The sequence below is a fragment of the Scrofimicrobium canadense genome (genome assembly GCF_009696615.1).
GTDB lineage: Bacteria > Actinomycetota > Actinomycetes > Actinomycetales > Actinomycetaceae > Scrofimicrobium > Scrofimicrobium canadense.
The window spans coordinates 1-57,671 of sequence record NZ_VULO01000010.1; the positions used below are offsets into that span (position 1 = coordinate 1).

The following is a 57,671-nucleotide window of genomic DNA, read 5'->3' on the forward strand; positions in this document are numbered from 1 at the left end:
GGATTCGGCTTCACCAACTTCAACAACTACAAAACCAGAGTCCTCCTCTACGCCGGCAAACCCCACTGGAAAACACTCGACTCAATCACCATCCCCTAACCCACACCCCACCAAAGTCCGAAGAGCCTATTATGCTAGCAGTGTCCCCGGCATTACTTCATGAAAGTCGTCAGCACGCAACTAAAACCGGCGTGCAATAATCGCGCCGTGAGGGCGCTTTCCCACATCTGCGCGGGTATGTGTTTCCATGATCTCAAATTGTGCGTTCTCGCATAGTCCGGCCAATGCTTCGATGGGCCAGAACCAGGCTGGAGCAATAGCGTGGTCGAACAGTTGGATTTTTTCACCGTGAAAGAATCCAATCAGTAAGCTTCCTCCCGGACGTAATGCTCGTGCGAACTCATCTAGGACTGTAGGTATTTCAACCGGGTTCGTGTGAATTACCGAATACCAGCTCAAGATTCCTCCCAAAGCGCCATCTTCCACCGGTAGCGCACAAAAGTCACCGACTTGAAAATGTACATGCGGAAAGTCAGTTTCTGCGGAATCGACGAATTCGGGAGCGAGTGCGCGGCCAGATATTTCTTTTGTCGTTTGCGATACGAACCAGTTGTTTCGTGGCAGGTTGATTAGACATCGCGTATGTAGCAGACATCTCGACAGAGAAAGATTCTCCCTGTATTGATTCTCTTTCTCCCACTAACGATGCCTCTTTTCTTACCGTTTCAGCTGCGCTGATAGTCAACGGATATAGTGATTTCTCATCCGTATTCGCATTCGATGGTGACTTACAAGATACTACTTCTGCACAGTATTACTGCATGATGTTGTGCTGTGGCACCACATGCCGATAGCCCGGTGCAGCATGATATTTCTGGTTCCTAGTAAAGTCATATGAGAACATTACGAAACAAAGGACCATCGTGCTCGATAGGACCAATCCCCTAGCTCACGCCTCATCTTTGCCCTATCAACTTCCCGACTTTGCGGCAATAGAAATCCATCATCTTAAGCCCGCAATTCTCGAGGGTATGCGGATTCAGGTCGAGGAATGGCAGTCAATTTCTCATAGTTCAGAGTCTCCTACGGTTGAAAACACAGTTGTGGCGGTCGACGACTCTGGCGAGTTGTTCGACAGAGCGGTGCGTGTCTTCTATACCCTCGCATCTTCCTTGGGAGGTGATGAGTTGAATGCACTCCAAGAGGAATTGGCCCCCCTCTTATCTGCGCATACAGATGCGTTCATGCTTGATAGGGATATGTACGACAGGTATAAAACGCTCTCTGAGAGCACTGACCTGGATGATGAAACTAGGTGGCTGATCAGTGATACGGCCGCGGCTTTTGAACGCGCTGGCGTCAATCTTGCCGAGGCGGATAAGAAGCGACTCCGCAAACTCAACTCACGTATCGCTTCGACTGAAGCAAAAATTAGTTTGCGGATTTCCCACCAGCTCTCACACCTAGGTCTCACTGGTACTGACATCTCAGAGTTAGACGGTTTGCCTGCAGTTCTTGTAGAGGAAGCAAAGGCCGCTGGCCAGAAGCGTGGCGCCGCATGGTTTCTCCCGCTTGAGAATTACACTTCACAAGAAGCGCTAGCCTCATTGAAGGATCCTGAAACTCGTCAACGACTACTAGATATTGCTCTTTCCCGAGGAGTCGGTGCCGATCCAGCAACCCGAACATCTGACTTAATCCCCTCACTGGTCAAAGATCGTGCCGAGCGCGCCGCACTTCTTGGTTTTCCAAACCATGCCGAGTACGTCATGGCAGGGCAAACAGTACCCAACCAAGAGACGGCTGTGGAGCTACTCACCACCATCGGGTTGGCAGCTAAAGCTGGGGTTAAGCGACTTGAAACACAAATGGTCGCCAAAACAGGTGCGGATGCCATTGGCCCCGCCCACTGGCCCTACTTCGAGGCTCAGGAACGCAAGAATTCTCTTGATTTCAATCCTGATTCTCTCCGAGATTATTTGCCTCTAAATCAAGTAATCAACGATGGGGTCTTCTTTGCCGCCAACAGACTCTATGGCGTCACTTTCACACCGCGAGCTGATCTGCGCGGTTGGCACGATGACGTCGCAGTGTGGGAGGTTCATGACCGTGAAAGAAGAGCCATAGGACTGTTTGTTGCCGATTTCTATACTCGTCCAGGAAAAGATGGTGGAGCGTGGATGACGACGCTGGTTCCAGCCTGTGGCAGGTCCGGAACGCGCCCAGTAGTAACTAACGACGCTAACTTTGCACGTCCGTCTGACGGTTCGGAAGTTCTCCTGTCCTGGGACAACGTTGAGACATGCTTTCATGAGTTTGGGCATGCTCTCCACGGCCTGCTGACGAATACCTATTACCGTGAAACTGAAGGAACAGAGGTGCCCAGTGACTTTGTTGAGCTGCCAAGCCAACTGAACGAGATGTGGGCCTATCATCCCGAGGTGCTGTCGCGCATGGCACGTCATAAAGACACCGGACAGCCCCTACCTGCGCAAGTACTTACGCGTTTGGCTGCATCGAAAACAAAGTTTCAAGAATATGCCACTCTTGAGTTCGTTGAGTCAGCGCTTATTGACCAAGCGTGGCATTCTCTGCATGCCACTCAATCCGTATCCGACATTGAGGTCTTTGAGGAAGAGGCTCTACAGGACAGCGGCGTCGCCCATCCATCAGTTCCACCGCGGTATCGGTCAGGTTATTTTGCGCACGCATTTACGGGAGGATACGACGCAGCCTACTATTCCTACCTGTGGTCTGAAACCATGGTGGCTGAACTTGAAGAGTGGTTACGGGATCAACCACATGGAGGTCTCTCCCCTGTTGCAGGCGATATTTTACGCAATGAGCTACTCTGTCGGGGAAACTCACGCCCACCGATGGAGTCCTTCAGGGCGATTCTTGGGCACGATCCTGAACCGGATGCAATAATTCGACGTAGGGGTTTATAGCGACTGTAGCTTTCCACTTCAGAATTCGGAGGCCACACAAATGCAATGAAGAACGCTGTGCCGGACGGATCGTTCACACTTGTCAGACCGTAACTGTGGGTGAGTACTCTATCGCGATGAGATTGGGGACATATTCGCTTAAGTGTTTATAAGGTAGCCTTGTCCGGTCAGAATTTCTCTATTACCACCAAGGAGTGTTTATGATTCAAACACGTCAAAGGTCCCGCTATTACCAGGGCAGCAATAGTCTTCATTTCGGCAATACTGCTCACGGTAATGCTGGCGGCATGCGCTTCTGGTGGCAGTGAAACACAAACCTCATATTCGCTGACACAAAATGGAACGGAATCTACCATAATCTTCTATGCAACGGGAGATAAGGTAACAAAGCAAGCGGTAGAAAACACCATCGACTATGAAGGTTCCGGCCTGGCTGACAAAGAGACTGCTGAATCGACACTAGGGCCGCTTGTAGGCCAGTTCCAAGGCATTGAAGGCGTAGAGCACTCAATCGAATATGGGGACACCACCGCAGTCGAAACTATGACCGTCGACTATTCAGTGGCGAACCTACAAGAAGTCGCCGAGCTACTGGGTTCAAGTTACTCCGATACTGACAATGCGTCTGCAGTAAGTTTGAAGAAGAGCGTCGAACTCCTTGAAAAATCAGGATATACCAAGGTCAAGTAAGACTTTTCATAGCATTTGTAAATGGCTACACTTCTCATTCGGAGTGTAGCCATTTTTGGTTTTTGCAGCCCACTTGCGACAGTTCACATTGATACGGACGCATCCGGCTGAATTAGTTACGCTGATGACAGCAGCAGATATGAGCCCTAGTCCACCGTCAGGAGTTATCTATCATGACATTTCAGCCGAATTCTGATATCTCTGGGAATCGAGTCCGACGTGCAGGAAGTGGACACGCTGTACGTAATGGTGGTATTGCTTTGGGTGGTGTCGGCGGCTTGGGAGTCATCCTTGTGCTACTTTTCAACGCTTTCACAGGCAGCAGTCTAGACATGGAAAGCCTAGGTATTACTGGAGACCAACAGGCACAGTATCAACCAGCTGGTGCAGAAGAAACGCTAGGAGAATGTCTCACAGGAGCTGATGCAAATGAAAAAATAGAATGCCGCATGCAAGGAACAGCGTTATCCCTCGATCAGTATTGGGGACAAGAACTACCTCAGCAAGCAGGCATCGCATATGAGTTACCTGACTTCTTGTTATTTGAGGGTCGTGTCTCAACTGGGTGCGGCACTGCCGGTTCTGAAGTCGGACCGTTCTACTGCCCTCCAGATGCCACCGTATATATTGACACCTCTTTCTTCTCAGAGCTCACTTCTCGCTACGGTGCAGACCAAGGTCCATTAGCTGAGCTATACGTAGTGGCACACGAATTCGGCCATCATATTCAGAATCAACTAGGTACGTTTGCTCAAGCTGACCGCATCAAAACCGGCCCCTACTCCGATCAGGTTCGGATAGAACTTCAAGCCGACTGCTACGCCGGAATGTGGGTTAAGGGCGCTAGTGAGACTCGTGATGCGCAAGGAATCAGCTACCTCATGAAGCCTTCTCAAACCGACATTGCTTCTGCACTATCAGCGGCTGCAGCCGTTGGTGACGATCACATACAAGAGACTTTCACTGGTGAGGTTCAGCCTCATAATTGGACACATGGCTCGTCCGAACAGCGTCAACGCTGGTTTACGACAGGACTCACACAAGGATCACTATCATCGTGCGATACTTTTTCCGTAGCAGATGAGAATCTTTAGCCTATCGTTTCTCTATCATCGCCGCCGCTAGAGCCAAGGTTGCGTCTTCCAAGTCGGAAGAATCACGCACACTCCCGATAATCATCACCCAGCGCTCAAGAAACCGTTTTTCGTCAAGGCGTTTACGACGCATCCAACTAGTGACTTCAGCATTGCACTTAGAGGCATTACACGATCGGCAAGCAGGCACAACATTCTCCACGGTGTATCGTCCACCACGTGAAATTGCGTGTACACAGTCTTTTTGAAGCTCCGCGTACTGACCTCCACAATAGGCGCAGGCATGGTTCCAGGCAGCGAGCAACCACCTCCACTGTTGGGCTGAGAGATCGTTGTTCGCGGCCTTAACGCGGCGGGCTCGACGCCGACTTGCCAGCAAATGCCTTCGGGAAACCATAGCTAAAGCCTAAGTAGCATGTGCTGTCGAGTCTCCCCACCGCGCCGAGATAGGCAGATATTTGGCTCGGGTGTACGGCTCCACTCAGCGTGCAGCCATACACCCGAGCCAGTCAGCTGTCCTACCCCTTGTTAGCCACTTCTTCTTTCGCTTTGAGCTGTCGCAGCACATACTGCAAGATCCCGCCGTTGCGGTAGTAGTCTGCCTCAGCTGGGGTATCAATACGAAGGCGAGCGTCAAACTCAACAACCGCACCATCGTCCTTGGTCGCCCTGACATGAACCGTCTTCGGGGTATGTCCCTCATTGAGCTCGGTGACACCCGTAATGGAGAAAACCTCAGAGCCATCAAGTCCAAGACTGTCTCGCGTTTCACCAGCGGGGAATTCTAAGGGAAGAACCCCCATACCAATCAGGTTGGACCGGTGGATTCGCTCAAAGGACTCAGCTATCACGGCCTTGACGCCGAGAAGAGAGACACCTTTCGCGGCCCAGTCGCGCGAAGAGCCAGACCCATATTCTTTGCCGCCCAACACTACGAGAGGAATGCCCGCCTCTTGATAGTGTGTCGCAGCATCATATACTGACGCCTGCGGAGCCCCTGGACGTGTGTAATCCTTAGTGAAACCCCCTTCAACACCCGGAAGCATTTCGTTCCGAATCCGAATGTTTGCAAAGGTCCCACGAATCATCACCTCATGATTACCGCGACGCGAACCATAGGAATTGAAGTCGCGACGTTCAACACCGTGAGCCTCCAAATATTGCCCAGCAGGAGAATCTGCTCGAAAGGCACCGGCTGGAGAGATATGGTCCGTTGTCACAGAGTCGCCCAACTTGAGGAGTACTCTCGCACCAGATACGTCTTCTACTGGAGCGGGAACGGCTGGCATTCCATCGAAGTAGGGAGGACGCCGCACATATGTTGAGTCTTCTTCCCACGCAAAAGTGTCACCTGTAGGAATCTCGAGTGCTCGCCAACGCTCATCTCCGCGGAATACATCCTGATAATCCTCGACGAATACATCCCGAGTAACGGTATCGTCAATGACCTGTTGTACTTCGTCAGGGTCTGGCCAAATGTCCCGAAGATACACATCCTTACCAAAAGGATCTTGGCCCAGTGGTTCTGACTCAAAATCGAAATCCATTGTTCCGGCAAGTGCATAGGCCACTACGAGTGGAGGTGAAGCCAAATAGTTCATCTTCACATCAGGGTTGATACGTCCTTCGAAGTTACGGTTGCCTGAAAGGACAGAGACAACCGATAGATCGTGTTCGTTGACTGCCTTCGAGACTTCGGCAGGAAGCGGTCCCGAGTTACCGATACATGTTGCACAACCGTACCCAACCAAGTAGAAACCTAGAGCTTCCATGTCCGGCCACAGCCCCGCTTTGTCAATGTATCCAGTCACCACTTGTGATCCGGGAGCAATCGACGTCTTGACCCAAGGCTTTGCCTTCAGGCCGTATGCATTGGCGTTGCGCGCCAACAGAGCCGCCGCCAACATCACTGATGGATTTGAGGTGTTAGTACACGAAGTGATCGAGGCAATAACGACCTTGCCATGGTCCAATTCGGTTTCGGTACCATCGTCCAACGTCACAGGAACATACTTGTGGGGACGATTGTCAGACTCTCCGAAATCTGCTGGCGCCGAACCATCGGAATCTGAAAGATCATCAGGATCAATCGGATCTGACGCTGGGAAGGTCGAAGCTAGAGCCTCATCCAGTTCTGTCTTATCGATTGGGCGTTCACCATCGACGTAGTCATCGAGAACAAAGCGGAATGTGTCTTTTGCTTCGGTGAGCTCAATGCGATCCTGAGGGCGCTTTGGACCTGCGATCGAGGGAACTACCGTAGAGAGATCCAACTCCAAATACTCGGAATACTGTGCTTCCTGTGAGGGATCGTGCCACAGTCCTTGATCTTTGGCATAAGCCTCAACCAAGGCAATTTGCTCATCGGAGCGTCCCGTGAGGCGCAAGTAATCCAACGTCACCTGATCAATAGGAAAAATTGCTGCTGTTGAGCCAAACTCGGGTGACATGTTACCTATGGTCGCGCGGTTAGCCAACGGGACCTGCGCAACGCCCTCACCGATAAACTCCACAAACTTGCCCACAACACCATGTTCACGCAACATTTGAGTAATCGTCAATACAACATCTGTTGCTGTTGCGCCCGCTGGTATTGAGCCTGTAAGGCGGAATCCAACAACGCGCGGAATCAGCATGGAGATGGGTTGGCCAAGCATCGCTGCTTCAGCTTCAATACCGCCAACGCCCCACCCTAAAACGCCAAGCCCATTGACCATGGTTGTGTGGGAGTCCGTACCCACACAAGTATCGGGGTAGGCCTGAGTAACCCCATTTACGTCACGAGTAAAGACCGTGCGCGCCAAATACTCGAGGTTGACTTGGTGAACAATGCCAGTGCCCGGTGGGACAACCTTGAAACTGTCAAAAGCAGTCTGGCCCCAGCGAAGGAACTGGTAGCGTTCACCATTACGCTCATATTCGCGTTCGACGTTCTTCTCCGGAGCGTCCCGTCGTCCAAACACATCAATCTGTACCGAGTGGTCAATAACCAGCTCTGCGGGCACTTGAGGGTTGATCGAGGAAGGATCTCCTCCCATTTCCTTGAAAGCCTCGCGCATAACAGCTAAATCAACGACACAAGGGACGCCAGTGAAATCCTGCATCACCACCCGTGCTGGGGTGAACTGGATTTCAACGTTAGGCTCAGCTGAGGGATCCCATTGAGCTAGGGCACGCACATGGTCAGCAGTGATATTTTCGCCGTCTTCATTGCGTAGAAGATTTTCTGCCAACACTTTTAAGGAATACGGCAATGATTCCAATCCAGGAACCGCCGAAAGCCTATAGATTTCGTATTCCTTACCTTCAACGTTGAGGGTGCCACGCGATTTGAGACTATCCGCCACTACTCACTCCTAAAGTTCTGTTCGTCCCTGAGCTTAGCGCTCTATCGCCGCAGCGTCGCCACAATTTCGAAGTGATGAGTGCCAGGAAATAGATCAAAGGCTTCAATGTTCGCGACAAAAAATCCCTGGGCACGGAGATTTTCCATATCCCGCGCGGCAGACGCAGGATCACATGCGATCAAAGTCACTTGTTTTACACCAGTTTCACCGATCGCCGAAGTGACATTTTTTCCAGCTCCAGAACGGGGCGGATCGAGGATTATCGAACGGGGGATGTTTCCTAACTCGAGTATGAGATCTTTGATTGCATCCCCATCGACTGTTCCTACAAAGAAATCAATACCTCTCAAAGTACCGCAGTTAGACGCTGCATCTGCGACAGCTTGTTCGCTGCCCTCTATGGAAAGCACCCGACCTGATGGGGCAACTGCCGCAGCTAAGAAATAAGTAAAAAGTCCAGCCCCTGAATAGAGCTCAATAACATTGTCTCCTGGTTTCAGTTCACTTTGTGTCAAAACAGCATCAACAAGAGTGGCTGGTGCCTGAGGATGCACTTGCCAAAAACCTCTGGCATCTACTTCGAATTGATATTTGCCAACGCTCCATTGGACGCGCGAAGAGGCTTCATCTCCTTCTAGATTCCAGATGGTGTTTTCTCCAACCACAAGGGGTTCCCCTCCTGTGGGGGCAACAAGCATGACTTCGCTGTCCCCCTGCAAACGTTTATGCCATTGAGGGGACATAAACACATCAGCGAATACGGGGACGAGCAAAGGATACGAATCGACAGGAAGGAGCGTATCAGATCGGTATTTCCGCACCGCCAGTCGCCCATCAGGCATGACTGCGAACCGTGCTCGAGTACGCCGGCCCCATTCTCTCTCTGCTAGTAGTTCGTCTCCTGGTAGCGCGGTGACTTTCGGTGCACCAAGAGCGAGGATTTGTTCTTCGAGTTCTCGGCTACCGACTCTGCGTATTTGGTCGAGGAGAACGCGGGTTTTCCATTCGCGGCCCGCGGCGACGGTGATGTGAGAAAGGTCTGCTCCCGGAAGAGTGTTATCAGCGATGCGGTCAGGCGAGGCATTTATTACATCAACGACTTCTGCCCACCGCAACCTCGTTTGTCGCGACGTGATCTTGGCAACCACCTTTTCCCCGGGCGCACCTCCTCTCACGAAGTAAATCTGCCCGTCATCGCCATATGCGATACATGCACCTCCGTGCGCCGGGTTCCCCAAGGTTAGTTCTATGAGTTCATGTGGCATAAGGCAATGGTAGTTTGGCTGTGTGCATTTCGTAGTAATGGGCTGCGGCCGTGTAGGTGCTCGGCTAGCAGGTGAATTGGATGAGGCTGGCCACTCTGTGGCAATAATTGACATCGATGCTGAGGCCTTCGAACGCCTTGATGACGATTTCTCCGGTCAGCGCGTGACCGGTAATGGGTTCCACCGCTCCGTTCTAGAGCGCGCAGGGATTGAGGAAGCCTACGGGTTCATCGCTACCGCCTCTGGCGACAACTCTAATATGGTGGCAGCTCGTACTGTATCCCAGATGTACCAAGTCGAGCGCGTAGTAGCACGTATTTCCGACCCCGAAAGAGCAGCATTTTGTGAACGGCTTGGTATTCCCACAGTTGCTGCAGTGTTGAGAGTTTCCGCTGCTCTTATGAAAAGAGTTTTGCCTCCCAATGCTACGACTGTGTGGGATGATCCCACTGGACGAGTAGGGCTCTGCCTGATTCGCCCTCAGTCCTCATGGATTGGCGTTCCCATAGAGACGGTCGAAAAACTCACAAAGTCAAAGGTCGCATTTGTTGCGCGTCTAGCTACAGTTACTATTCCCACTAAGAATGCCGTGGTCCAAGAGCAAGATGAGCTCTATTTGGCGATCCCCCGCGAAGAAGAGACTCGCGTGAGGAAAATACTTTCTCGGGCTCCGGAGGAACGAAAATGAGAATTGCGATTGTTGGCGCAGGCTCAGTTGGACGGGCAGTTGCCCAAGAACTGGTATCCCACCACCACGATGTAGTACTCATTGACAAAGACCCTGCGTCGATTCGAGTCTCTGAGCTTCCCGAGGCTGACTGGACTCTAGCCGACGCATGTTCTCCCACTGCCCTCAAAGAAGCAGGGCTGGATACTTGCGACGCCCTAGTGTGCGCAACAGGCGACGACAAGGTAAATCTGGTTGTTTCAATACTTGCGAAAACCGAATTTGCTGTGCCGAAAGTGGTTGCGCGTGTCAACGATCCGATTAACGAATGGATGTTTTCTGAGGCGTGGGGAGTCGATATTCCCACGTCCACTCCACGTGTGATGGCTGCACTGGTCGAGGAAGCAGTTACTGTCGGAAACGCTGTGCAACTCTCAGCCTTTACCGGATCCGGCGTGGGCGTCTATTCGCTCACAGTGGGCTTGCATTCGCCAGTTATCGGAACACCGGCACCGGATGTTGAATGGCCTCGTGACGCAATCGTTGCAGCTATTGTGCGTGAGGGAACCCCACACCGCCTCGAAGCATGCGGCCCAGTCCGTGATGGTGATGAAATAGTTGTCATTGCGGGGGCCAACCATTTCTTACAGGTTGAAGAACTTGAACAGCTGATCAATCCTCAGTAGTTACCTCTTTCGAGGAAGACGCAGTGCCTGTTGGAAGCAGGCCACGCAACAAAACCCATGTCAGCCATGCACCCAAGGCAAAAAGTGGAAGACCCATGACAAGTGTAGCTATTCCTAATGCGGCCACTTGGCCTGAGTAGTACAAGGGTGCCTTCACAGCTACGCGGAGGCAAAAAATAACAACCCACACCCACGTGGCGATCCACGCTCTCCGATAAAGAAGGGCATAGTGCTCCTCTTTCTTCCAGCCTTTCGGTAGCCCCCACAGAAACTGGATGAGAAGAGCCCCTAACGGTTGTCTGATGAGAATTGTGCAGGCAATGACGGCTGCATAGACTAGGTTGAGCAGTATTCCCCAGGCATAATAATTTTCGGTTCTACCACTGGTGAATGCCCACACTACGCCAATAGCTACGCCAATAAGACCAGCGATAGCCTGAGTGGGGGCGCTGCGTTGAAATGCTCGAATAACAACAAACAACACCGAGATTCCGGCGGCAAGACCGACGGTCCACCCCAATGACCCTGTTACTAGATAGGTGACTACGAATACAAGTCCCGGCAGGAGTGATTCAATCACCCCTCGGATTCCACCAATGGCTTCCTGCAGAGAGAACTCTTCTCCGCCAAGGGTTTGTGCCCAGTTCGTCATGAAACCGCCTCTATCGAGTACTGCGGGTCTAGTATTCGCATTCCTGCGCTTCCTTTGGCAACCGTTCCCGTTGCCGACAGCACTGTTCCTTCAGATATTCCAGGAATCTCTCTACGTCCCGGCCAGGCTAAAGTTATGGTTCCGGTCTCATCCTCTAGGACGGCGCGAAAACATGGCCCCGACTCGTCAATCTCAACCCATTTGACTGTTCCAACAACACGTGCAGGGACGCGTTCCTTACACAGCGCAATAGGGTCGTGCGTACTATCAGGTTCCGGATGCGGTTGTCGATGATTTGTTTCTCCAGGATCCTTACGTAACCACCGATCAAACAGTCTCATTGTCCCCCGACCGGGGAAGTGCCAGAGGCAACAGTTCCAGACGCACACGTGGCTCTGAGCCTCGGTTAACTATGAAGCGATCTATGATCTCTTCACATTGAGCTCGCTGCGCCTCATCACCCGCGGCTGCACCACCTTGAAGGTCTATGCGAAGTAGCCAACGTGGCCCTTCGATACCGATAATCCGCATCGGCTGTTTGCCTTCACCACCATCAGGCAAGCGAACGGGGATATTTGCATCCAATTCAATGCCATATTTGGTCTCAACTTCGGTGACAGAACCATTCATCTGTCGAATACTTTGCGCGACTTGTTCGCGCAATTCCTCCCACATTCCGCCCGAACGTGGGGCGGCTGCAACCGATACTTGAATTCCAGAGGTGCCACTTATGAGCAAGATTCTCCGAAGAGTTTTTTTGTCGCCCTCGAACTGGGCGCGTAGCTGCATACCAGGAATAGCCGGAACATACAGGGCGCCTAAATCCAGGTAACCATCCGGACACATTTTTCCTTCGGAGTCACTTGGCCCAGAAGGAACAGTGACATTGATGTCTTCGTCAATGTCACTGTCTTTGTGCTGATCCTCTTCAGATTTCTGGCGTGAAAACAGTCCCATTAAGCATCACAGTCTGTACATACCGAGAGCCCATTGTCATCGACATAGGCTAGTTGAGACATGTGATGTACTAAGAAGCACACCGAACATGTGAATTCATCTTCCTGCGCCGGAACCACCGGTACAGTCAATTCCTCCATCGACAGATCAGCACCGGGGAGCTCGAAGCTCTCAGCAGCCTCATTCTCATCCTCATCGACATCATTGGAACCAATGTCGGTACGCCGGGATTTCAGCTCTTCGATCGAGTCCTCAGCGATATCATCGTCGCTCTTGCGAGGAGCATCATAGTCCGTCGCCACGTTTTTTCCCTTCAATTGACATCAGTCTCTGCGCGGGGATATTAGCACTTTATAGGGCCCCGTGTCATGCTCTCTTGAAACACACCGTCTTCGCTGAGGGGGATTTGCCTCCAACTTTGGCACGATGTTCATTAGGTAAATGAGGAGACACGATGATCGAACTGGCATTTTTAGGACGTTCCGGAGACTCTCAAAGCATCGTGTTCACAGATGCTGAGGGTGCACGCTATAGCGTGGCAATCACGGATGCCTTACGCCAAGCCGTACGACGGGGCACCCTGGGACCGGCTCCGGAACCGACACAGAAGACTCCTCTGCGACCGCGCGACATTCAATCGCTATTACGGTCAGGTCTCTCTGCAAGCGAAATCGCTCAAAGCGAAGGAATCGATATTGAGGACGTCACAAAGTATGAGTCTCCGGTCTTGGCGGAAATAGCCTGGGCAATCAACCGGGCTCAGCTGTGCCGAATCGGCGATGCTCCCGGTACTCCGATCTTGGAAGATTTGGTAATCAATCGTCTTGCAGCTCGTGGTGTCGACTCCGCGTCTTTTTCCTGGAACGCCCGGCGTCAGCCGGGGGAAGACTGGGAAGTGTCCCTTACTTTTATCCAAGCTGGCGTGGAACGTCAAGCAACATGGTCATTGAGGTCTGATGCCGCCAGTGTAAAGGCGATAGATGAGGAAGCTACGTGGCTCACAGAGTCGGCCGCGCCGATTGCACCAGTGAGCGCATTCTTCCCCTCACCATCTGATTTTTCTTCCTCGGAGACCGAATCCATTGAGGCATTAGTCGAGCAGGCAAACACTCAGAGAGGGCGCCCTCAGCCAGTTCTTGATGAAGTCGATGAGGACGACGTTCCTTTAGACGAGGCGGAAGAAAACTCTTTTGATGAAGTCGTCCCAGAATCAACGGAAGTTGCCGAGAATATTGTATTGACAGTGGTTCCAGACCAACTGGATACCGCGGATGACGATGAAATACTTCCTGGAGAAGGCGAGCTCTTTGAAATCCCCTCTAATGCACAATCCGAAAGTGTCCCGCCAAAGAAACACAATGGCCGTCGGCCGGTTCCCTCATGGGATGAAATCGTCTTTGGATCTAAAACCGACTAGTCAGTTAATGTGAGAAATGGCACCAATACTTCGGCCGGTGAATCAGAACCGTGAACGCCGACTTGTGCAATGCTCTGTGGGGACTGCGCGCGCGAATCAACGATGACACTCATGTCTTGTAGAAATGCGACCCCTGCTCCCAACAAGCTATTTCCATCTCCGGGTCCGAAGATATTCGGGTACTCATCGGGCGATGCAATATATGCGCGTTCTCCGAGGAAGTCCCGCCATCGGGTTAATACGGCATTGTCCTGATCTGTATCGGTATGAATATGCACACATCGACCCTCACCTGCAATGAGCTGAACGCCATTTGAGAGTTCGTCATGGGCTGCTAGGTCTATTCTATCGACCACATTGATCATTCCGTGATCTGCAATCAGCACAACTGAGGTCTCGGCAGGGAGCTGAGATAAGAATCGTCCTAGTTCTCGATCAAAAGCTTCAAGTTCATGGAGCCATTCCTCAGAACCAACACCATGCGCATGCCCTGCGTGATCTATTTCCGACCAATACAAATAGACCAACGACGGCTGCTGAGTAACTGCCTTTCTTGCACGTGCAAAGCGGTCTGTAAGGGGGTCAGCTCCCATAAATACCGCCCCTCTCATGGATGCAAGAGTCAGACCGCTGCTGGCGAATTTTCGTGCAGACACCACCACGGGACGCAGCTCAGTGTCTATGAGACGCTGGAATATTGTCGGCTGGGGCTGCCATGTGGATGCGTCTGCTCGATCGAAGTGAAGCAAGTTCATTGCTTTTCCTTCATGAGCTACTGAGTAGCCCATCATTCTCGAGGATCCTGGCAATGCTGAGGTGGTGATAGAGGTGAGTGCTGCGGCGGTTGTTGACGGCAAGCAGCTCTTAATGGGGTCGGATTGATCGAGAAAACCTCTCAGAGTAGGTGCATATCCTTTCCACTCTTGCAGGTTCAGCCACCCCAACCCGTCCACGACGATGACAATCGCCGACCGTCCATGAGGAACTCCGAGGGTATTGGTGCCGCTGGCTGGTACACCGCATGCAGCGGCTGCCGAGGGCATCACCTCGCCAATCCACGGGGTAGTGGGAGATTCTGGCACAGAAAATGGACTCATAGCGATATAGTGTAAACCCCCCGATCGATCGGGAGACTTTAATCATTGGATGACCCTGTAAAGAGTGAATATGTGGCCGATCTGTCGTTCGCTAGGCCGTGGCCATGTGGTGATTGAATACTTGGCTGAGGGATAATGACCTCTATGCGCAATAGCTCTGCTGATACATCGACCACTGAACGAATTGATGAAATTGATGTCTCTTCCGAAATGAAGAGTTCGTTCCTTGAGTATGCCTATTCAGTAATCTATGCACGAGCATTGCCAGATGCCCGTGACGGTCTCAAACCGGTCCAACGGCGCATTGTTTACCAAATGGACCAAATGGGCTTGCGACCAGATCGCGGACATGTTAAGTCTTCGCGTGTAGTTGGCGAGGTGATGGGTAAGCTGCACCCACACGGCGACGCGCCAATTTACGACGCTCTTGTACGTCTAGCTCAACCATTCAATCAAAGGGTCCCCCTGGTAGACGGTCACGGAAACTTTGGCTCCCTCGATGATGGTCCCGCTGCACCTCGCTATACTGAGGCTCGCATGGATGCAGCTGCGCTGCAGCTCACAGCTCAACTTGATGAAGACACTGTCGATTTTGTACCAAATTATGACAACCAGTTTCAGCAACCAGATGTACTCCCTGCAGCTTTTCCGAACCTCTTAGTCAATGGGGCAGCCGGTATTGCTGTAGGTATGGCGACCAACATTCCTTCTCACAATCCAGTCGAGGCTCTCTCGGCTGCTCGACATCTTTTGCGTAATCCTGAAGCACCACTAGAAGACCTCATGCGTTTTATTCCCGGGCCCGATTTCCCCGGCGGTGGCGTCATAGTCGATTCACACGGCATTGAAGATGCCTACCGCACAGGTCGCGGTTCTTTCAAGGTGAGGGCAGTTGTCGAAAAACAACGAGTTTCAGCAAGGCGAATGGGACTTGTTGTCACCGAATTACCCTATATGGTTGGCCCTGAACGGGTCATTGAAAAGATTAAGGATGCCGTATCATCAGGAAAAATGAAAGGCATCTCCAATGTCACTAATCTCACTGACCGACACCACGGACTTCGCTTAGTCATTGATGTCAAAACCGGTTTTAACCCCGACGCAGTCTTAGCTCAGCTTTATAAACAAACCCCCCTTGAGGAGAGTTTTTCAGTCAATGCTGTGGCACTGGTACACGGACAGCCGCGTTTATTGACCTTGAAAGAAATGCTTGAGGTGTTCCTAGCTCACCGGCTAGAAACCATACGTCGACGATCTGCCTTCCGACTCGATAAGGCAAGTAAGAGGCTCCATCTTGTCGAGGGGCTTTTGCGGGCAATCCTCGATATCGACGATGTCATTTCGATAATTCGTGCGTCCGACGATGCCGAAGTTGCAAAAGAACGACTCATGACTGCCTTTGAGCTATCAGAGCTACAGGCCACATATATTCTGGAACTTCGGCTACGCCGCCTCACAAAGTTCTCTCGTATCGAACTTGAATCAGAAAGAGATTCCTTAGCTGAAGAAATCGCGCAGCTGCAAGCCATACTGGCAGATCCTGCTCTTCTGGCGAATATGGTGGAAAGCGAATTGGAAGCTACCGCCGCAGTGCTAAATACACCGAGGCGCACGCAAATCCTCGATGCTGAAGAAGCCGAGCCTCTGCCAGCATCGGTTCCCCTGGAGATCACCGATGAGCCCTGCACAGTTGTCCTCAGCGCTACAGGAGAGATTGGTTGGATACCTGGACATGTGAGCTTCCCAGTAGCCGTTGCAGGGACGGTGGTCAGATCACTAGCTCATACATCCACGCGCGCACGTGTTGCGGTACTTGACGCTGATGGCAATGGACACCGCATTGATGTGGTTGCTCTCCCCCAGCTGACAAAGAACGGAGAACTTTTCGACCTTCTGGCGGGTTCATCAGTAACAGAACTGTGCGGAACCAAGAATCCAATCGCAGTATTCAATCCACAAAGTGAAGATATTCTGGCACTAGGGACCATGCGAGGCGTAGTCAAGCGAGTTCGGCCCGAATACCCAGAATCTAAGGATATATTCCCCGTCATCGGTCTTGATGAGGGAGACGTCGTTGTCGGAGGGTGTATCGCTCACGATGAATCCGACATTGTCTTTGTAACAGCTTTTGCTCAGCTGCTACGGATGAGCTCTGCCTCGGTGCGACCACAGGGACCTGCTGCAGGAGGAATGGCAGGTATCAAACTTGCTGCTGGCGATAAAGTAATCGCCTTCAGTGCGCTCCAGACGACAGAAGAATCCACTGTCGTGACAGTTGCTCAACAAAGTGGCACCTTAGCAGGCACCGCCTATTCCACAATCAAAATGACTCCTTTGGAGATGTATCCGATCAAGGGACGGGCCACAATGGGGGTCAGAGCTCAGCGCTTCTTGAAAGGTGAAGACTCTCTTGGGATGGCTTGGATAGGTAGATATATTCCCTCTGGAATATCAGCAAGTGGTTCTACCACACCTCTGCCCGATGTTGATGAGCGGCGGGATGCTTCCGGTTCACCCCTCAAAAAATCATTAGCTTTTATTGGTTAGACCGAATACGAATAAGTTCGGGTTTGGAATGACCTGTTAAAACCGAGTTCTTCGTAAAAGCTAAGTGCACCGGCGTTGCTTGCCACTCCGACACCAGTTGCGACCTTACGCATACCACTTGCCGCTTGCGAATCCATAGAGGCGATCACTAAAGCTTGTGAAATAGCGTGAGAGCCGGGAAACTCTTCGACGCCAAGGAGGTCAATATATCCTTCTGACCACCCCAAAGCCTCCCAATCCTCCGGGTAGGCGGAAACTCGAACAAAACCGACAAGCGAAGGCCTATCCCCCGTCTTATCGAGTGCTACAAACGACCATTCCGGTCTAAATGCTTCCATACCGATCGACCATTCATCATTTGCTTGGCCAGGCAAAGACCATTGCTCCTCAAGGAGTCGCGCATAAAGTCTTCTTGCAGCGTGGTCCCACTCTTGGGACCACAGTTCCACACTGTAATAGGTGCCCAGTTGGGGCATGAGTGGCAGATCCGATAGTTCGCGGCGCAGCTCATAGGAGCTACGTGCCCATGAAAATCCCATCCGTGTGAGGTGAACTTGCAACTCATTTTGTTCTCCAGCAACCTGAGTTAGAATGCGTCCACCTTCACCGGTGACATCGCGTAACAGGGTTGTTCCTTGTTCTACCTGCCACGATACAACTGCTCCGCCAACACCCAACCCACGGTAGTCGGGACAAACTCCGCCCCTTGCTCTGCACTCGCGCGAATTATCACTCAGCGTAACGATCGCATAGCAAATGGGCTCACTCTTACGAGGCCCCTCAGCGGCTATTCCAATGCGTCCCCTGGTCTTCTCAGTATCCTGTAACCAGCCTCTTACTTCACCTATCGTAGTTCGGTATGGAGGGTTATCTTTCATTTCAATCCGAGAGATCAGCTGGTGGAGGCTTTCCGCATCAGAAATGCGCAATGGACGCCATTGCGCCAAAGTCTGGCGCAACTCCTCCTCGGCTTTATCTGAGCTTTTCATCTAGTTCACAATAACCGAATCAGGCATCAATCTTCTCACGATCCAGCTCCGAAGCACCCTCAACAATGAAATCTCGCCGAGGGGCTACCACAGATCCCATGAGGAGTTCAAATGTTTCTTCAGCTTCCCTCAACGCGTATTCATCGGCAAGAGTCACGCGTCTAAGCGTACGACTATGAGGATCCATGGTTGTTTCTGCCAATTGATCAGCGTCCATTTCACCCAACCCTTTATATCTTTGGATCGGTTCCTTGTAATTTCGACCTTTCCTCTTGAGGTCGGCAAGGATGGTGTGCAGCTCTTCTTCTGAATATGTGTAGATTAGCTCTTTACCTTTCTTCCCACGCCCTGGAACCTCGATCCGATGTAATGGAGGAACAGCAGCATATACTCGTCCAGCTTCAACAAGTGGCCGCATATAGCGGAAAAAGAGCGTCAGTAAGAGTGTACGAATATGCGCCCCATCGACGTCAGCATCTGTCATCAAGATGACCTTGCCGTACCGAGCCATCGACAGGTCAAAGGTCCTACCTGACCCTGCACCTATGACTTGAATAATGCTGGCGCATTCTGCGTTAGAGAGCATATCTGCGGTGCTAGCTTTTTGAACATTGAGTATCTTTCCCCGAATGGGGAAAAGAGCCTGAAACTCACTGGAACGAGCCGCCTTCGCGGTACCAAGAGCAGAATCTCCCTCAACAATGAATAGTTCAGAGCTCTCCACTTCATTGGATCGGCAGTCAGACAATTTGGCAGGCAAGGTCGACGTTTCAAGAGCATTCTTACGTCGTGATATTTCTTTGTGAAGCCGCGCGCTCACTCGCGCCTTCATTTCACCAACGACTTTCTCAAGGACAATATGGCACTCTTGTTTATCCACGCGCTTGGACGACGAGAATTTTTCGTCCATCCAGGACGACACTACTTTGGAGACGATTGCCTTGACGGGAGCAGTTCCTAGTACCTCTTTTGTCTGCCCCTCAAACTGAGGTTCCGGGATACGTACAGTGACTACAGCCGTGAGGCCTGCGAGGGCATCGTCTCTCTCAACTCGGCCGTCTTTCGCAGTAACTTTGAGTTTGCGGGCCTGCTTCTCTACCTGCTTTCGTAAGACCTTAGTAAGAGCGAGTTCAAAACCTTGCACGTGCGTCCCGCCCTTAGGGGTCGCAATAATGTTCACGAATGAGCGCAGTTGTGTGTCGAACCCAGTACCCCAACGCAATGCAACCTCAACCTCGCAGGTACGTTCCACTTCCACCGGTCGAAGGTGGCCTTCGCCGTTGAGCTGTTGTACAACTTCCTGATAGGTGCCTGTTCCTTGAATATGCCATGTCTCCGACTGTGCCTTGTCTGGCGCTAAGAAATCGACGTAGTCAACCAGCCCTCCTTCGAAATGGAAGGTCTCGCTAACAGCCTCATCTCCACGTTCATCTCTTGCAATAATCGTCAGCCCGGGAACAAGGAACGCCGTCTGCCGGGCCCGGTCCGTCAATCCTGTCCAAGAAAATGTTTCTGAAGGAGGAAAAATTTGGAAATCATGCCAAAAACGAACTCGCGTGCCGGTTTTACCACGCTTAGCTTTTCCAACCACCTCAATCTCACGTGCATGAGTAAAAGGCGTAAATGGCGCATTGGGAGAAAGAGCTTTCGAATCGTCGAAGGCCCCTGGCTCTCCTCTACGAAACGCCATTGCGTAGGTCTTCCCGCCACGATCGACTTCAACATCGAGACGTGCTGAAAGGGCATTGACAACCGAAGCACCCACACCGTGTAGACCACCCGACGATGCATAGGAGTCTCCACCAAATTTTCCACCCGCGTGGAGCTTGGTGAATACCACTTCAACACCAGACAAACCTAAACCCGGAACTTCATCGACAGGAATACCACGCCCGTTGTCGCTCACAGAAACCGAGTGATCCGGGTGCAAGACGACCTCAATCGTGTCGCAGTGTCCCTCTAACGCCTCATCTACTGCGTTATCGATAATTTCCCACACGCAGTGCATGAGACCACGTCTATCCGTGGAGCCAATGTACATGCCTGGACGCTTGCGTACCGCTTCTAACCCCTCCAACACCGAAAGGTGTCGAGCGGAATATTCTGAGCTCTTTTCTGCCACGTGCCTATCCTATTTGCGATTTACTGGGTCCGGCGTCTCCCCCGCCTAGAACGGACCAAACCTTGGTATTCGGTGAGAAGACCCACGTCATATTCCCTCAACTCCATTGTGCCAATGGCGAATTACACCTCCAAAAGATGCGGCAACCGCACTACTAGTGATGTTATTGACTCATGGAAACAGCACCAATTCTCGACCGTCCTGTCGATCACCGCGAACTCATGGCCCTAGACCGTTGTGATTCCTGCGGTGCTCGCGCCTGGGTTCGCGCGGTTATTGGCCCCTCAGAACTCCTCTTTTGTGGCCATCATGCTGCTGTTCATTTAGACGCTCTTCGCTCAACAGCTGACTTTATCCAGGACGACCGCGACCAGATGCCCGCCTAAGCTGAATAGCCTGACAGGCATCGGAAGCAGTTGCACTCTTCTTTAGTCTAGATAATCTCGCAGCACTTGAGAACGCGATGGGTGACGCAGTTTCGACATTGTCTTGGATTCAATCTGACGTATACGCTCGCGAGTAACTCCGTATACTTTTCCGATCTCGTCGAGAGTCTTCGGCTGCCCGTCTCCTAGCCCAAAACGCATTGACACGACTCCAGCTTCACGTTCTGAAAGAGTGTCCAGCACCTGGTGAAGTTGCTCTTGCAGGAGTGTGAAAGATACAGCATCAGCCGGAACTACAGCTTCAGAGTCTTCGATCAGGTCACCGAACTCAGAGTCTCCATCTTCACCCAAAGGCGTATGCAAAGAAATTGGTTCACGACCGTACTTCTGAACTTCTACAACCTTCTCAGGCGTCATATCGAGTTCGACGGCCAGTTCTTCGGGGGTAGGTTCCCGTCCTAGATCCTGCATCATTTGTCGCTGAACGCGTGCTAGCTTGTTGATGACCTCCACCATGTGCACAGGAATACGAATTGTGCGTGCTTGGTCTGCCATAGCGCGAGTAATAGCCTGACGAATCCACCAGGTGGCATATGTAGAAAACTTATATCCCTTCGTGTAGTCGAATTTCTCGACCGCACGAATAAGACCCAAGTTTCCCTCTTGAATCAGGTCAAGGAATTGCATCCCGCGCCCCGTGTACCTCTTGGCCAACGATACGACCAAGCGAAGGTTAGCCTCCAGAAGGTGGTTTTTGGCATTCTGACCGTCCGCCGCCAAGAGAGTGAGTTCCCGGCGCTCTTTGGCCGGCATATTTGCGCCATCTTCTTTAAGTTTGTAATCAGCGTAAAGACCCGCTTCAATGCGCCGAGCTAAATCAACTTCCATCTCAGCATTGAGCAGCGGCACTTTGCCGATTTGCTTCAGATAGTCTTTTACTGGGTCAGCTGTTGCTCCGGCGACCGTAACTTGTTGAACAGGCTCATCCGCATCATCAGAATCAGAGACGACAAAACCCTTCTTCTTGACTACCTCAGCGACAATTTCCTTGTCCGCTTTTGGCCGCACATCTTCAGCCTCAGAGCTATCCTCATCTGAGTCGGACTCATTTGAATCATCATCCGAGACTTCGACTTCATCTTCTTCCACATCATCATCGATAAGCTCTAGATCATCGACTTTGATATCTTCATCTTCTTCTACGGTCACCTCGTCTGTAAGTACTTCTTCAATCTCACTGGCCTTTACTGGCTTTTTCTTGCCGTTTGCAGCACTTTTAGCGGTAGTCTTCTTACTGACAGTTTTACGTGCTGCGGGTTTCTTCGTAGCCGTTTTACTCTTGCTTCCAGAAGTGCCGGTCTTTTTTTTAGGAGCGGCAGATGAAGCCGTAGAATTCGCAGACAACAATGCGCCTTTCATTCGTCAGGGGATCACATAAGTCTGCTGTAATTATAATAACTTACCGTGCAAAACCATGCATCGAAAGACCTTAAAATGCAATGCGTAATCACTCACACTCTCGGTCCCGGTACCATGTGCCCATGAGTCAGATCTCCGACACGCTTGATCACGCTGCCACCATCATTGACACTACCCTGGCGCACATCCTCGAAGAAACACAGAAGTATTTCAGCGATATTGCAGGCTTTCCGGTCGAATTTCTCGACTCACTATATGCCAGTGTTAACGGCGGAAAACGCTTTCGTGCTCTTAGTGCTCTGGTAGGAGCGTCGGTCACAGTCGACGGAGATTTTGATCGAGCCATCAACGTAAAACACATGAGTCATCTCACAACCGCCTTAGAATTCTATCAGGCTGCGGCACTTATTCATGATGATGTTGTTGATCATTCACCCACGCGCCGCGGACGACCATCAGCACACCGGCTCTTTGCCCATGCCCACGATGACGAAGCGTGGTTGGGATCGAGTGATACGTTTGGCGAGAGCGGTGCCATATTGCTCGGAGACTTTCTTCTTGCATGCGCAGAACGCGAAATGACATATTGTCCTGCGAAGGTTGCAGAGCACTTCGCCTCAATGGCTGGAGAAGTGGCACTGGGACAGTACTTAGATTTACGCAGCGCGCAGCAAGAACCTCAAGGTGATAGCGAAGCCCTGGAGTTGGCCCACACTATTATTCGTCTGAAGTCAGCTCGGTATTCCGTCGCTCATCCGGTGAGTCTGGGAGCGCAGCTGGCCGGGGCACCAGACGAGACAGTCCAACAGCTTCTCAATGCCTTTGAGCCCATTGGCATTGCTTTCCAATTAAGAGACGACCATTTAGGAGTGTTCGGACAGCTGGGAGATACCGGCAAGCCATCCGGTGGAGATATCATCGAAAGAAAACGTACCGCACTACTGAGCCTCACTCTCGCTCATGCTCCAGACCACGTCAGCGACACGATTCGGTCAATCTACCGCCAAGATACCCTCAGCGCCGGTGACGTGGAGGCTGTCACTGAATTTGTCGACGCGTATGGACGCGATCCTCATGAAGTCCTTATTGAAAGGTTCTATGCACAAGGAATATCCGTCATTGAGAAGATGCACCTGCCAAGTCACGCCCGAAAGCTATGCGAGGAATTTGCTCACCTACTAGTGTGGAGAACTCAATAGCCCAGAGTTTGCGCTATACGATTCACGTGACGATGTTGCCCGCTACGTAAAGCATCAATTGGCTTCACGCCAAGTTCTGGCTCCAAAGAAAAAAGCCACTGCACAATTTCTTCAGATTCGAAACCACAATCACGCAACAGGATAATAGTTCCCTTCGCAGTGAGAAGAGGCTCATAGACATCTGCGTCTTCCTGAGACGGTTCAAGTAGCTGTTCAGGAATGACCAGTTGCCCACCTCGCCGCAACGTGACAATTGCTCCCTCTTTATCGAGTTGTTTAATTCGGGTACGAGGGACTCCCATACGCTCTGCAGCAACTTGCGCGGAGATAAAAACCAGCTCTGTGTCATTCATATTGCTCATGCCATCAAGAATACCTGCGCGCCTGCGATACTATCGCGTCTGAGACCTATAGAATGCCCACGTGACTGACTCTCCTGTACCCTCATCCCAGATGCGAGATCCTCTAGTGGGTCTCACTCTCGATGATCGTTATCATGTTCGTGCCCGATTGGCTCGTGGGGGTATGGCCAGCATCTATATAGCCCAGGACCAACGTTTGGAGCGCCTCGTTGCTCTCAAGGTCATGCACCCTCATCTTGCAGAGTCAGAACAGTTTGCTGCTCGCTTCAGACGTGAAGCACGATCAGCAGCCAAAATATCTCATCGAGGTGTCGTTCCTGTATGGGACCAAGGTAGCGCGGATGGACAGGCCTACCTCGTCATGGAATTGATTGATGGCCCAAACCTACGAACATACCTCATGGAAGAGGGGCCACTCACTGTTGAACAGGCTCTTGACTTTACATCGCAGATGCTTGAGGCCCTCAATGCCGCACACTCTGTCGGCGTGGTTCACAGAGACCTCAAGCCTGAAAATGTCCTTGTCGATAGCAACTATGTGTTAAAAGTTACTGACTTCGGTTTGACTCGGGCAATCTCAGATGCTTCGCTATCGTCCACTGGATCGATACTCGGCACTGTGAGTTATCTTGCTCCAGAAGTGGCATTGTCGGGTTCGTCTGACGAACGTACCGATGTCTACGCTATCGGTCTGATGCTCTACGAAATGCTTACAGGGACAGTGCCTTGGTTATCTGCGACGCCTCTACAAGCCGCGTATGCACGCGTTCATGAAGATATTCCGGCGCCATCCGATTTGGTGCCGTGGCTTCCTTCTTCAATCGACGAACTGGTGCAGACCTTCTGTGCAAGAAATCCCGATCAACGACCTGCCTTAGCATCAGAAGCGCTAGCCATGGTCCAAGCTGTAGAGAATAGCCTTCCTCCAGAAGTTCTTAGTAGACGCCATGACCAACCAATCGCAAATCCGTCACATAGTGACGGAACTCAAGCAGTTGGTGTTCTGGGAACGACGACACCTCTTCCAGTGAGTTCCCAGGTGATTCATACCTCCGGCTCAAGACCAGGAAACGCACCTACGAAGAAACGGGAACGTGCCCCACTCGTCATCCTCATCGCGGTTATCGTGTGTGCCACGCTAGCAGCTGGCACGTGGTGGTGGCTGCGATACGGGCCTGGTTCATACGTTGATGTCCCCCAGGTAGCGGGCCACACTGAAGTCAATGCTGAGGCTATCTTAGAAGAGGCTGGGTTCGAGGCAATTGTCGAGAGAGATTTTTCGGATGAGGTTCCAGCAGGAACGGTAATCAGTTCAACTCCCGAAGGAGGCTCTCGGGCACATAAGAATACTATCGTTACCCTTGTGGTCTCTGATGGTATACAAATGGTGACCGTTCCAAAAATCGTTGGAGAAACTCGAGATAAAGCAGAAACCCTCATACGCGAAGCAGGTCTGACACTTGGAAAAATCACCGAGGAATGGTCTGAAGATGTTCCTGCGGGCGTTGTAATTTCTGCTGTGCCTTCCCCAGAAGCCTCCGTCCGTCATGATGCAACTGTAGAGATAAAAGTGTCAAAGGGAAGAGAACCTATCGAGGTTCCCTCAGTGACTGGAATCGCAGCCGGGGAGGCGTCCGCAGCCATTGAAGAAGCTGGGTTGATTGCGTCATCAAGTGAGGCATATTCAGATGATATAGCTGAGGGGATAGTGATTTCACAAAGCCCCACGCCCGACGAGGGCCCTCTTCACCGAGGAGATACAGTCTCTTATGTGGTTTCGCTAGGGCCCGAACTCGTTGAGGTTCCCTTTGTCGCGGGGAAAACTCTTGCTGATGCCCAAAGCATCCTCGAAGCTGCAGGCTTCACGGTTGAGGTGAAGAGGATTACTAGTTTCTTTGATCTCGTAGGTGACCAATCACCTGCTTCGGGCGAAATGGTCGCTCGTGGTTCAACTATTACACTGACAGTGGTCTGAGGGGTTGCCTGGCTTTTCTCGGCAGCAACCCCCCAGCACTTATGCTATAGAGTTGAGCCTAATCCAAATTCGGGTGAATCCACCTCAAGGCTTGAACCGTGTGTAGGTTCTGCTATCGGATTTTGTTCCCGAGCCAGTTCAGCCACCTGGAAAGCTATCTCCAGTGACTGCTGGTGATTCAACCGAGGATCTACTAATGTCTCATATCGCAGTTCTAAACTCTGCGCATCGAGATGTTCAGCACCGCCCACAACTTCGGTCACATCAGCACCAGTAAGCTCGACATGGATTCCACCAGGAACCGTGCCCATGGAACGGTGAACATTAAAGAACCCCTCGACCTCTCGCATGATCGTGTCAAAGTCACGAGTCTTGTAGCCGTTTGGAGAGGAAATCGTATTGCCATGCATCGGATCGGACATCCAGGTCACAGGTCGGCCATCCGCAATAGCTGCCTCAACGAGTGGCGGGAGTCCACGTTCGATATTATCGGCGCCCATGCGAACCATAAATGTCAGGCGACCTTCTTCCCCTTGAGGATTAAGCCGCTCAATCAACCCTTTCACGTCTTCTTGCGTACTGTTCGGTCCCAGTTTGACGCCGATGGGGTTGCGCACATGGGACAGTAGTTCGACGTGAGCTTCATCCAAAGCACGAGTCCGTTCGCCAATCCATAAGAAATGTCCCGACGTGTCGTAGAGGTTCCCTGTCCGAGAATCAACGCGAGTCATTGCCTCTTCGTAGTCAAGCAATAGTGCTTCATGAGAGGAAAAAAGATCAACTTCGCGCAAAGACACAAAATCAGCGCCTGCTGCTTCCATAAATCGGACTGCCTGGTTAATTTCTGCAGCGAGGCTTTCATACCTAGCATAGGCAGGGTTAGAAATAAATCCGCGATTCCACTCATGAACTCGGCGAAGATCCGCGTAGCCGCCTTTGGTGAAAGCTCTAATCAGATTTAGAGACGCTGCTGATTTATGGTACATCTCCAGAAGGCGTGCAGGGTCATGTGCACGGTCTTCCGCAGTGAATTCGAAGCCGTTAACTGCGTCACCTAAATACGATGGCAAGGTAACACCATCACGTGTTTCAGTCGGTGAAGACCGGGGTTTTGCATATTGCCCTGCAATACGCCCGATCTTTACTACAGGAAGTGAACTTCCATAGGTAAGAACAACTGCCATTTGCAGAAGTGTCTGGATCTTCATGCGCAGCTGTGTTGCGGTTGATTCTGCAAAGGTTTCTGCGCAATCTCCGCCAACCAATACGAAAGCGTCACCTCTACCGGCGGCGCCCATCGCCTCTCGCAGAGAGTCCACTTCCCCAGCAAAAACTAGGGGTGGGCGTACTCTCAGTTCTGCGCGGACGTTCTCCAATGCCTCACGGTCGAGGTACTCTGGCTGATGTTTGGCAGGCAGAGTCCGCCATGATTCCCATTCATTCACGGTGATCTAGTGACCTGCCGGTTCTGCAGGGCTAAAGGGTTGACCGATCTGTTCCATCAGTTCGGAGAACCATGGAAGAGTAATATCGAAAGCTTTTCCACCTGCGATACGTGGGAACTCTATCGCGCGTAGACGATCTCCATCTTCCTCATCAGCACCTATTACACCGGACTCTCCACGGAGCGCACAGTCAACGGCCAAGTCCACCATGGACTGGATGAGGTGCAAATCATACTGATTGGCTTTCGCGGATCGCGCGAAATATCCCGACTTCTGGACCATCACTTTTTCTGCGCCCAGTTTTTCGGCGAATTGCTCACCAAACCAACGTCCCGGATTGATTTCATCGAGACGAACGTGACCAAAAGGATCGCGCTTAATCTCGACGCCTGCTGCCTCCATTTGCGCCAAAATTTCCGGAACTCCGGCGCCTTCAGACAAGAAGATATTGACGTTGCCCTGTTCATCCATGATTGCGCGAAGTCTCTCAGCTTCGGCATCAATATCAATCGCGATTTCAGGAAGGTAGAGGGCATGTGGCGACCAACGCTCTGCAGTCAGACCAAGGGAAGGAGCCCACTCCTGCTTTCCAACCCAGTCGACGTACTTACGAGTGGTTTCTGCCGCGAGCCATCCGCAGTGACGTCCCATGATCTCGTGAATGATGAGCATACGAGGGCCCGAACGATGCTCGCCGATAATATTCTGCGAGAAAAGCGATCCTTGCTCAGCAGCCGTATCAGCACCCAGTGACTGACGAATCGGAACTATGTCGTTGTCAATAGTCTTAGGCAGGCCAACAACTGTAAGCGGATAGTCGTTATCCGCCAAATATGCAGCCAAATCGGCCGCAGTCGTATTGGTATCGTCACCGCCGATCGTGTGTAAGACATCAACGCCATCCGTGCGTAACTGTTCTGCAGCGACCTCAAGGGGGTTCTGTCCCTCTTCTACAAGGCCTCGTTCTACGAGGTTTTTTGCGTTTGTCAGCTTTACTCGAGAGTTTCCAATAGGCGAACCTCCGTAGTTCAACAGTGTTAATGCACGTTGGCGAGCCTCTTCGTCAAACTTCACATAGTTTCCCGTAAGGAGACCATGGTAACCATGCTGGTAGCCAATGATTTCGATACTTGGATCGAGAGACGTATAGCGTTCAATCAATCCACCAACAGCTGCGGAGAGACATGGGGCAAAGCCCCCGGCAGTCAACAGGGCAACACGACGTACGCTCACAAGTAAGCCTTTCTCAATGATTTTACTGAACGAGTTGATTCAAGTTTACTCGGCTGGCGAAGCATTATGGCCCGTGTCCGGAACCGGACCATCGAACTCGCCTTCAGCAGCCAGCTGGGCCTTCACATCCGCGGCATATGCATCCACGTACTCTTGCCCCGAAAGCAACATAAGGTTATACATGATCTCATCGGTTATCGCCCGCAGAACGTAGCGATCTTTGGCCAAAGGACGGTACCGAGAAAAATCGAGGGGCTCACCGATAATCACCCCGATATTCGTCCGACTCGGTATTTTCTGTCCGATAGGTTGAGCGGCGTGGGTACCGATCATGGCCACGGGGATGACAGGAGCGCCAGATTCTAGTGCTAACCGTGCAACACCAGTCTTTCCTCGATATAGCCGCCCGTCAGGGCTACGTGTACCTTCTGGATAGATACCAAAAAGCTCACCCGAATTGAGACGATCGAGTCCTGCTTGAAGAGCTGCCATCGCTGCTTTACCGCCGGTGCGGTCGACAGGTATAGTCCCCACCGCACGCATAAAGTTCTTCGTTGCCCATCCTTTGGCGCCCTTGCCTGAAAAATAGTCAGCTTTACCCATAAAGACGACTTCGCGATCAATAAGCATCGGCAAGAAAACGGAATCCCAGACCGCATTGTGGTTGGAAGCCAAGATCGCTGGTCCTTCCGCGGGTATATTTTCTTTTCCCCTCACCCATGGCTTGTAGACCCCTTTAAGTACAGGTGATCCCATTGTCTTGAGGACTTTGTAGAATCCCACCGGACCTCCCTTAGTCAATTTGGCAGCTAGAATATTAGTGTACCTGCCTCGGCATCCTGCTCACAGTTATGCTTAGAACATGATTACAGCTATCGTCATGATCAATTGTGAAGTCGACTCTATTTCCGAAGCGGCCGTTGCTATCACCGAGATTCCCGGAGTGTCAAAAGTCTATTCAGTTACCGGGGATGTCGACCTTGTCGCGGTACTTGAGCTTGCAGATTACCAGGACCTGGCCCAGGTAGTAACTGATGGTATTGCAAAAGTCGCCGGTGTAGAGAAGATAGGAACACACTTGGCCTTTCGCACGTACTCTGCAGGTGAATTGGAACAGGCTTTTCAACTGGGTCTAGATTAGTTCTGAGTCACTGAAATCCAAGTGTCAAGTGCCGCTGTAGCTTTTCCGTCGGCTATGGCGGCTCTTGCAAGAGATACCGCCTCTTTCAAAGATTCTTCTAATGGCTTTGTGAGTGCCTCCGCTGAATAGGCAACCATCCCTGCAGCCGCGTTGAGGACTACAGCATCGGCGATTGGTCCGGTGCGACCTGAAAACACGTCTCTTGCCACTTGTGCATTGTCTTGAGGGGTTCCTCCGGCAAGATCCGATAGCGTCGCATGTGGTACGCCCAGTATGTTTGCCGGATCGATTATCTGGTGGTGGACTTCACCTTCATGCACCACCCATACCGCTGTGGGCTCAATGGTCGTAATTTCGTCAAGCCCACGTTCGACACCTCTGAATACGAGAGCACGGTTTCCTCTACGTGCGAACACCCCCGCCACGAGAGGAGCCAGGTCTTCCCTTGACACTCCAACAGCACTAGCTACTGGCTGAGCTGGATTTGTTAGCGGTCCCAAAACGTTAAAGATAGTCGGAAATCCTAAAGATTTTCGGACGCCCGCGGCATGGCGCATAGAGGGGTGAAAGTTATTGGCAAAGAGAAAAGCGATTTTCGTGTCGTTGAAAGATTCGGATAGCTGCTCTGGTGTCAGTTGTAGATTCACGCCGAGTGCTTCAAGTACGTCGGCAGAACCCGATGAAGACGTGGACGCTCGATTTCCGTGTTTAACTACGGGAACTCCGGTTGCTGCGATCACGATTGCAGCCATAGTGGAGATATTGACGGTATGAGCCTGATCTCCACCAGTACCAACGATGTCAACAACTTCAGTTGGCAGATTAACCCTACGGGCCCTCTCACGCATAGCATCCGCTAGGCCGTGAAGTTCATCGGTTGCTATGCCGCGCATAGCCAGCATGGATAGGAAACTAGCTAAGCGGATTTCCCCTAGCTCACCATCCATTATCTGGCCCATTAAACTGTGGGTCGCCGTGTAGTCGAGCTGATCGCCTGCGGCAAGACGCGGTGCCAGTTCCTCCCAGTTACTCATCTGAGACCGCGAATGACCCGTGCCAATGCTTCCTGGAGCTCTAACGGGTCAAGTGGATCGCCAACGATTTCGACGGCGCCAGCCCATTTAGCTAGCCAATTGTCTTGGGGGCGTGCAGTGAGAAGGACAACGGGCTGAGTCGCATCATGCTCATTTTGCAGTTCTTTAGCGACTGCCATTCCCCCAACTTTGTAGGATTCGGCATCGAGAACTAAGATCTCTGGTTTCTGTTCTTCAAAAACGATGACTGCGCCCTCAGCCGTTGCTGCCTCTAGCCAGGTAATAGGAGGAACATCTTTAGCCGGTCGTTTTCCTACACCTTCAATGACTGCGTTACGTCGATTGGCATCATCGCTGTAGAGCAACACACTGACAGTTTCTTCACTCATGTTTCACTCCTATTTTGGGTAGCTTCCTAGGATATCTATGACGAAGGCAGCTGCAGGAGCTTCGTCCTTCTTTGAAGGAATAAGTATCACAACACGAGAGCCAACCCGTCGTCCAAGTAATTCAGGAAGTTGCGAAGCATCTAGATGTTCAGGATCTTGCCCCCAAGTACTTTCAGTGCCTGCGGACTCACCCCAAGGGGCTCCTGAGGAATGCACCACTACCATATCGCTGTCTGTGACCACAGTCCCGGTGCCCTCTGCCAGTACCAAGGTCTCTCTCTTTTTCGGCGGTTTACTCGAAGCCGCAAATTCGATAGTGGGCTGTTCCCCTAGCTCTCCCCCAATTTCTAATCCACTGGGTAAAGCTTGTTCTGTCGGCGTCGCTTCTTTCAGCACCGCTGGGTCAATAGTGAGGGCGCCCTGCACTTCAACAACGAAGACAAGTGGCGAATCCGGTGGGATTCTATCGCCAGATCCCTGACTTCCATATCCGAATTCAGAAGGAATAGCTATCTCTACGGTGTCGCCAACGTGCGTGCCAGCCAGTCCCCATTTCCAACCTTGAATGAGATTATTGAGTGAGAAAGAGACTGGCTTATCAGACCCATAGGAAGAATCGAATTCTTTCCCATCGTCCCAGAGGAACCCGGCATAGTTCACAGTGACGATGTCATCGGGAAGTACCTCGGCACCGTCCCCCTTTGTGAGAGTTTTTACCGTGATGTTCTTCGGAGCTGATTCCTTCAAAGGTTTCATCGAGGGTTTCCCCTCATCATCAAAAGTTATCTCCGGTAACTTCACATCGGTATCACGATCGACTGTCGGGCCCCCGGAAAAAGCATCTTCACCAGATTGAGCCCCAGACTGAGACGCTGATTGCGCCTCGGATTGCTGTCCCGATTGAGAGTCTCCCGAGGTTTGTTCCCCTGGACCAGCGCATGCGGATAGTACGAATGAGAGGGCGAGTAACCCCGCCAAAGATTTGGTTACCCGCATGATCAGTGGAAGGACTCCCCGCACGCGCATGAACCTTGAGCATTGGGATTGTCAATTGTGAATCCTTGGCGCTCAATCGTGTCAGAGAAACCGATAGTTGCGCCAGCAAGATAAGGTACGCTCATTCGATCTACGACAACCTCCACGCCATCAAAGTCGCGTATTGCGTCACCATCAAGGGTTCTCTCGTCGAAGTACAGCTGATAGATCAGCCCTGAGCAACCACCGGGCTGGACAGCAATTCGCAGACGTAAATCATCCCGTCCCTCTTGAAGCAAAAGGCTCTTCACCTTTTCGGCTGCCTCATCAGTAAGAACAACTTCGTGGGTGGGAAGCTGCGTTGAAACATCAGACATTAGGGTCCTCCATTTGAATCTCAGGCCTTACTCTACCGCTCTACTCCCAGTGGTTGCCAGCCGCGCCAGGAATATCCCCTCAGCGACCGTGGCGTTACGCAAGACGGTCTTTGATGCTGATTCATTCTCGGAATGGGCATTTGAAGCCGGGTCCTCGACTCCTGTCACGAGAACTTCGGCCTCCGGAAATTCGCTTTGGAATTGCGCTATGAAAGGAATCGAACCTCCCACGCCGATACTCACCGGCTCTTGTTTCCACGCCGTTTTCAGACAGTCTCGGAAGAGATCAGCTGCATCGCCATTGGCGGCAAGGTATCCGGGTCCTGTTTCGGTTCGTGAAACAGTCAGGTGAGCCCCGAAAGGACAGTGTTTTTCGATATGCGCTTTAACCGCTGCAAACGTGTCTTCCGGGTCGGTACCAGGAACGGTTCGGACCGAGAGTCGGAACGTACATTCCGGTGCAATCGTATTTGATGACTCAGCTACAGGCCGCACATCCATACCAATAACAGCAATGGCTGGTTGCGTCCACACTCTCGCTGCAAGGTCTCCCGTACCCGCCAGGTGATATCCATCAACGACGCCAGCATCGCTACGGAATTCGTCTTCGTCCCAATCTACGTCGGCTTCGGGGTTACCCTGAAGCCCCTCAACCGCTATGTTTCCTTGTTCATCGTGTAAAGACGCAATAAGCCGGGCGCTCAGTGTAACCGCGTCCAAAATTGGTCCACCGTACATGCCGGAGTGAACTGCATGATCGAGTACTTTTACCGTAACGTCCATTCCCGCAAGCCCCCGTAGTGAGGACGTGAGCGCAGGAACATCAACTGTCCAGTTATTGGAATCTGCTACCACGATAACGTCTGAACGCAGCTCGTCTCGATAGGTAGCAAGAAAATCCGTGAACGAAGGCGAGCCGATTTCTTCCTCGCCTTCAATGAAGACAACTACATTGACTGGCAAGTCGTCTCCAAGAGCTTTGAGAGCTCCCCAGTGCACCACGATACCGATTCCACAGTCCGCGCTTCCTCGACCATAAAGCCTGTCACCGCTTTCAGTGAGTTCTAATGGCGGAAAAGACCAACGATACTCCTCGCCAATTGGTTGAACATCGTGATGTGCATATAAGAGGACAGTAGGGGCATCAGGATCGACAATTTTGCGCCCCAACACTGCTGGACGTCCCAAGGTTCCATCAGGATTCTTTGCACGAACAACACGGCTAGGAATGCCAATCTCAGTAAACATAGTTTTTACCGTCTCCGCACTTGCCTCAACGTCACTTTCGTGATTAGCCAATGCCGAAATAGAGGGGATCTCCACCAGCTTTCTTAACTGTGAGATCAATTCCGGTGTTTCGCGGTCAACCAGCTCGATTACTTTTTCTGATGTCATAAAGATAAGACTAGCGGGTGGTCACGTTTTGGTGCCCACTCGCTACTCGTCTAATCTGGGCACGTGGCTGAAGAGAAACAACCTAAGAAAAAAGGAACGCGTACACCCACACGCCGGGAGGCAGAGGCTGCGCGTCAACGCCCCCTCGTTCCAAAAGACCGCAAGTTAGCGCGCCGAATAGAGAAGCAAAAGCGCAACGAAGCCTACGCGCGCGAGCAAGAGGCCCTGCAAACTGGCGATGAAAGGTATTTACCTTATCGGGATAAAGGGCGTGTGCGCCGTTTTACCCGAGATTGGCTAGATGCCAGGTGGTCGGCATCCGAATTTCTCTTTCCCGTCATGCTCATACTCTTAGTTGCAATGTTGGCGGTTGGGTTCTTCGCTCCCAATACGGGAGGGACCGCCGTGGTGAGCCTGGTATTCATCGCTGTTCTTTACGGAATGTTTGCCATTTCTATCATCGAGGCGATTATTGTTTGGACTCGCCTAAAGAAACGTATTCGGACCCGCTATCCCGATGACACTATTCCTAAGGGCACCTGGTTCTACGCATATTCGCGTATGTTGATGGCAAGGCGGTGGCGCACTCCCAAGCCACAGGTGGCCCGTGGGGAATTCCCCCGCACTACCCCAAGCTCGAAGTAGACTGGTTGGGAGTTAGTCAATCCCACCACATGCGCACCCACATTCCGCCTGCTTGGTCCCGTCGGACCGAGGCTTCGTCAGGACTATGACTACCCGACAATCCTGGAAGCTGTTTCTCCAGCCATCCCCAGGCAGTTTTCGGGTCTGATCCGCGGATCCACAAAGCGTCTATGCTAATTCTTTCGTCGGCTCGAGGAACTTCGATACGGTACCCTCCGATCATCGCGTTGCCTGGATTGGTCAGTACAACCTGGATGAGTTGACCCGCTGTGGGGGCATTATTGTGACGATCTCGTAAGCAAGCCTCCGGTATCGCCATTGCAAGCAGATGCACGTCAAGTGGCCCCAGTCTTTCAAACCTTCTACATCCGCCCCATGTATCTCCCGTCCACGCATTCTCGAGTGCCTTTTCTATTGACTTTTCAGCGGTCCATCCTTGTTGTGCATACATTGTGCGCTACCTCCTTCACAGACCCTTACACAAAGGGACGGACCAAGAAAAACCTGGGAAGTGGATACTGTGGAAAACTGGACTCCACCAGTATGTGGATAAGAAGTCTAGAATGCATAAGTGCTTATTCAATGCAACAACGATTTCCCACATGAGGGACTCCGCCCCTATATGGACCTCAAAGACGTGCAGCTGCGCACCAAATGGGAAACCGAGAACGGAGTCTTTATTGCCGAGTCTTGGAATGTTATCGAGCGAGCCCGGGAGGCAGGCTACTCACCCATCTCATTTCTCGTCTCCGAACAGTGGGCGCGCAAGGGCGCCGAACGTCTGCAGACACTAGCTGATCCCGATACTCCCATCTATGTACTACCAGAAGAGGACACAACTCACATCACAGGATTCCGGGTCCACCGCGGTGCGATGGCACTCATGGAAAGGACTCCCCTGCCAGCGCCTTCTAGCCTCCTAAAGCCCTCATCCACTGTGGCAGTTCTTGAAGGACTTGTGGACCATACGAATGTCGGTGCTATCTTTCGCAGCGCTGCTGCCCTCGGAATTGACGCTGTCTTTATCTCACCCGATTGTGCAGACCCTCTTTATCGAAGAAGCGTACGAGTATCGATGGGGGCAGTCTTCCAAGTTCCGTGGACTCGGCTAGTAAAGTATCCGGATCCTCAGCTTTTTACCGCCTACGGTTTCACTACATGGGCGCTAACTCCCCACGGTGATGCCAAGCTGGGAGAGACTACGCGTCCAAGACGTTTGGCGCTCATAGTAGGTAGCGAGGGGCCAGGGCTTTCTCCAAAAGCTCTTACGTCGGCCGATTGTCGTATCACAATTCCTATGAGTCACGATGTGGATTCGCTCAATGTAGCGCAGGCCGCAGCCATTGCCTTTTGGGCTACTCGGCAATGATCTGAGCAATCACGGCAGGAGTCTCTTCCCACCCGGCAACTTCGATAGTAGGCCACCCTGCAGCGCGTACGGGGTAGTCGTTCCCCGATGGATCAAGTCGGTCCCCCACAAAAAGCATGCGTTCTTTAGCAATTCTTGTCACTTCAACCAGTTTCGACATCCCATATGCTTTGTCGACACCTCGCGCAGTGATATCGACGGAAGTTGAGCCACCAGACCGAACCTCAAGGTCAGGGACATCAACTGCGACGGCTTTTGCCAAAGCATGCTTCTTGTCTCCCGTAGGGTCCCAGGCCCTCTTGGCTTCGATAGGAGCCTGCTGTCCTAGTGCAGAAAAAGTGATCTGAGACAACCGGTCTTCGATCACAGGACCCCACGTCCGTTTCTCATTGAGTCCTAGTTTTTCAGCATGGGTACGCAGCGAATGAATCGCGCGGCTCTTTTGCTCATCGGTAAGATTATGTGCGTATTTTTCGACCCACTGTCCACTCTCATACCGCATATACCTAGTTCCGCAGGTTGGCATTAGATGTAAATCGGTCAAAAGTACGTCTGGGGCTTCCAAGCCAGCAAGTAACTGAGAGCGAAATTGGTCAAAATTCCCTCCACTGATAACGCATACGGGAACGCGCTGAAGGAGATCGCGTAATGCCTCAGCAACTTCAGTAGGCAGACTGCCTTTAGAAGGGGCTAGAGTATCATCGAGATCAAAGGCTACAAGATCGTACAGCATGAGGTCACTTTAGCCGCTCCATCGAAAGCGAGGATGCCATGCCCACAGCACACATCAATGCCGAGAGCACAGATTTTGCGCCCGCTGTCCTAATGCCCGGTGATCCAAAAAGAGCTCAACGCATTGCCGAGCAGCTTTTAGACTCTCCAAAAAAAGTGACTGATGTTCGGGGAATGCTCGGGTTTACTGGCACATACCAAGGTCAACCACTTTCTGTAATGGGATCTGGAATGGGACAGCCCTCCATTGGAATCTATGCAAACGAACTCTACAAGTTTTTTGGCGTGCAACGGATCATTCGCGTGGGCACATGTGGAGGAATATCGGCCGACGTTCACGTTGGAGATATTGTTCTTGCAGCAGGCGCGCACACAGACTCTAACTTCAACCAAGCTCGCATTCCAGGCATCTACTTTTCTGCGATTGCTTCGGCGAATCTTCTTATTGCTGCTGCGGCTGCTCATACAAACGAGACTCCACTTCATATTGGAACCATTGTTTCTCGTGACCACTTCTATGCGTCAACTCCGGGGCAAAATGAAGGTTTGGCAGACTATGGAGTTCTCGGTGTTGAGATGGAAACAGCCGCGCTCTATGGAATCGCAGCGCAGTACCATACTGAGGCTCTTACAGTGCTCACTGTTTCAGATCATCTTTTTGATGACACCTATGAAATGACCGCTTCTGAAAGAGAATCAACATTCCAGGGTGCGCTCAAACTGGCTGTAGCAGCAGCCCTGGTATAAGAAATATGCGACTTTTAGAGGTTCTCGATTTTGCTGCGTTACTGTCGTTTTTCGCCCTTTTGCTCTTAGCCTTCGGATTCGATTTCCACCTATCACGCTCAGTTGTACGTCGTCACAAAGGGCGAGCGAAATTTTTCGTAGGTATAAGTATTCTGGGAGAGATCGCGGCAGCAACAGGAATGGGACTCACATGGTTTGCACTTTTCTTAGATGAACCTTCGCAAAATGTGGACGGATTATTAGTCTTTGTTCCCGGTACGATTGCATGCCTTTGCATTATTCTTCTCACAATCGAAAACTCCATCACGCGTTTTCGACTCATCGACGAGGAGGAAGATGACTTCGACGATTAAATGCAGGCGTATGCTCTGGCATATTCTGGCTGCGCAGCTATCTTTTCCCCTTATGAAGGACTTCACAAGCCACCTTTCTCAGAGAGAACACGACTATGCAGGAGGCCACGGGTGAGGGATATAGCTTCTCTGGATTCACCGAGAAAACACATAGTCAACGGTGCACGCCAGGCTTTTCTTACCCGAGGATACGACGGTGCATCTATGCGGGTCATGACCGATTATACTGGCTATTCCCAAGCAGGTATTTCCCACTACTTTCAATCGAAATCTGATCTTCTCATAGCCGTAGTTGAAGAGTCGTCGACTATAGTCCTCGATTCTCTTGCAGTCGATGAGTCAGTCGATGACATCACCGCATTATTTAAAGTGTGGAGAACACTCACGAGACATCGAGACCATGTGGCAGTGAGAACCGTGGTTATCTCAGAAGCATCAAAAAAAGGTCATCCTGCCACTGATATCGCCGCAGAAACAATGAATGCTCTCAAGAGATCATTGACGAAGCGCTTTCCTACGGTCAAACAACCCCAGATATTCGCTGATATTTTCGAAGGGCTGATGAAAGCCTGGCTTTATCAGCCTCATCTGGACGGAGGAACTCTACTGCGTGATGCTCACTTAGCGCTGAGTACAGCGAACGAGACGGTCGCTGCATCAATCTTTACTCCGGAGACAAGTGAGGATTTCTCCTACGAACTTGAAAGGCTTACTCGCGAGATTTTCATAGATACGGCCGTAGATGCCGATGAAAAGACCACTGATATTATCAATGCAGCCACCGAGATCTTCGGTCAGCAAGGCTACATTGGAGGGTCTCTTCGCGACATTGCCAGCAAAGTGGGAATAAGCCATCCCGCATTGCTTCGTCGGTACCACACCAAGGATGATCTACTCAAGGCTGTTCTCAGAAGACAACCAGAGTTCTCGCTGTCCACCATGGGAGCCAGGACTCCCCGTGAGGCCGCGATCAAGCTGGTCAAATATAGCGGGGCTGCCGAAAATATACCGGGATATATTCCGCTTCATACGACTTTAGAAGCACGCTCATTTCAACCTGGAACTAGTCACCATGCTTTTGCAAAGCACCGTTTTGAGTCAAGAAACGCTCTCCATAACCATATATTTTCCGCTATTGGCGACGGTGGACTCATAAGATCGGATCTCAGTGCTAAGCACCAGAGTCGTATATTCCAAGCTTTGCGTGATGGCGTTTATATCCGTTGGACTTTTGATCAGATTCCGGGTTCCACACAACTGTCATTGGCCCACTATCTCAATCTCATCCTCGTTCCGCCGCTCACTGAGATTGAGCTTGCATCACTCGGTATAGATTCTAACGATCTCCATAACGCTAGTTAGAATCGCATCTGTACAGTATTTGCTTCAATGGGTTTTGGCAGTGCGGTTGTTCCCTTCAGGTATGCATCGACCTCAGAGGCTACTGATCGTCCCTCAGCAATAGCCCACACCACCAGTGATTGACCTCGGCCTGCGTCACCTGCTACGAAAACTCCGGGGACTGAGGACTGGAACGAATGATCTCTAGCGATTGTTCCTCTCTCGGTGATGTCGATCCCCAATTGCGATGTGATGATATCGGTTTCAGGGCCGACGAAGCCCATTGCCAGAAGTACCAAGTCAGCATCAAGTATCTCTTCGCTGCCTTCAACCGGTCGAAAATTCTCGGCGTCTGCGATAACCAAAGCCTCAATCTTGCCTTCTGAGCTGCTCTGCGCCTCAACAGTAGCTTTTGAGTATTTTCTGGTTCCGCCTTCTTGATGCGAAGAGGACACACGATACGTCATGGGATAGGTTGGCCACGGTTGATTGAGCGGTCGTTCTTCAGGAGGGCGCGGAGTAATTTCAATATTGAGTACAGATTTCGCACCCTGCCTCAATGATGTACCTACACAGTCAGAACCAGTATCACCTCCGCCTATGACGACAACGTTCTTTCCCTCAGCACTGATCGGATCTAACACTCGTTCCCCAGCCACTTGATCGTTGGCACGATGCAGGAAATCCATGGCAAAATGGATGCCTTCAGCTTCCCTGCCAACAATCGGAAGATCACGAGGAATTGTCGATCCAACTGCAATAATTACGGCATCGTAGCGATCTCGCAATTCGGCCCAGGAAATATCTCGGCCGATCTCAACACCGCACCGAAACCTAGTGCCTTCCTCTTCCATTTGGGCAATGCGACGATCGACAAATTGTTTTTCCAGTTTGAAATTAGGAATTCCATAGCGCAACAGTCCTCCTGGTTTAGAGTCCCGTTCAAAAATTGCCACCGTATGCCCAGATCTGGTGAGTTGCTGGGCCGCAGCCAATCCGGAAGGTCCCGATCCAACAACTGCAACCGTGTGCCCGGTGAGACGCTCAGGAATTTGTGGCACAACGTAGTCACGCTGATATGCCTCTTCAATAATGGAGATTTCAATGTTCTTAATTGTTACCGGAGGTCGAGATATTCCTAGAACACAGGCAGTCTCACATGGTGCTGGGCATACACGGCCGGTGAATTCGGGGAAATTATTGGTTGCATGGAGGCGATCAGAAGCCTGCTCCCACTCCCCTTTCCACACAAGATCGTTCCATTCAGGTATGAGATTGCCGAGGGGACATCCGTTGTGGCAGAAAGGCACACCGCAATCCATACAGCGCGATGCCTGGCGATGCAGCATAACCTGGTCAATATCAAGTGCATCGTGTACTTCGCTATAGTCCAGAAGGCGAAGAGGAACTTCGCGGTCTTTCGGTAACTCGCGTTCGGGAACCTTTATGAAACCCCGTGGATCAGCCATGTGACACCTCCAAAATTCGCTCCCACCCCTCCTGGGTAAATGCGTCTATTCCTTCTATTTCTGCCTGCTTGAGTGCTTCTGTCATGCGGGCATAATGAGCAGGAAGAACCCTAGTAAATCTGCGGGAAATGACTTCTACATCGTCTAGTAGTGACCGCGCAACTGCAGACCCCGTTTCTGCCTGGTAATCACGCAAGAGCTTTTCTATTTCCACGCATTCTTCAGCGCTGGGAGCGTCGAGAAGCAAGTCACCAGCGAGTAGTTCACTGCGAGATAGCTGATTTTCATCAATGTCCAGTACGTATGCGATACCTCCAGACATACCGGCTGCGAAGTTGCGCCCTGTCGGTCCAAGGATCAGTGCGGTTCCTCCTGTCATGTATTCAAGACCGTGGTCTCCCACTCCTTCAGCGACAACTGTCGCCCCGGAGTTTCGTACAGCAAACCGCTCTCCCACCAAACCTGCGACAAATAATTCTCCACTAGTTGCCCCATAGGCCAATACGTTCCCAGCAATGACGTTGTCAGACGCTATGAACCCAGCTTTGTCATCCGGGCGTACTACGACTCGGCCACCTGATAGTCCTTTGGCAACATAATCATTAGCGTCACCATAAACCCTTAGCGTGATCCCGCGGGCCAAGAATGCTCCAAGAGACTGCCCGGCACTGCCTCGTAAAGTGATGTCAATCGTGCCGGGAGATAATCCCATCTCACCTCGTCTTTTGACTAACTCATGGGAAAGCATCGTCCCCACCGAGCGGTTGACATTTTTCACAGAGACTTCCATGCGCACTGGCTCACCATTCTCAAGAGCTGGCATTGCTGTCTCGATCAGTTTCACATCGAGTGCCTTGCTCAACCCATGGTCTTGAGCTTTCGAACAGTAGAGCGTAGCTCCGGGAGCTGGAAGCGGTTTTGTAAGGAGAGGTGAAAGGTCCATTCCTGAAGCTTTCCAGTGATCTATTGCTTCCGAAGTGTCAAGGTACTCGACATGCCCCACTAACTCTTGCAAAGTCGAAAAACCCATCTGTGCCAAGTATTCACGTACCTCTTCTGCGATATAGCGGAAGAAAGTGACGATTTGCTCAGGCTGACCCGCAAATTTCTTCCGCAGTTCGGGACTCTGTGTCGCTATACCGGCTGGACACGTGTCCTTCTGGCACACTCGCATGAGGATACACCCAGAGACCACCAGGGGGGCAGTCGCAAATCCAAACTCTTCAGCACCGAGCATTGCGCCGACAATCACGTCCCAGCCCGTTTTTAATTGACCGTCAACTTGGACACTAATGCGATCACGGAGATTATTGAGTACCAGGGTTTGTTGGGTTTCCGCCAATCCGATTTCCCAAGGAGCTCCCGCATGTTTGATTGAAGTCAGAGGCGCTGCTCCGGTCCCGCCGTCGTGTCCAGAAATCAACACGACATCGCCATGTGCCTTGGACACACCCGCAGCAATCGTCCCCACACCCACTTCAGAAACAAGCTTGACATGGATGCGTGCCTGCGGATTGGCATTCTTCAAGTCGTGAATGAGTTGTTTGAGATCCTCAATCGAGTAAATGTCATGGTGAGGAGGGGGCGAGATCAGACCAACACCTGGGGTGGCTCTACGTGTCTTCGCTACCCAAGGGTAGACTTTCGGTCCTGGCAACTGTCCACCTTCACCAGGTTTTGCGCCTTGCGCTAGTTTGATCTGAATATCATCAGCGTTCGTCAAATAGTCGATAGTCACACCGAAACGCCCTGACGCAACCTGTTTAATAGCAGAACGCCTTGCAGGATCATGCAAGCGTTCTGCGTCTTCGCCCCCCTCGCCAGTATTGGATTTTGCACCGATCTGGTTCATAGCTATCGCAAGATTCTCGTGAGCTTCCATCGAGATTGATCCATATGACATGGCACCCGTACAAAAACGCGTGACAATCTTCTCCCAAGGTTCCACCTGTTCAAGGGGAATCGGCTCACGCCCCGTCTCCTTTAAAGTGAAGAGCCCACGAAGAGTCATAAGACGGCGCTGCTGCTCGTTGATATGAGATGAATATCGTTTGAACAGTTGATAGTCCTGCGTTCGAGTCGAATGTTGTAGCGTTGCTATCGCTTCAGGGTCAAAGAGATGTGGAGGTCCCTCGCGACGCCACTGATATTCACCGCCAACGTCAAGATCGCGATACGGAACACGATTCCCCTCTGAAGGATATGCCGCCCGATGTCGCAATGCGACTTCTTCGGCAATCACATCAAGACCGATACCTCCAAGTGGAGAAGCCGTACCGGTGAAGTATTTTTCGATCACCTCGTGACCAAGACCAGTAGCCTGGAATATTTGCGCCCCACGGTAAGACATCACTGTCGATATTCCCATTTTCGACATCACTTTGAGCACTCCATTGCCCAGAGCGCGGATGAGGTTTTCCACCGCTTTTTCTGGGCCAACGCTGCCTAACTCGCCCCGTTTTGCTAGCCCCTCGACAGTTTCCATTGCGAGATAGGGGTTGACGCAGGCACCGCCAAACCCAATAAGGAGAGCGACATGATGAACTTCCCTCACATCGCCAGCTTCTACAACAAGCGAGACCTGCGTTCGTGTGTGGCGCCGAATGAGATGATGATGCACTGCAGAAGTGAGCAATAAGGATGGTATTGGAGCTCGTTGAGTATTGCTCTCGCGATCAGAAAGAACGAGGATTGAGACGCCCTCGTCAATTGCCTGATCTACCTCCCTAAATATCTCTTCCAAGCGTTGTTCTAGTGCTGTCCCCCCACCATCAACGTTGTAAAGCCCTCGAATCACACGTGCAGTAAAACCACTATTGCGTCCGTGATATCGCTGAACCTTGATGATCTTTGCAAGCTGATCATTGTCAATCACTGGAAATGGAATGAGTAGTTTGCGCGCATGTTCCGGACTGTCATCGAGGATATTTGGCTCCGGACCGATTGCTGAGCTTAGTGAGGTCACTAATTTTTCACGGATCGCGTCCAAAGGAGGGTTAGTGACCTGAGCGAAGATTTGGGAGAAATAATCAAAGAGGAGGCGCGGGCGCGAAGACAATACTGCGATTGGAGTATCTGTCCCCATTGACCCCAGCGGCTCGGCCCCCATGCGCCCCATAGGTGCGACGATGAGTCTGATTTCTTCGGCCGAGTACCCAAAGATTTCTTGTCGGCGCACCACTGAGGCTGCAGAATGATCGACGTGTTCTCGCGTAGGTAGTTCTTCGAGACGTACAGACCTATCGTGAATCCATTTTCTGTACGGATGCTCGTTAGCGAGCTGTTCCTTAATATCTTTGTCATTGAGGATCTTTCCCTCAAGCAGATCAACGACGAACATGTGTCCGGGACTCAAACGCCCTTTGTGCGTAATCGTCGCCGGATCAAGGTCTAGGACTCCACTTTCAGAAGCGACTACGACTAAGCCATTGTCAGTGACCCAGTATCTACCTGGACGAAGTCCATTGCGATCGAGCATTGACCCGATGATGTCTCCATCGGTAAATGTGATCGATGCTGGGCCGTCCCAGGGCTCAATGAGGGTCGAGTTGAATTCATACATTGCCCTAATATCATCGGGAACATCGCTTTTTTGTTCCCAGGCTTCAGGAACCATCATCTGAGCTACGCGTGGCAATGAGCGTCCTGATAGATAAAGCAACTCAAGGACGGCGTTGAACGACGCCGAGTCAGACTCGCCAGGAGTACACACTGGAAGCAGCTGGCTCATGTCCCCCAGGACTGGAGAGAAAAGCTTACCTTCCCGTGCCGACATCCAGTTCCTGTTGCCCCGGATCGTATTGATTTCTCCATTGTGAGCCATCAGAGAAAAAGGCTGGGCTAATTCCCACGAAGGAAAAGTATTGGTGGAGAATCGTGAGTGCACTAGTGCCATCTGAGACACGTAGTCTTCAGCATTGAGATCCGGGAAGAAATCCGGCAACTGCTGTGTCGTCAACATCCCTTTGTAGACAATTGTCCGTGATGAGAGCGAACAGAAATACACTCCAGCTTCGTGTCGACTTCTCTTCAGCAACCTATAAGCTAATCGGTCAAGTTCCACTCCCGAAAGGCTACGACTGTTATGTGTTACGAATAGTTGCAACATACGAGGCATCGCGTTTCTTGCGGTGAGCCCCACGATTTCCGAGCGTACTGGGACTTCACGCCATCCCAATATCTCGAGTTCCTCCTCGGCGGCAATACGTTCGACATGATCTGTCTGTCGTCCGGCTTCTACCAGGTCCGGGGACAAATACGCGACTCCTGCCGCATAGTATCGCTGAGGAGGCAGGGGAAAGCCCGCTGTCCTTCGAAAAAAGGAATCAGGAATATGGGTTAGTATTCCCGCACCATCTCCGCTATCCACTTCAGCTCCAACCGCACCGCGGTGGTCGAGGCGCTCGAGAACCTGGATTGCTTTTTCAACGATGTCGTGAGTTCCTATACCGCTGAGTGTTGCTACAAATCCCACCCCACACGCATCATGTTCGTATTCGGGAGAATACAAGCCACTAGTCATTAGAGTCCCCAATCGAGAGCACCGCTCACCCCTTGAGTAAACTCAAGGTAATGAATTACTAAGGCTAAGGATATGCCTCTCTTGATAACAACCCAGCAAGGTATATCAGAATCCGGACACATTTCTACACATCTTTGCACATGCTTCAGAGATATGTCGGCATAAAATCCACAAATGCTCTTGACACGCCTCCCTCATAGTTAAAGGTAAAGGTTCTGTAATTATTATCTTATTTTCAAGGCAAATTCCGTCTCAGTACTGACAAATATTGCTCTCCACCTACTCCTATGCGGAGTGCGCCACAAATCGTCCAGGCTTCGGTCACACACACTCTTGCTATTGGAGTCGTGACACGATTTACAGAGCACTATCCGAGGGGAGCTCCCGTGAATAAAGAGACGCAACCTGCACTCTTAGTCCTAGAAGATGGCACTACTTGGAAAGGACTAGCTTGGGGCGCTTTGGGCGAGACCACTGGCGAAATTGTGTTTTCGACGGGAATGACAGGCTATCAGGAAACACTCACCGATCCGTCATATCACAGACAAATCGTCATGATGACAGCGCCACATATCGGAAATACAGGTATCAATGAAGAGGACTCAGAATCAGATAGAATCTGGGTCGCCGGATTTGTTGCACGCGACCCCGCTCGGCGTCCATCGAACTGGCGCACAACAGGCACCCTCGACGACGCGCTTCGTGATGCCAATATTGTCGGAATTAGCGGTGTCGACACGCGAGCAATAACAAGACAAATCCGTACGCATGGATCAATGAAGGCTGGAATCTTTTCTGGAACCGCACTTCCAGAAACTCTCTCAGAAAATACAGTGGAAGCGCTGGTAGAGCACGTACGGAGCCGTCCCTCCATCCACCACGATGATCTAGCACATCAAGTCACTGTTTCAGAGCCTTACATGGTAGAACCGCGTGAGTCGTTCAATAGACCTCTGGCGACAGTCGTAGCTTTGGATTTGGGTATTAAATCAATGACACCGCAGCGATTGGCTGAACGTGGGCTTCGTGTCCGTGTTCTCCCAGCCACCTCGACTATTGATGATCTCCTCTCATATCAGCCTGACGGAGTGTTCTTTTCTAACGGCCCTGGTGACCCGCAGCGCGCCGAATCAGAGGTGGAATTATTGCGCCAGGTCCTTGATAAAGGTCTTCCTTACTTCGGTATATGCTTCGGCAATCAGATTTTGGGGAGGGCTCTTGGGTTCGACACCTATAAACTCACCTTTGGACATCGCGGCATCAATCAACCGGTGAAAGATATTTCAACGGGTAAAGTTGAAATCACCTCACAAAATCACGGTTTTGCTGTGCTGGCCGAACCGGGGGTAATCCTTACAGCTCCCTACGCCAATGGCAAATACGGACGTGTGCAAGTGTCACATGTGGGGCTCAACGACCAAGTAGTTGAAGGACTGGCCTGCCTCGACATTCCTGCTTTTTCGGTCCAGTATCATCCAGAAGCAGCCGCTGGGCCTCACGATGCAAGTTACCTCTTTGATCGTTTTGTCGCTGCAATCTTGGCTCATAAGGAGAACACTGATGCCTAAACGCATTGACCTCAAGTCTGTCCTTGTCGTTGGATCGGGACCGATTGTGATAGGCCAAGCTGCTGAGTTTGACTATTCCGGCACCCAGGCGTGTCGTGTTCTTCGCGATGAAGGGCTCCGTGTCATCCTGGTCAATTCCAATCCGGCAACCATCATGACAGATCCAGAGTTCGCCGATGCCACGTACATCGAGCCCATTACTCCCGAAGTCGTTGCTGCCATCATCGAGAAGGAAAGACCTGATGCGCTGCTTCCGACGTTGGGGGGACAAACTGCGCTCAACACCGCTGTTGCCCTGCACAATAACGGCACTCTCACCAAATATAACGTTGAGTTAATCGGTGCAAACGTTGACGCCATCAATGCTGGGGAAGATCGTCAACTCTTCAAAGAGGTTGTCGAAAGATGTGGTGCTGAAGTTGCACGTTCAGTAATTGCCCACTCGATGGAGGAATGCCTCGCTGGTGCAGACGAACTAGGCTATCCACTCGTTATCCGACCTTCATTTACGATGGGTGGACTGGGTTCGGGAATGGCCTATGACGAAACTGATCTTCGCCGCATCGCCGGAGCTGGATTACAGGACTCCCCCACCCACGAGGTTCTCTTAGAGGAATCTATCCTGGGGTGGAAAGAATACGAACTTGAACTTATGCGCGACAAAGCAGACAACGTCGTCGTCATTTGTTCAATAGAGAATTTCGACCCAGTTGGTGTGCACACTGGAGATTCCATCACTGTAGCGCCTGCGATGACTCTCACTGATCGAGAGTTCCAGAACCTTCGTGATATCGGCATCTCGGTTATTCGCGAAGTGGGGGTCGACACCGGTGGTTGCAATATCCAATTTGCTGTAGAACCCGATACCGGCCGGGTTGTTGTGATTGAGATGAATCCACGCGTATCGCGTTCATCCGCTTTGGCTTCAAAGGCCACGGGATTCCCTATAGCAAAAATCGCGGCAAGGGTTGCCATCGGCTATAACCTCGATGAAATCCGCAATGAAATCACTCAGTCAACGCCCGCATCGTTTGAGCCGACATTAGACTATGTGGTCGTCAAAGTTCCGCGCTTTGCTTTCGAAAAGTTCTCTGCTGCCGATCCCATCATCACTACCACAATGAAGTCGGTGGGAGAAGCAATGGCGTTGGGACGAAATTTCACCGAAGCCCTGAACAAAGCACTTCGCTCCATCGATAAAGCTGGAGTCGGGTTACATTGGAGAGGAGCGCCTCCCACTACCGAAGAAATGAAAGCACTAGTGGAATCGGCTCATGTGCCAACTGAGAGCCGCCTTCAGCAGGTGCAACAAGCCATTCGCGGGGGTGCTACCCTTGAACAGCTTTTTGAAGCAACCGCCATAGACCCGTGGTTCCTAGACCAGCTATTCCTTCTTCAAGAAGTAGCGGAAAATATTGGTGAGGCTGAATCTCTCACTCCTGAGACCGTCGAACTAGCAAAACGGCATGGTTTTTCAGATCGCCAAATCGGCGAAATTCGTAATATCTCAGAAGACGCCGTGCGTGAAATCCGGCGAGCCTATGGTTTACATCCCGTCTTCAAGGCCGTTGACACCTGCGCCGCGGAATTTGACGCGCTCACCCCCTACTATTACTCCACGTACGACTTCGAAAATGAGGTACTTCCTCGTCAGCGTCCGGCAGTAATCATTCTAGGCTCCGGCCCAAACCGCATTGGTCAAGGAATTGAGTTTGACTATTCCTGTGTTCATGCGGCTCTGGCGCTCAAAGACACCTATGAAACCATCCTAGTCAATTGCAACCCTGAGACGGTCTCTACCGACTATGACACGGCAGATCGGCTCTACTTCGAACCGGTCACATTTGAGGATGTTCTAGAGATCTATGAAGCTGAACTCAAGGCTGGCCCGATTGCTGGAGTCATCGTTCAGCTGGGCGGGCAAACTCCACTTTCACTGGCCCAAAAGCTCGCTGATGCTGGGCTACCAATTTGGGGAACTAGCCCTGAAGCAATCGATCTTGCGGAAGACCGAGGACTTTTTGGCGAGGTGCTTGGTAGAGCCGGACTCACCGCTCCAGCATTTGGAACAGTGTCTACCCTAAGTCAGGCACTCAGCGTGGCGGAAGATATCGGCTACCCTGTTTTGGTCCGTCCTTCATATGTTCTTGGGGGACGAGGAATGGAAATCGTTTATACTCCCGAGCAACTAGAAGATTACGTTCGTAGATCCACCCCTTCGGTTGATGGCGTTTTCCCCTCTCCAGTCCTTGTCGACCGGTTTCTCGATGAGGCGATTGAAATTGATGTCGACGCGCTCTTCGACGGAAACGAAATGTTCTTGGGTGGGGTCATGGAGCACATCGAGGAAGCGGGAATACATTCGGGAGACTCAGCTTGTGTTTTGCCTCCTGTTACGCTTTCCCGCAAACAGATTGACCATATTCGCAACTGTACAGAAGCGATTGCAAAAGGGGTTGGTGTTGTAGGACTCCTCAACGTACAGTTCGCAATTTCCTCCGACGTTCTCTATGTTCTGGAAGCAAATCCGAGGGCGTCTCGTACGGTCCCCTTTGTAGCAAAAGCAACGGGGGTTCCCCTTGCCAAGGCAGCATCATTAATCATGTCTGGTAAGACCATTGCCGAGTTGAAGCGGGATGGGATACTTCCCGCCCTTGATGGAACCTACTCTGCGCCAAATGCTCCTCTGGCAGTGAAAGAGGCAGTCCTTCCCTTCAAACGGTTCCGAACAAAAGAGGGCCGGGCGGTCGACAATATTTTGGGTCCAGAAATGCGTTCCACTGGTGAAGTGATGGGCCTCGACGCCAATTTACCGAGTGCTTTTGCGAAGTCACAGGCTGCAGCCTACGGTGGTTTGCCGACTGCTGGCACAGTATTTGTTTCCGTTGCTGACCGACACAAGCGTGCGATTGTATTCCCTGTAGAGCGTTTGGTTGAGATGGGATTCAGTATTTTAGCTACTAGTGGCACGGCTGATGTTCTCCACCGGTACGGGATCAAGGCGGAGGTCATCTCAAGACTCTCGGAACGACGTTCTGAAGATGACACACCGAGCATCGCACAGATGATTGCAAGCAATGAGATTGACATGATCGTTAATACCCCTACAGGACAGGAAGACTCACGTTCTGACGGATACGCTATTCGAGCTGCGGCTACGGCCGCCGATAAAACGATGATTACGACAATTCAACAATTTGGCCTAGCAGTCTTAGGTATCGAAGCTGTGCGAAAAGGGGCTTTCTCAGTAACCTCACTGCAAGAATATAATCAGGCACGTCATCAGTGGATGGAATCCCAAGCCAATCAGTAAAAACTAACAAGACTTTCAGTCCGTGATCCATGGACGACATGGTGAGGGGCCAAGTGCAATGCACTTGGCCCCTCACCTGTCCTTGGTAAAAGAGTCTAGGTTTCTCTACCCTGGAATTGGGAATTGTACAGCCGCCAGTAAGCTCCACGCTTTGCTATGAGCTCGTCATGAGTACCTTGTTCGACTATGTCTCCGTTTTCCATCATAAGGATGAGGTCAGCATCGCGAATTGTCGAAAGCCTGTGAGCAATGATGAAGGAAGTACGTCCTTCTTGAAGAGCTGTCATGGCCCGCTGCAACAGTCTTTCTGTGCGAGTGTCAACTGAGGAGGTCGCTTCGTCAAGAATCATAATGGATGGTTTCGCCACAAATGCACGTGCAATTGTCAGCAGCTGCCGTTCACCTGACGATAGGTTTACCGCATCTTCCTCTAATTCCGTGTCGTATCCATTGGGAAGTGAACGCACTACTCGGTCTGCATAGGTGGCTGTAGCCGCCTCCACTATTTCTTCATCAGTTGCTTGTTCGTTACCAAAGCGAATGTTATCTCGAATAGTCCCAGCAAATAGCCAAGGATCTTGGAGTACCATGCCAGTTCTGCGGCGCACATCGTCACGGGTTAGTGTCGCAATGTCCTGTCCATTGACAGTAATACGTCCACCATCCAATTCGTAAAAACGCATCAGTAGGTTAACCAGCGTCGTCTTACCGGCTCCTGTTGGCCCCACGATAGCAACCTTCTGTCCCGGCTTGACGGTAAAAGAGAGGTCACGAATCAACGGTTTATCTGGGTCATAGGAGAATTTAACGTTCTCGAATGTGATTGTTCCCTGTCCGCTTGCAGGTGTGGGTGCATCTTGCGGATCTGGACTTTGTTCAGGTTCATCCAAAATATCGAAAACACGTTCTGTCGATGCCGCACCTGACTGGACGGATGCAGCCATTCCTCCAAGCTGAGAAAGGGGCTCATTGAATTGTTGGGCATACTGAATAAATGCCTGCACGCTTCCAAGCAGTAATGTGCCCCCAGCAACCATCACCCCGCCTACGACCGCAATGCCAACATAGACAACATTTCCCACGAATCGCATCGACGGCATCATGACGCCCGATAATAATTGGGCCTTAAAAGACGCCTTGTACAGTTCTTCGTTTTCCTCATGAAAGGCTTCCCGAAATGCGCCTTCTTGTCCAAAAGTCTTCACTAAAGCATGCCCGGAGAAGGACTCTTCGACGCGCGCATTGAGCCGTCCGACTTTCGCCCATTGCGTAGTGAAAGCTTTTTGAGATTTCGGCCCAATGATTCCGAAAATAATTCCAATCAGAGGTAATGAAATGAGTGCTATGAGAGTCAGCTTCCACGAGATTGTCAGCATCATCACCAGTACGCCAATCACCGTGAATATATTGGTCAAAGCACCAGAGAGGGATTGTTGAAGAGTTTGTGTGATGTTGTCTATATCGTTAGTGACTCGAGAAATAAGATCACCGCGTTGGATCCGATCGAAGTATCGGAGCGGAAGTCGATTGATTTTTGCTTCAACTCTCTCCCGAAGTCGGAACATGGCCTTGACCATTACTAGGTTCAGGATGTAGCCCTCTGCCCAAGAAAAAAGCGCCGACAAGAGATATAGGCATAGAACCAGAATCAGGATACGTATCAATGCTCCAAAATCGATACCAGCTCCGGGAACGACGTGCATTGCTCCCACCATATTTGCCAATTCATTTTCACCTTGAGCACGAAGCATCTCAACTGCTTGTTCACTAGAAACACCTTCTGGAATCTGCTTCGAGATATATCCCGAAAAGAGCACGTCGGTAGCCTGCCCTAGGATCTTAGGTGCTAGGACAGACAAAACCACTCCTACGGCACCGAGAACTGAAACAGCGAAGACGGCCCATTTGTAGGGTAAGAGCAAGGAGAGAAGTTGTTTGAAGCTACGGCGGAAGTTCTTTGGCTTGCCCGAGGCACCATGTCCATGCGCACCAGCGGTCGCGATGTGTTCTTCTTCTACCAGTTCTTCTTCGGTGGAGTTCAGGTTTGGATCGGCCATCAGAGAGCCTCCGCTGCCAGTTGTGATTCAACAATTTCTTGGTATGTTGGGCACGATTCCACAAGATCATTGTGAGAGCCCAGCCCGACTATTCGTCCCCTGTCAAGAACCATTATTTGTTCTGCGTCGATGATGGTAGATATGCGCTGAGCAACTACTATCTTCGTAGCATGGGGGAAGGCCTGCCAAAGAGCAGTACGTAGATTTGCATCAGTGGTCAAGTCAAGCGCAGAAAACGAGTCGTCAAAGATGAGAATATCTGGATTCTTCACCAGTGCCCGGGCAATAGCCAGGCGTTGTCGTTGGCCGCCAGAAACATTCGTTCCACCCTGTGCGATTCGAGCATCCAGACCACCATTCATTTCTTTCACAAAATCTGACGCTTGGGCAATTGTCAAAGCCTCCCACAGTTCATCGTCAGTTGCGTTAGGATTTCCGAACCTCAAGTTGGAAGCTATAGTTCCAGCGAAAAGAAAAGCCTTTTGAGGGACTAATCCGATCGATTCCCACAATGTTTCGAGGTCGAGATCTCGCACCTGAGTTCCGCCGACATACACCTCGCCTCCAGTAGCGTCAAGTAGCCGCGGTATCAAAGAAATGAGGGTACTTTTTCCGGCAGCTGTCGATCCGACAATCGCGAGGGTCTTTCCGGGTTTAGCCGTGAAGGAGATGTCGTGAAGTACAGCGTCTTCGGCGTCCGGGTATTGGAAAAATACTTTGTCGAAACGGACCTCTCCGGGAGTAGGCATCGTAAAGACTGGGTTGTTGGGTTGACGTAGGTGGTCCTCGGTATCGAGGACTGCCCGAATACGCTCCGCAGAAACCGCCGCCCGTGGAATCATCACGGCCATGAATGTTGCCATGAGAACTCCAAAAAGTATCTGCGTAATGTATTGCATAAATGCCATGACAGTTCCAACTTCGATCTGTCCTGAATCTATTCGCCCGGCCCCAAACCAAATAACGCCCGCAACTGTAAAGTTGAGAACTAATGAAACCATCGGGAAGAGTAGGACGAAGAGTGAACCTACTTTCCGCCCCACAATCATAATGTCGTAGTTAGCTACTTTGAATCTCGCTTCCTCTACGGCCTCGCGCACAAATGCACGAATGACACGTACGCCTGTGAGCTGTTCTCGCATGACGAGGTTCACTTGGTCGAGTTTTTCTTGGTACGAGCGAAAGAGCGGAATCAAACGCGTGATCACTGCACCTGCGAGTGCTAGCAGCAAAGGGACTGACACTGCGATAAGCCAAGCCATTCCAAGATCTTGTCTCAGAGCCATGACAACCCCGCCGATGGCCATGAGCGGCGCCATGACAAGCATGGTTGACCCCATCATTGCCAGCATTTGTACTTGCTGGACATCGTTAGTGTTCCTGGTGATAAGGGAACCGGGCCCGAACTCTTTGACTTCTCTTTCAGAAAAAGAGCTCACCTTCGAGTAGACGGCATCACGGATATCGCGTCCAACGCTCATCGAAACCTTTGCTGCAAAGAACACAGCACCGATGGAAGAGAGAATCTGCACGAACGAGAGCGCCAGCATAAGCCCCCCGCGCGCCCAGATAAATGCAGTGTCACCCTTTGCAACACCTTGATCAATAATTGATGCATTCAGCGTGGGAAGATACAGGTTCATGATGACTGATGTCATCTGTAGTGCTAATACTGCTAGCAGTGAAGCCCAATACGGCTTCATGTACTCATATAGGAGTTTGCCTAACATTGCCCTCCTTCTCAACCTGCTGAGGCTACCACACCAAACAGACAAATGACTGTAAGGTGGTCACAGTTCGCGCGTGTGAACTTGGGGGAAAACACGTTCATGGGGGTTAGCCCCCATTCAGATAATGGGGCAAGCACCCTCGAAAAACTTGTGCGAGATCGGGACGATAGAACCATAAATAGATACCAAAAAATGTGGAAGTCAGTTCCGACAGCTTTAGGTTTTCTCAGCCCCAATTTCGTCATAAGTACTTGTGGTTTTATTGTCACAGTGATTTCAGTCTCCCTCGGTGCAGGTACGCTTCTACTTCTAGTGGGCATTCCGATCCTCGCCGATGGCCTCATGTTTTCGCGCATGTACGGAACCCAAGATTTGGTTCGCCTCAAAGCTGCAGGAATGCCCGCCATTTCACAGCCTTCTTGGGCTAAGTACTCGCAACCACGTAAACTAGACCAGCTAAAGAAATTCCTCATTAACTCCAGCTACTGGCGGTACTTTCTTTATGTATTGCTGGTCTTCCCACTCACAATAGGTACTTTCATCCTTGCGCTGTTGTGGAGCATCTTGGCTTTAGCTTTACCTTTATATATATGTGTACATTTTGGTTACATCCGGAGACCAGTCTAGGAGCCCTCTTAGTTCCCTATTTAGGAGGAAATTCTTGGACGCTCAACTTCTCAATCTACACATTCGCTACCGCTGTTTTTGGGAGCACTCTGCCGTGGGTTCTTCACGGTCTAATGAGAAGCCATGAGTCCCTAGCTACGCTCCTGCTAAGACGTACTAGCAACGATGCATTGCGTAAACAAGTTGCGTCCATCACATCGGCTGAAGGCCGTACCCTTCGTAGTCTCGAACGTGATATTCATGACGGTCCCCAACAGCAAATTTTACGCCTGCAGATGGACATCTCATCAGCACAACGCCGCGTACATGACGATCCAACTTCCGCCGTCGAACTTTTAGCCGAGGCACACGAAAGATCAGTACAGACTCTCTCAGAGTTGCGTCGCTTATCAAAGGGGATTGTTCCGCCGGTACTCATGGATAGGGGTTTCTCTGCTTCAATCGAGGCTTTGGCAGAACGCAATACCATTCCAACTACTGTTGAAAACTCTTTGTCGCGAGACGTCACTCCCCCTCTGGACCACAACGTATATTTCATTGTCTCCGAGTTGCCGACAAACATCACGAAACATTCAGATGCAACCCGCGCATTGATCGAAATTCAAGAATACGACGAGTATCTCCACCTACGCGTCAGCGATACAGGAAAGGGTGGAGCTTCTATTCGCACCGGAGGCGGCCTTGAGGGGCTTCAAGAAAGAGTCCACGGTCTCGGAGGCTCATTGAATATCCACAGTCCTATCGGTGGCCCAACGGCTGTCAATGCACTTGTCCCGTTGCCTTGAAATTGCCGAAATAAGCCACGTAGGAGTCGGCACCGTGGAAAAACAAGTTAGTTCTATCTTCAATAAACTTCATTTAGAACCTGGAACTGGTGGTCATCGGCGCGTTCTTGCGGTTCTTACGTGGCTTCGATCATGCCGATAGTCAGATAAGACCGTATTGTGTCATTGCTCGACGTAGAACGTTGCGACTGTCTTGAGTCATCGGAGTCAGCGGAAGTCGTAGTTCATCCTCACACAGCCCCATCATCGACAACGCCGCTTTCACCGGAATGGGGTTAACCTCGGTAAACAGGTGAGCAATGAGTGGATTTGCTGCCTCTTGGATAGTGCGGGCTGCGACCGTTTTCCCCTCAAGGAATAGTTGAACCATGTCGTGCATTTGTTGCGGAATAATGTGGGCTGCAACAGAGATCACGCCGTCTCCTCCTAACGCAAGCATGGGATACACATGATCGTCGTTGCCAGACCAAATCGCCAGCTTACCGCGACAGAGTCGGAAAAGCTCCATGATCTGTGGCAAATCACCACAGGCCTCTTTATGTCCGCGTATACGTGGATGTTCACTGAGCTCTGCAAGAGTAGCGGGAAGAAGATTGGTGCTGGTACGGGAGGGGACGTTATAGGTCACGATAGGAATCTCAACCGCATCGGCGATCGTTGTGTAATGCGCTAGTAATCCCCCTTGAGTTGCCTTGTTGTAGTAAGGAGTTACGTGAAGTAAAGAATCTGCACCAAGATCTTGCATTTCCTTCGATGATTCAACTGCAACCGCCGTGCTATTAGAACCCGCCCCAACCATGACTGGAACGCGTCCGGCTACTTCCGATATAACAAAACGCGCCACTGCTGTTTTCTCTTCGTGAGTAAGAGTGGCTGATTCTCCAGTCGTCCCCAAAGCGACGATACAGTCGGTTCCATTGTCTATTTGAAACTCGATGAGGCGTGCAAACGCGTCCCAGTCGATATTTCCTTCTCGAAAAGGAGTGACAATCGCCACTCCGCTTCCACGAAACATTGCATCCATATGCTCCCCTAACGCCATAACTCAAGGCTGTTTCGTGAGCATCAAAACAGCCAGCTCTCCATCTTGGTAGATGACAGCTGCCGGGTTATTTGCCCGACATCCAGGGATTGCGACTACGGGAACGCGCACCCTTCGGCAGCCTTGCCTTTCACATCGCTTCACTGGTCCCGAAACCTTAGCGAGGTTACTTATCGTGGCTGCGCCTCTGACTTGACCCTCTAACCTTAGCAGGACGATTTGGAACGGCAAGACAGGTCCATCCAATAGACCCTAGACTTTGGTGGCGAAGTGTTGAGGAGGCCTAAGAATGGCAGATGTGATCGTCACCAAGTTTGGCGGTAGTTCCCTGGCAAGTGGAAAACAGTTTAAAAAGGTCAAGGAAATAGTCACTGCTAACCCGTCGCGACGCTATGTTGTCCCATCTGCGCCAGGGAAGCGTTCTTCAGATGATCACAAGATCACTGATTTACTGTATATGTGTCATCAATTGGCCGATCACGGAATAGATTCTGGCGAAGTCTTCAAAGTTATAGCTGACCGAATACGGGGAATACATAAAGAGCTTGGCCTCAGTGTCGACATTGAGTCAGAACTCCACAGGGTCCGTCAACAAATCGGCAGCGGAGCATCTGCAGAATTCGTGGCTTCACGCGGAGAGTATCTCTCGGGTGTCTTATTGGCGGACTATCTTGACTACCCATTTATCGATGCAGCAGATGTGATTATTTTCTCCGAAGCTGGCATCTTAGACCGGGAAGCAACAAAGGCTGCACTCGAAGAGCGCTTAGGAAACACTTCCCAAGCGGTGATTCCTGGGTTCTACGGTGCCGATTCCAAGGGGCAGGTACACACGTTTTCCCGAGGCGGGTCCGACGTTACTGGTGCGGTAATTGCTGATGGTGTGGGCGCAGACCTTTATGAGAACTGGACAGATGTACCCGGATTCTTGAAGGCTGACCCTCGCATTGTTAAGGAAGCTCCCCCGATCGAACGGGTTACCTACAAAGAACTACGAGAGTTGTCCTACATGGGAGCAGCCGTACTCCATGAAGAGGCTATCTTTCCAGTTCGTGACCGTGGCATCCCCATTCATATCCGCAACACCAATAGGCGTGATGACGCTGGCACCTTAATCATTGATGATCGCAAGGCTGCAGGGTTCGAGGGCGTGACCGGCATCGCAGGAAAAAAGGACTTCACGGTTATTTCTTTGGAGAAAACACTCATGGACGACGAGCGCGGATTTTTCCGCAAATTGCTTTCTGTCTTTGAAACCAATGGGATATCGATCGCTCATATGCCATCAGGGATTGACTCGGTATCTGTCATCGTTCCCTCAGAAGAGATCCGTTTCAAGCAAAATAAGGTTCTGGAAGAACTCCGCATTTATGCGCGTCCTGACGCTATCCAAATTGAAGACAACATGGCGTTAGTGGCAATCGTGGGCCGGGGAATGGTGCGTGTGCCGGGAATTGCCGCCAAAATATTCGGCGCTCTAGCGCAAGCTAAAGTCAATATCCGGATGATCACTCAGGGCGCATCAGAAATGAGCATTATTGTCGGCGTAGAAAACCGAGATTT

The 57,671-nt window shown here is 51.3% G+C and carries 49 protein-coding genes, 1 pseudogene and 1 riboswitch (1 of these 51 running past the window's edge); of the genes and pseudogenes, 21 read left to right on the plus strand and 29 right to left on the minus strand.

Features of this window, described 5'->3' with window-relative positions:
• Positions 1–180: 180 nt before the first annotated feature.
• A complete protein-coding gene (locus FYJ24_RS08635; RefSeq protein WP_154545530.1) occupies positions 181–663 on the minus strand; it encodes a class I SAM-dependent methyltransferase in 483 nt (160 codons plus the stop codon).
• Between the two features lie 260 nt (positions 664–923).
• On the opposite strand from FYJ24_RS08635, the gene FYJ24_RS08640 reads away from it, so the two are divergent.
• The 3 genes from FYJ24_RS08640 (at position 924) to ypfJ (ending at position 4,732) form a co-directional block, all read left to right on the plus strand.
• Positions 924–2,948, plus strand: a complete 2,025-nt coding sequence (locus tag FYJ24_RS08640; RefSeq protein WP_154545532.1) for a M3 family metallopeptidase — start codon at positions 924–926, stop codon at positions 2,946–2,948.
• Between the two features lie 276 nt (positions 2,949–3,224).
• A complete protein-coding gene (locus FYJ24_RS08645; RefSeq protein WP_154545534.1) occupies positions 3,225–3,638 on the plus strand; it encodes a YehR family protein in 414 nt (137 codons plus the stop codon).
• Between the two features lie 173 nt (positions 3,639–3,811).
• Positions 3,812–4,732: a KPN_02809 family neutral zinc metallopeptidase gene (ypfJ, locus tag FYJ24_RS08650; RefSeq protein WP_154545536.1), complete on the plus strand. Its 921-nt coding sequence runs from the start codon at positions 3,812–3,814 to the stop codon at positions 4,730–4,732.
• A gap of 1 nt (position 4,733) precedes the next feature.
• Here the strand turns inward: ypfJ and FYJ24_RS13180 are convergent, their stop codons facing one another.
• The 4 genes and pseudogenes from FYJ24_RS13180 to FYJ24_RS08665 all read right to left on the minus strand — a co-directional run bounded on the left by FYJ24_RS13180 (position 4,734) and on the right by FYJ24_RS08665 (position 9,344).
• Entirely contained in the window at positions 4,734–4,865 is a 132-nt protein-coding gene (locus FYJ24_RS13180; protein ID WP_263970226.1) for a hypothetical protein, read from the minus strand.
• Positions 4,866–4,901: 36 nt separating this feature from the next.
• Positions 4,902–5,129, minus strand: a pseudogene (locus FYJ24_RS13565) (HNH endonuclease); the annotation flags it as partial.
• 121 nt (positions 5,130–5,250) lie between these two features.
• A complete protein-coding gene (locus FYJ24_RS08660) occupies positions 5,251–8,079 on the minus strand; it encodes an aconitate hydratase (RefSeq protein ID WP_318656607.1) in 2,829 nt (942 codons plus the stop codon).
• Positions 8,080–8,120: 41 nt separating this feature from the next.
• Positions 8,121–9,344: a class I SAM-dependent RNA methyltransferase gene (locus FYJ24_RS08665; protein ID WP_206192604.1), complete on the minus strand. Its 1,224-nt coding sequence runs from the start codon at positions 9,342–9,344 to the stop codon at positions 8,121–8,123.
• 22 nt (positions 9,345–9,366) lie between these two features.
• Here FYJ24_RS08665 and FYJ24_RS13420 point away from each other — a divergent pair, with 22 nt between their 5' ends.
• Both FYJ24_RS13420 and FYJ24_RS08675 read left to right on the plus strand, forming a co-directional pair.
• Positions 9,367–10,032 (plus strand): potassium channel family protein, encoded by a 666-nt coding sequence (locus tag FYJ24_RS13420; protein ID WP_318656608.1) that lies wholly within the window; start codon positions 9,367–9,369, stop codon positions 10,030–10,032.
• On the plus strand, positions 10,029–10,697 hold the full coding sequence (locus tag FYJ24_RS08675) for a potassium channel family protein (protein WP_154545542.1): 669 nt from the start codon (positions 10,029–10,031) through the stop codon (positions 10,695–10,697). Before FYJ24_RS13420 ends, FYJ24_RS08675 begins: the two co-directional genes overlap by 4 nt.
• On the opposite strand, the gene FYJ24_RS08680 is transcribed toward FYJ24_RS08675, so the two are convergent.
• The 4 genes from FYJ24_RS08680 to FYJ24_RS08695 are packed head-to-tail and all read right to left on the minus strand — an operon-like array spanning position 10,684 to position 12,608.
• Positions 10,684–11,349 carry a DUF3159 domain-containing protein gene (locus tag FYJ24_RS08680; RefSeq protein ID WP_154545544.1) on the minus strand — a complete coding sequence of 222 codons (666 nt, stop codon included), beginning with the start codon at positions 11,347–11,349 and terminating at the stop codon, positions 10,684–10,686. The genes FYJ24_RS08675 and FYJ24_RS08680 overlap by 14 nt on opposite strands.
• Positions 11,346–11,690 carry a single stranded DNA-binding domain-containing protein gene (locus tag FYJ24_RS08685; protein ID WP_154545546.1) on the minus strand — a complete coding sequence of 115 codons (345 nt, stop codon included), beginning with the start codon at positions 11,688–11,690 and terminating at the stop codon, positions 11,346–11,348. The genes FYJ24_RS08680 and FYJ24_RS08685 overlap by 4 nt, the downstream gene beginning before the upstream one ends.
• Positions 11,677–12,306 carry a DUF3710 domain-containing protein gene (locus FYJ24_RS08690; RefSeq protein WP_154545548.1) on the minus strand — a complete coding sequence of 210 codons (630 nt, stop codon included), beginning with the start codon at positions 12,304–12,306 and terminating at the stop codon, positions 11,677–11,679. The genes FYJ24_RS08685 and FYJ24_RS08690 overlap by 14 nt, the downstream gene beginning before the upstream one ends.
• Positions 12,306–12,608 (minus strand): DUF4193 domain-containing protein, encoded by a 303-nt coding sequence (locus FYJ24_RS08695; RefSeq protein WP_318656609.1) that lies wholly within the window; start codon positions 12,606–12,608, stop codon positions 12,306–12,308. Before FYJ24_RS08695 ends, FYJ24_RS08690 begins: the two co-directional genes overlap by 1 nt.
• 152 nt (positions 12,609–12,760) lie before the next feature.
• Here FYJ24_RS08695 and sepH point away from each other — a divergent pair, with 152 nt between their 5' ends.
• Positions 12,761–13,723 carry a septation protein SepH gene (sepH, locus tag FYJ24_RS08700; protein WP_154545552.1) on the plus strand — a complete coding sequence of 321 codons (963 nt, stop codon included), beginning with the start codon at positions 12,761–12,763 and terminating at the stop codon, positions 13,721–13,723.
• Here sepH and FYJ24_RS08705 read toward each other — a convergent pair.
• Entirely contained in the window at positions 13,720–14,820 is a 1,101-nt protein-coding gene (locus FYJ24_RS08705) for an alkaline phosphatase family protein (RefSeq protein ID WP_154545554.1), read from the minus strand. The genes sepH and FYJ24_RS08705 overlap by 4 nt on opposite strands.
• A 144-nt stretch (positions 14,821–14,964) precedes the next feature.
• On the opposite strand from FYJ24_RS08705, the gene FYJ24_RS08710 reads away from it, so the two are divergent.
• Positions 14,965–17,367 (plus strand): DNA gyrase/topoisomerase IV subunit A, encoded by a 2,403-nt coding sequence (locus FYJ24_RS08710; RefSeq protein WP_225872093.1) that lies wholly within the window; start codon positions 14,965–14,967, stop codon positions 17,365–17,367.
• Here the strand turns inward: FYJ24_RS08710 and FYJ24_RS08715 are convergent.
• Both FYJ24_RS08715 and FYJ24_RS08720 read right to left on the minus strand, forming a co-directional pair.
• Positions 17,364–18,356, minus strand: a complete 993-nt coding sequence (locus FYJ24_RS08715) for a GNAT family N-acetyltransferase (protein WP_154545558.1) — start codon at positions 18,354–18,356, stop codon at positions 17,364–17,366. The genes FYJ24_RS08710 and FYJ24_RS08715 overlap by 4 nt on opposite strands.
• A 19-nt stretch (positions 18,357–18,375) precedes the next feature.
• Complete coding sequence (locus FYJ24_RS08720) at positions 18,376–20,478, minus strand: DNA gyrase/topoisomerase IV subunit B (RefSeq protein WP_318656610.1); 2,103 nt, start codon at positions 20,476–20,478, stop codon at positions 18,376–18,378.
• A 173-nt stretch (positions 20,479–20,651) separates the two neighbouring features.
• Between FYJ24_RS08720 and FYJ24_RS08725 the strand changes: the two genes are divergently transcribed.
• The gene (locus tag FYJ24_RS08725) at positions 20,652–20,864 is read left to right on the plus strand and encodes a DUF7455 domain-containing protein (RefSeq protein WP_154545560.1); all 213 of its coding nucleotides are present in this window, start codon (positions 20,652–20,654) and stop codon (positions 20,862–20,864) included.
• Positions 20,865–20,906: 42 nt separating this feature from the next.
• Here the strand turns inward: FYJ24_RS08725 and FYJ24_RS08730 are convergent, their stop codons facing one another.
• Complete coding sequence (locus tag FYJ24_RS08730) at positions 20,907–22,268, minus strand: RNA polymerase sigma factor (RefSeq protein ID WP_404814711.1); 1,362 nt, start codon at positions 22,266–22,268, stop codon at positions 20,907–20,909.
• Between the two features lie 137 nt (positions 22,269–22,405).
• Here FYJ24_RS08730 and FYJ24_RS08735 point away from each other — a divergent pair, with 137 nt between their 5' ends.
• Positions 22,406–23,482, plus strand: a complete 1,077-nt coding sequence (locus FYJ24_RS08735; protein ID WP_206192605.1) for a polyprenyl synthetase family protein — start codon at positions 22,406–22,408, stop codon at positions 23,480–23,482.
• Here FYJ24_RS08735 and FYJ24_RS08740 read toward each other — a convergent pair.
• Entirely contained in the window at positions 23,476–23,844 is a 369-nt protein-coding gene (locus FYJ24_RS08740; RefSeq protein ID WP_154545566.1) for an Rv2175c family DNA-binding protein, read from the minus strand. The genes FYJ24_RS08735 and FYJ24_RS08740 overlap by 7 nt on opposite strands.
• A gap of 61 nt (positions 23,845–23,905) precedes the next feature.
• Between FYJ24_RS08740 and pknB the strand changes: the two genes are divergently transcribed.
• Entirely contained in the window at positions 23,906–25,819 is a 1,914-nt protein-coding gene (gene pknB / locus FYJ24_RS08745) for a Stk1 family PASTA domain-containing Ser/Thr kinase (RefSeq protein WP_318656611.1), read from the plus strand.
• A 44-nt stretch (positions 25,820–25,863) separates the two neighbouring features.
• On the opposite strand, the gene FYJ24_RS08750 is transcribed toward pknB, so the two are convergent.
• The 3 genes from FYJ24_RS08750 to FYJ24_RS08760 are packed head-to-tail and all read right to left on the minus strand — an operon-like array spanning position 25,864 to position 29,280.
• Positions 25,864–27,264, minus strand: coding sequence for a class II 3-deoxy-7-phosphoheptulonate synthase (locus tag FYJ24_RS08750; protein ID WP_404814712.1), 1,401 nt, complete (start codon positions 27,262–27,264; stop codon positions 25,864–25,866).
• A gap of 6 nt (positions 27,265–27,270) precedes the next feature.
• Positions 27,271–28,497 carry a pyrophosphate--fructose-6-phosphate 1-phosphotransferase gene (locus tag FYJ24_RS08755; protein WP_318656612.1) on the minus strand — a complete coding sequence of 409 codons (1,227 nt, stop codon included), beginning with the start codon at positions 28,495–28,497 and terminating at the stop codon, positions 27,271–27,273.
• Between the two features lie 45 nt (positions 28,498–28,542).
• On the minus strand, positions 28,543–29,280 hold the full coding sequence (locus FYJ24_RS08760; RefSeq protein ID WP_318656613.1) for a lysophospholipid acyltransferase family protein: 738 nt from the start codon (positions 29,278–29,280) through the stop codon (positions 28,543–28,545).
• A gap of 79 nt (positions 29,281–29,359) precedes the next feature.
• Between FYJ24_RS08760 and FYJ24_RS08765 the strand changes: the two genes are divergently transcribed.
• Entirely contained in the window at positions 29,360–29,638 is a 279-nt protein-coding gene (locus tag FYJ24_RS08765; protein WP_154545568.1) for an Lrp/AsnC family transcriptional regulator, read from the plus strand.
• On the opposite strand, the gene trpD is transcribed toward FYJ24_RS08765, so the two are convergent.
• The 5 genes from trpD to FYJ24_RS08790 are packed head-to-tail and all read right to left on the minus strand — an operon-like array spanning position 29,635 to position 33,808.
• Positions 29,635–30,672: an anthranilate phosphoribosyltransferase gene (gene trpD, locus FYJ24_RS08770; RefSeq protein ID WP_154545570.1), complete on the minus strand. Its 1,038-nt coding sequence runs from the start codon at positions 30,670–30,672 to the stop codon at positions 29,635–29,637. The genes FYJ24_RS08765 and trpD overlap by 4 nt on opposite strands.
• Positions 30,669–31,061, minus strand: a complete 393-nt coding sequence (locus FYJ24_RS08775) for a response regulator transcription factor (RefSeq protein WP_154545572.1) — start codon at positions 31,059–31,061, stop codon at positions 30,669–30,671. The genes trpD and FYJ24_RS08775 overlap by 4 nt, the downstream gene beginning before the upstream one ends.
• A gap of 9 nt (positions 31,062–31,070) precedes the next feature.
• Positions 31,071–32,057, minus strand: a complete 987-nt coding sequence (locus FYJ24_RS08780) for an FKBP-type peptidyl-prolyl cis-trans isomerase (RefSeq protein ID WP_206192606.1) — start codon at positions 32,055–32,057, stop codon at positions 31,071–31,073.
• 2 nt (positions 32,058–32,059) lie between these two features.
• Positions 32,060–32,413, minus strand: coding sequence for a HesB/IscA family protein (locus FYJ24_RS08785; protein WP_154545576.1), 354 nt, complete (start codon positions 32,411–32,413; stop codon positions 32,060–32,062).
• Positions 32,414–32,440: 27 nt separating this feature from the next.
• Positions 32,441–33,808, minus strand: coding sequence for a dipeptidase (locus FYJ24_RS08790; protein WP_154545578.1), 1,368 nt, complete (start codon positions 33,806–33,808; stop codon positions 32,441–32,443).
• Positions 33,809–33,871: 63 nt separating this feature from the next.
• Between FYJ24_RS08790 and FYJ24_RS08795 the strand changes: the two genes are divergently transcribed.
• The gene (locus tag FYJ24_RS08795; protein WP_318656614.1) at positions 33,872–34,453 is read left to right on the plus strand and encodes a DUF3043 domain-containing protein; all 582 of its coding nucleotides are present in this window, start codon (positions 33,872–33,874) and stop codon (positions 34,451–34,453) included.
• Between the two features lie 16 nt (positions 34,454–34,469).
• Here the strand turns inward: FYJ24_RS08795 and FYJ24_RS08800 are convergent, their stop codons facing one another.
• The gene (locus FYJ24_RS08800) at positions 34,470–34,904 is read right to left on the minus strand and encodes a hypothetical protein (RefSeq protein WP_154545580.1); all 435 of its coding nucleotides are present in this window, start codon (positions 34,902–34,904) and stop codon (positions 34,470–34,472) included.
• Between the two features lie 120 nt (positions 34,905–35,024).
• Here FYJ24_RS08800 and FYJ24_RS13425 point away from each other — a divergent pair, with 120 nt between their 5' ends.
• Entirely contained in the window at positions 35,025–35,822 is a 798-nt protein-coding gene (locus FYJ24_RS13425) for a TrmH family RNA methyltransferase (protein WP_206192607.1), read from the plus strand.
• Here the strand turns inward: FYJ24_RS13425 and FYJ24_RS08810 are convergent.
• The gene (locus tag FYJ24_RS08810; protein ID WP_154545582.1) at positions 35,809–36,555 is read right to left on the minus strand and encodes an HAD-IIB family hydrolase; all 747 of its coding nucleotides are present in this window, start codon (positions 36,553–36,555) and stop codon (positions 35,809–35,811) included. The genes FYJ24_RS13425 and FYJ24_RS08810 overlap by 14 nt on opposite strands.
• Before the next feature lie 38 nt (positions 36,556–36,593).
• On the opposite strand from FYJ24_RS08810, the gene deoD reads away from it, so the two are divergent.
• The 3 genes from deoD (at position 36,594) to FYJ24_RS08825 (ending at position 39,016) form a co-directional block, all read left to right on the plus strand.
• A complete protein-coding gene (gene deoD / locus FYJ24_RS08815; RefSeq protein ID WP_154545584.1) occupies positions 36,594–37,301 on the plus strand; it encodes a purine-nucleoside phosphorylase in 708 nt (235 codons plus the stop codon).
• Between the two features lie 5 nt (positions 37,302–37,306).
• Positions 37,307–37,654: a hypothetical protein gene (locus FYJ24_RS08820; RefSeq protein ID WP_154545586.1), complete on the plus strand. Its 348-nt coding sequence runs from the start codon at positions 37,307–37,309 to the stop codon at positions 37,652–37,654.
• 111 nt (positions 37,655–37,765) lie between these two features.
• Entirely contained in the window at positions 37,766–39,016 is a 1,251-nt protein-coding gene (locus FYJ24_RS08825) for a TetR/AcrR family transcriptional regulator (RefSeq protein WP_206192608.1), read from the plus strand.
• Here FYJ24_RS08825 and FYJ24_RS08830 read toward each other — a convergent pair.
• Both FYJ24_RS08830 and gltB read right to left on the minus strand, forming a co-directional pair.
• The gene (locus tag FYJ24_RS08830) at positions 39,013–40,464 is read right to left on the minus strand and encodes a glutamate synthase subunit beta (RefSeq protein ID WP_154545590.1); all 1,452 of its coding nucleotides are present in this window, start codon (positions 40,462–40,464) and stop codon (positions 39,013–39,015) included. The genes FYJ24_RS08825 and FYJ24_RS08830 overlap by 4 nt on opposite strands.
• Entirely contained in the window at positions 40,457–44,986 is a 4,530-nt protein-coding gene (gene gltB / locus FYJ24_RS08835; protein WP_154545592.1) for a glutamate synthase large subunit, read from the minus strand. Before gltB ends, FYJ24_RS08830 begins: the two co-directional genes overlap by 8 nt.
• A gap of 386 nt (positions 44,987–45,372) precedes the next feature.
• Between gltB and carA the strand changes: the two genes are divergently transcribed.
• Together carA and carB are read left to right on the plus strand one after the other, a co-directional pair.
• Positions 45,373–46,554: a glutamine-hydrolyzing carbamoyl-phosphate synthase small subunit gene (gene carA, locus FYJ24_RS08840; protein WP_318656615.1), complete on the plus strand. Its 1,182-nt coding sequence runs from the start codon at positions 45,373–45,375 to the stop codon at positions 46,552–46,554.
• Positions 46,547–49,867 (plus strand): carbamoyl-phosphate synthase large subunit, encoded by a 3,321-nt coding sequence (gene carB, locus FYJ24_RS08845; RefSeq protein WP_154545596.1) that lies wholly within the window; start codon positions 46,547–46,549, stop codon positions 49,865–49,867. The genes carA and carB overlap by 8 nt, the downstream gene beginning before the upstream one ends.
• A gap of 95 nt (positions 49,868–49,962) precedes the next feature.
• Here carB and FYJ24_RS08850 read toward each other — a convergent pair whose 3' ends face one another.
• Both FYJ24_RS08850 and FYJ24_RS08855 read right to left on the minus strand, forming a co-directional pair.
• Positions 49,963–51,924 (minus strand): ABC transporter ATP-binding protein, encoded by a 1,962-nt coding sequence (locus FYJ24_RS08850; protein ID WP_154545598.1) that lies wholly within the window; start codon positions 51,922–51,924, stop codon positions 49,963–49,965.
• On the minus strand, positions 51,924–53,654 hold the full coding sequence (locus FYJ24_RS08855; protein ID WP_154545600.1) for an ABC transporter ATP-binding protein: 1,731 nt from the start codon (positions 53,652–53,654) through the stop codon (positions 51,924–51,926). Before FYJ24_RS08855 ends, FYJ24_RS08850 begins: the two co-directional genes overlap by 1 nt.
• Before the next feature lie 192 nt (positions 53,655–53,846).
• Here FYJ24_RS08855 and FYJ24_RS08860 point away from each other — a divergent pair, with 192 nt between their 5' ends.
• Complete coding sequence (locus FYJ24_RS08860; RefSeq protein ID WP_206192609.1) at positions 53,847–54,281, plus strand: sensor domain-containing protein; 435 nt, start codon at positions 53,847–53,849, stop codon at positions 54,279–54,281.
• Between the two features lie 170 nt (positions 54,282–54,451).
• A complete protein-coding gene (locus FYJ24_RS08865; protein ID WP_206192610.1) occupies positions 54,452–55,066 on the plus strand; it encodes a sensor histidine kinase in 615 nt (204 codons plus the stop codon).
• Positions 55,067–55,208: 142 nt separating this feature from the next.
• Here the strand turns inward: FYJ24_RS08865 and dapA are convergent, their stop codons facing one another.
• A complete protein-coding gene (gene dapA / locus FYJ24_RS08875) occupies positions 55,209–56,108 on the minus strand; it encodes a 4-hydroxy-tetrahydrodipicolinate synthase (RefSeq protein ID WP_206192611.1) in 900 nt (299 codons plus the stop codon).
• A gap of 25 nt (positions 56,109–56,133) precedes the next feature.
• Positions 56,134–56,306: riboswitch (Lysine riboswitch) on the minus strand.
• Positions 56,307–56,397: 91 nt separating this feature from the next.
• Here dapA and FYJ24_RS08880 point away from each other — a divergent pair.
• On the plus strand, positions 56,398–57,671 hold the 5' portion of the coding sequence (locus tag FYJ24_RS08880; protein ID WP_154545606.1) for an aspartate kinase. It continues 40 nt past the right edge of the window; only the first 1,274 of its 1,314 coding nucleotides appear in the window; it begins with the start codon at positions 56,398–56,400; the stop codon falls past the right edge of the window.

Coding starts and splice junctions, on each gene's coding strand:
- FYJ24_RS08800 (WP_154545580.1), bottom strand. CDS start 34,904: ATGTATGCACAACAAGGATGGACCGCTGAAAAGTCAATAGAAAAGGCA.
- trpD (WP_154545570.1), bottom strand. CDS start 30,672: ATGAGTAACTGGGAGGAACTGGCACCGCGTCTTGCCGCAGGCGATCAG.
- deoD (WP_154545584.1), top strand. CDS start 36,594: ATGCCCACAGCACACATCAATGCCGAGAGCACAGATTTTGCGCCCGCT.
- ypfJ (WP_154545536.1), top strand. CDS start 3,812: ATGACATTTCAGCCGAATTCTGATATCTCTGGGAATCGAGTCCGACGT.
- FYJ24_RS08740 (WP_154545566.1), bottom strand. CDS start 23,844: ATGAGCAATATGAATGACACAGAGCTGGTTTTTATCTCCGCGCAAGTT.
- FYJ24_RS08810 (WP_154545582.1), bottom strand. CDS start 36,555: ATGCTGTACGATCTTGTAGCCTTTGATCTCGATGATACTCTAGCCCCT.
- dapA (WP_206192611.1), bottom strand. CDS start 56,108: ATGGCGTTAGGGGAGCATATGGATGCAATGTTTCGTGGAAGCGGAGTG.
- FYJ24_RS08690 (WP_154545548.1), bottom strand. CDS start 12,306: ATGGGACTGTTTTCACGCCAGAAATCTGAAGAGGATCAGCACAAAGAC.
- gltB (WP_154545592.1), bottom strand. CDS start 44,986: ATGACTAGTGGCTTGTATTCTCCCGAATACGAACATGATGCGTGTGGG.
- FYJ24_RS08675 (WP_154545542.1), top strand. CDS start 10,029: ATGAGAATTGCGATTGTTGGCGCAGGCTCAGTTGGACGGGCAGTTGCC.
- FYJ24_RS08705 (WP_154545554.1), bottom strand. CDS start 14,820: ATGAGTCCATTTTCTGTGCCAGAATCTCCCACTACCCCGTGGATTGGC.
- FYJ24_RS08665 (WP_206192604.1), bottom strand. CDS start 9,344: ATGCCACATGAACTCATAGAACTAACCTTGGGGAACCCGGCGCACGGA.
- FYJ24_RS08855 (WP_154545600.1), bottom strand. CDS start 53,654: ATGTTAGGCAAACTCCTATATGAGTACATGAAGCCGTATTGGGCTTCA.
- FYJ24_RS08685 (WP_154545546.1), bottom strand. CDS start 11,690: ATGAGACTGTTTGATCGGTGGTTACGTAAGGATCCTGGAGAAACAAAT.
- sepH (WP_154545552.1), top strand. CDS start 12,761: ATGATCGAACTGGCATTTTTAGGACGTTCCGGAGACTCTCAAAGCATC.
- FYJ24_RS08735 (WP_206192605.1), top strand. CDS start 22,406: ATGAGTCAGATCTCCGACACGCTTGATCACGCTGCCACCATCATTGAC.
- FYJ24_RS08715 (WP_154545558.1), bottom strand. CDS start 18,356: ATGAAAAGCTCAGATAAAGCCGAGGAGGAGTTGCGCCAGACTTTGGCG.
- FYJ24_RS08765 (WP_154545568.1), top strand. CDS start 29,360: ATGATTACAGCTATCGTCATGATCAATTGTGAAGTCGACTCTATTTCC.
- FYJ24_RS08680 (WP_154545544.1), bottom strand. CDS start 11,349: ATGACGAACTGGGCACAAACCCTTGGCGGAGAAGAGTTCTCTCTGCAG.
- FYJ24_RS08775 (WP_154545572.1), bottom strand. CDS start 31,061: ATGAGTGAAGAAACTGTCAGTGTGTTGCTCTACAGCGATGATGCCAAT.
- FYJ24_RS08710 (WP_225872093.1), top strand. CDS start 14,965: ATGCGCAATAGCTCTGCTGATACATCGACCACTGAACGAATTGATGAA.
- FYJ24_RS08785 (WP_154545576.1), bottom strand. CDS start 32,413: ATGTCTGATGTTTCAACGCAGCTTCCCACCCACGAAGTTGTTCTTACT.
- FYJ24_RS08645 (WP_154545534.1), top strand. CDS start 3,225: ATGCTGGCGGCATGCGCTTCTGGTGGCAGTGAAACACAAACCTCATAT.
- FYJ24_RS08850 (WP_154545598.1), bottom strand. CDS start 51,924: ATGGCCGATCCAAACCTGAACTCCACCGAAGAAGAACTGGTAGAAGAA.
- FYJ24_RS08725 (WP_154545560.1), top strand. CDS start 20,652: ATGGAAACAGCACCAATTCTCGACCGTCCTGTCGATCACCGCGAACTC.
- FYJ24_RS13180 (WP_263970226.1), bottom strand. CDS start 4,865: ATGCGTCGTAAACGCCTTGACGAAAAACGGTTTCTTGAGCGCTGGGTG.
- FYJ24_RS08820 (WP_154545586.1), top strand. CDS start 37,307: ATGCGACTTTTAGAGGTTCTCGATTTTGCTGCGTTACTGTCGTTTTTC.
- FYJ24_RS08860 (WP_206192609.1), top strand. CDS start 53,847: ATGTGGAAGTCAGTTCCGACAGCTTTAGGTTTTCTCAGCCCCAATTTC.
- FYJ24_RS08780 (WP_206192606.1), bottom strand. CDS start 32,057: ATGCGGGTAACCAAATCTTTGGCGGGGTTACTCGCCCTCTCATTCGTA.
- FYJ24_RS08790 (WP_154545578.1), bottom strand. CDS start 33,808: ATGACATCAGAAAAAGTAATCGAGCTGGTTGACCGCGAAACACCGGAA.
- FYJ24_RS08830 (WP_154545590.1), bottom strand. CDS start 40,464: ATGGCTGATCCACGGGGTTTCATAAAGGTTCCCGAACGCGAGTTACCG.
- carB (WP_154545596.1), top strand. CDS start 46,547: ATGCCTAAACGCATTGACCTCAAGTCTGTCCTTGTCGTTGGATCGGGA.